The 47479-nt window shown below is 50.5% G+C and carries 60 protein-coding genes; 12 read left to right on the top strand and 48 right to left on the bottom strand.

Annotation, left to right across the window (positions count from 1 at the left end; translation table 11 throughout):
• Positions 1-216: 216 nt before the first annotated feature.
• Positions 217-1128 carry a hypothetical protein gene (locus JW984_09830; GenBank protein ID MBN1573480.1) on the bottom strand — a complete coding sequence of 304 codons (912 nt, stop codon included), beginning with the start codon at positions 1126-1128 and terminating at the stop codon, positions 217-219.
• A gap of 236 nt (positions 1129-1364) precedes the next feature.
• Positions 1365-3068 carry a long-chain fatty acid--CoA ligase gene (locus JW984_09825; protein MBN1573479.1) on the bottom strand — a complete coding sequence of 568 codons (1704 nt, stop codon included), beginning with the start codon at positions 3066-3068 and terminating at the stop codon, positions 1365-1367.
• A 262-nt stretch (positions 3069-3330) separates the two neighbouring features.
• Here JW984_09825 and JW984_09820 point away from each other — a divergent pair, with 262 nt between their 5' ends.
• The 5 genes from JW984_09820 (at position 3331) to JW984_09800 (ending at position 6505) form a co-directional block, all read left to right on the top strand.
• On the top strand, positions 3331-4146 hold the full coding sequence (locus tag JW984_09820; protein MBN1573478.1) for an alpha/beta hydrolase: 816 nt from the start codon (positions 3331-3333) through the stop codon (positions 4144-4146).
• A complete protein-coding gene (locus JW984_09815; GenBank protein ID MBN1573477.1) occupies positions 4143-4361 on the top strand; it encodes a hypothetical protein in 219 nt (72 codons plus the stop codon). The genes JW984_09820 and JW984_09815 overlap by 4 nt, the downstream gene beginning before the upstream one ends.
• 23 nt (positions 4362-4384) lie before the next feature.
• Entirely contained in the window at positions 4385-5311 is a 927-nt protein-coding gene (locus JW984_09810; protein MBN1573476.1) for an alpha/beta hydrolase, read from the top strand.
• Between the two features lie 271 nt (positions 5312-5582).
• Positions 5583-6140 carry an alpha/beta hydrolase gene (locus JW984_09805; GenBank protein MBN1573475.1) on the top strand — a complete coding sequence of 186 codons (558 nt, stop codon included), beginning with the start codon at positions 5583-5585 and terminating at the stop codon, positions 6138-6140.
• Entirely contained in the window at positions 6128-6505 is a 378-nt protein-coding gene (locus JW984_09800; protein ID MBN1573474.1) for a hypothetical protein, read from the top strand. Before JW984_09805 ends, JW984_09800 begins: the two co-directional genes overlap by 13 nt.
• Positions 6506-6590: 85 nt before the next feature.
• Here the strand turns inward: JW984_09800 and clpB are convergent, their stop codons facing one another.
• The 4 genes from clpB to JW984_09780 form a co-directional block, all read right to left on the bottom strand.
• Entirely contained in the window at positions 6591-9182 is a 2592-nt protein-coding gene (gene clpB, locus JW984_09795; GenBank protein ID MBN1573473.1) for an ATP-dependent chaperone ClpB, read from the bottom strand.
• A 207-nt stretch (positions 9183-9389) separates the two neighbouring features.
• Positions 9390-10112, bottom strand: coding sequence for a SagB/ThcOx family dehydrogenase (locus JW984_09790; GenBank protein ID MBN1573472.1), 723 nt, complete (start codon positions 10110-10112; stop codon positions 9390-9392).
• A gap of 94 nt (positions 10113-10206) precedes the next feature.
• Positions 10207-11853 carry a protein kinase gene (locus JW984_09785; protein ID MBN1573471.1) on the bottom strand — a complete coding sequence of 549 codons (1647 nt, stop codon included), beginning with the start codon at positions 11851-11853 and terminating at the stop codon, positions 10207-10209.
• 157 nt (positions 11854-12010) lie between these two features.
• Entirely contained in the window at positions 12011-13192 is a 1182-nt protein-coding gene (locus tag JW984_09780) for a TMEM43 family protein (GenBank protein ID MBN1573470.1), read from the bottom strand.
• 327 nt (positions 13193-13519) lie between these two features.
• Here JW984_09780 and JW984_09775 point away from each other — a divergent pair, with 327 nt between their 5' ends.
• From JW984_09775 to JW984_09755, 5 genes are all read left to right on the top strand, one after another.
• Complete coding sequence (locus JW984_09775) at positions 13520-14122, top strand: hypothetical protein (GenBank protein ID MBN1573469.1); 603 nt, start codon at positions 13520-13522, stop codon at positions 14120-14122.
• A gap of 110 nt (positions 14123-14232) precedes the next feature.
• The gene (locus tag JW984_09770) at positions 14233-15543 is read left to right on the top strand and encodes an MFS transporter (protein ID MBN1573468.1); all 1311 of its coding nucleotides are present in this window, start codon (positions 14233-14235) and stop codon (positions 15541-15543) included.
• Positions 15544-15573: 30 nt separating this feature from the next.
• Positions 15574-16443 carry an alpha/beta hydrolase gene (locus tag JW984_09765; GenBank protein MBN1573467.1) on the top strand — a complete coding sequence of 290 codons (870 nt, stop codon included), beginning with the start codon at positions 15574-15576 and terminating at the stop codon, positions 16441-16443.
• 35 nt (positions 16444-16478) lie between these two features.
• A complete protein-coding gene (locus JW984_09760; GenBank protein ID MBN1573466.1) occupies positions 16479-17282 on the top strand; it encodes a hypothetical protein in 804 nt (267 codons plus the stop codon).
• Positions 17283-17487: 205 nt separating this feature from the next.
• Complete coding sequence (locus JW984_09755; GenBank protein MBN1573465.1) at positions 17488-18645, top strand: nitronate monooxygenase; 1158 nt, start codon at positions 17488-17490, stop codon at positions 18643-18645.
• A 136-nt stretch (positions 18646-18781) separates the two neighbouring features.
• On the opposite strand, the gene JW984_09750 is transcribed toward JW984_09755, so the two are convergent.
• Positions 18782-19321, bottom strand: a complete 540-nt coding sequence (locus JW984_09750) for a hypothetical protein (GenBank protein MBN1573464.1) — start codon at positions 19319-19321, stop codon at positions 18782-18784.
• A gap of 458 nt (positions 19322-19779) precedes the next feature.
• Between JW984_09750 and JW984_09745 the strand changes: the two genes are divergently transcribed.
• The gene (locus JW984_09745; GenBank protein ID MBN1573463.1) at positions 19780-20115 is read left to right on the top strand and encodes a cupin domain-containing protein; all 336 of its coding nucleotides are present in this window, start codon (positions 19780-19782) and stop codon (positions 20113-20115) included.
• Positions 20116-21477 (top strand): aspartate aminotransferase family protein, encoded by a 1362-nt coding sequence (locus JW984_09740; protein ID MBN1573462.1) that lies wholly within the window; start codon positions 20116-20118, stop codon positions 21475-21477.
• Between the two features lie 8 nt (positions 21478-21485).
• Here the strand turns inward: JW984_09740 and JW984_09735 are convergent, their stop codons facing one another.
• The 41 genes from JW984_09735 to JW984_09535 all read right to left on the bottom strand — a co-directional run.
• Positions 21486-22580, bottom strand: coding sequence for a trypsin-like peptidase domain-containing protein (locus JW984_09735; protein ID MBN1573461.1), 1095 nt, complete (start codon positions 22578-22580; stop codon positions 21486-21488).
• A gap of 223 nt (positions 22581-22803) precedes the next feature.
• On the bottom strand, positions 22804-23289 hold the full coding sequence (locus JW984_09730) for an NYN domain-containing protein (protein ID MBN1573460.1): 486 nt from the start codon (positions 23287-23289) through the stop codon (positions 22804-22806).
• Positions 23290-23322: 33 nt separating this feature from the next.
• The gene (locus JW984_09725; protein MBN1573459.1) at positions 23323-23934 is read right to left on the bottom strand and encodes a dephospho-CoA kinase; all 612 of its coding nucleotides are present in this window, start codon (positions 23932-23934) and stop codon (positions 23323-23325) included.
• A 37-nt stretch (positions 23935-23971) separates the two neighbouring features.
• Positions 23972-24760, bottom strand: a complete 789-nt coding sequence (gene pgeF / locus JW984_09720; GenBank protein ID MBN1573458.1) for a peptidoglycan editing factor PgeF — start codon at positions 24758-24760, stop codon at positions 23972-23974.
• A complete protein-coding gene (locus tag JW984_09715; protein MBN1573457.1) occupies positions 24753-25742 on the bottom strand; it encodes an RluA family pseudouridine synthase in 990 nt (329 codons plus the stop codon). The genes pgeF and JW984_09715 overlap by 8 nt, the downstream gene beginning before the upstream one ends.
• Before the next feature lie 27 nt (positions 25743-25769).
• The gene (locus tag JW984_09710) at positions 25770-26033 is read right to left on the bottom strand and encodes a hypothetical protein (GenBank protein MBN1573456.1); all 264 of its coding nucleotides are present in this window, start codon (positions 26031-26033) and stop codon (positions 25770-25772) included.
• Between the two features lie 123 nt (positions 26034-26156).
• A complete protein-coding gene (locus tag JW984_09705) occupies positions 26157-26387 on the bottom strand; it encodes a hypothetical protein (GenBank protein MBN1573455.1) in 231 nt (76 codons plus the stop codon).
• A 65-nt stretch (positions 26388-26452) separates the two neighbouring features.
• Complete coding sequence (locus JW984_09700; GenBank protein MBN1573454.1) at positions 26453-27280, bottom strand: ATP-binding cassette domain-containing protein; 828 nt, start codon at positions 27278-27280, stop codon at positions 26453-26455.
• The gene (locus JW984_09695) at positions 27277-30360 is read right to left on the bottom strand and encodes an efflux RND transporter permease subunit (protein MBN1573453.1); all 3084 of its coding nucleotides are present in this window, start codon (positions 30358-30360) and stop codon (positions 27277-27279) included. Before JW984_09695 ends, JW984_09700 begins: the two co-directional genes overlap by 4 nt.
• Before the next feature lie 37 nt (positions 30361-30397).
• Complete coding sequence (locus JW984_09690) at positions 30398-31330, bottom strand: efflux RND transporter periplasmic adaptor subunit (protein MBN1573452.1); 933 nt, start codon at positions 31328-31330, stop codon at positions 30398-30400.
• 302 nt (positions 31331-31632) lie between these two features.
• Complete coding sequence (rplQ, locus tag JW984_09685) at positions 31633-32238, bottom strand: 50S ribosomal protein L17 (protein ID MBN1573451.1); 606 nt, start codon at positions 32236-32238, stop codon at positions 31633-31635.
• Between the two features lie 209 nt (positions 32239-32447).
• Complete coding sequence (locus JW984_09680) at positions 32448-33476, bottom strand: DNA-directed RNA polymerase subunit alpha (protein MBN1573450.1); 1029 nt, start codon at positions 33474-33476, stop codon at positions 32448-32450.
• A 47-nt stretch (positions 33477-33523) separates the two neighbouring features.
• Positions 33524-34150, bottom strand: a complete 627-nt coding sequence (gene rpsD, locus JW984_09675; GenBank protein ID MBN1573449.1) for a 30S ribosomal protein S4 — start codon at positions 34148-34150, stop codon at positions 33524-33526.
• Positions 34151-34190: 40 nt separating this feature from the next.
• The gene (rpsK, locus tag JW984_09670) at positions 34191-34583 is read right to left on the bottom strand and encodes a 30S ribosomal protein S11 (protein MBN1573448.1); all 393 of its coding nucleotides are present in this window, start codon (positions 34581-34583) and stop codon (positions 34191-34193) included.
• A 9-nt stretch (positions 34584-34592) separates the two neighbouring features.
• Positions 34593-34958 (bottom strand): 30S ribosomal protein S13, encoded by a 366-nt coding sequence (gene rpsM / locus JW984_09665; protein ID MBN1573447.1) that lies wholly within the window; start codon positions 34956-34958, stop codon positions 34593-34595.
• Positions 34959-34979: 21 nt separating this feature from the next.
• A complete protein-coding gene (rpmJ, locus tag JW984_09660) occupies positions 34980-35093 on the bottom strand; it encodes a 50S ribosomal protein L36 (protein MBN1573446.1) in 114 nt (37 codons plus the stop codon).
• Between the two features lie 40 nt (positions 35094-35133).
• Positions 35134-35352, bottom strand: coding sequence for a translation initiation factor IF-1 (gene infA, locus JW984_09655; GenBank protein ID MBN1573445.1), 219 nt, complete (start codon positions 35350-35352; stop codon positions 35134-35136).
• Between the two features lie 28 nt (positions 35353-35380).
• Complete coding sequence (locus tag JW984_09650) at positions 35381-36037, bottom strand: adenylate kinase (GenBank protein ID MBN1573444.1); 657 nt, start codon at positions 36035-36037, stop codon at positions 35381-35383.
• 217 nt (positions 36038-36254) lie between these two features.
• Positions 36255-37583 carry a preprotein translocase subunit SecY gene (gene secY, locus JW984_09645; GenBank protein MBN1573443.1) on the bottom strand — a complete coding sequence of 443 codons (1329 nt, stop codon included), beginning with the start codon at positions 37581-37583 and terminating at the stop codon, positions 36255-36257.
• Positions 37584-38024: a 50S ribosomal protein L15 gene (rplO, locus tag JW984_09640; GenBank protein ID MBN1573442.1), complete on the bottom strand. Its 441-nt coding sequence runs from the start codon at positions 38022-38024 to the stop codon at positions 37584-37586.
• A gap of 3 nt (positions 38025-38027) precedes the next feature.
• Positions 38028-38219, bottom strand: a complete 192-nt coding sequence (rpmD, locus tag JW984_09635; protein MBN1573441.1) for a 50S ribosomal protein L30 — start codon at positions 38217-38219, stop codon at positions 38028-38030.
• A gap of 49 nt (positions 38220-38268) precedes the next feature.
• Positions 38269-38775 (bottom strand): 30S ribosomal protein S5, encoded by a 507-nt coding sequence (rpsE, locus tag JW984_09630; protein ID MBN1573440.1) that lies wholly within the window; start codon positions 38773-38775, stop codon positions 38269-38271.
• Between the two features lie 29 nt (positions 38776-38804).
• Positions 38805-39179 carry a 50S ribosomal protein L18 gene (locus JW984_09625; GenBank protein ID MBN1573439.1) on the bottom strand — a complete coding sequence of 125 codons (375 nt, stop codon included), beginning with the start codon at positions 39177-39179 and terminating at the stop codon, positions 38805-38807.
• A gap of 11 nt (positions 39180-39190) precedes the next feature.
• A complete protein-coding gene (rplF, locus tag JW984_09620) occupies positions 39191-39727 on the bottom strand; it encodes a 50S ribosomal protein L6 (protein MBN1573438.1) in 537 nt (178 codons plus the stop codon).
• A 309-nt stretch (positions 39728-40036) separates the two neighbouring features.
• Positions 40037-40435, bottom strand: a complete 399-nt coding sequence (rpsH, locus tag JW984_09615) for a 30S ribosomal protein S8 (protein MBN1573437.1) — start codon at positions 40433-40435, stop codon at positions 40037-40039.
• A 16-nt stretch (positions 40436-40451) separates the two neighbouring features.
• Entirely contained in the window at positions 40452-40637 is a 186-nt protein-coding gene (locus tag JW984_09610) for a type Z 30S ribosomal protein S14 (protein ID MBN1573436.1), read from the bottom strand.
• A 33-nt stretch (positions 40638-40670) separates the two neighbouring features.
• Positions 40671-41210, bottom strand: a complete 540-nt coding sequence (gene rplE, locus JW984_09605) for a 50S ribosomal protein L5 (protein ID MBN1573435.1) — start codon at positions 41208-41210, stop codon at positions 40671-40673.
• 9 nt (positions 41211-41219) lie between these two features.
• Positions 41220-41552, bottom strand: a complete 333-nt coding sequence (locus tag JW984_09600) for a 50S ribosomal protein L24 (protein MBN1573434.1) — start codon at positions 41550-41552, stop codon at positions 41220-41222.
• Positions 41553-41574: 22 nt separating this feature from the next.
• Complete coding sequence (gene rplN / locus JW984_09595; GenBank protein ID MBN1573433.1) at positions 41575-41943, bottom strand: 50S ribosomal protein L14; 369 nt, start codon at positions 41941-41943, stop codon at positions 41575-41577.
• Between the two features lie 22 nt (positions 41944-41965).
• Positions 41966-42223 (bottom strand): 30S ribosomal protein S17, encoded by a 258-nt coding sequence (gene rpsQ / locus JW984_09590; GenBank protein MBN1573432.1) that lies wholly within the window; start codon positions 42221-42223, stop codon positions 41966-41968.
• Positions 42213-42431: a 50S ribosomal protein L29 gene (gene rpmC, locus JW984_09585; GenBank protein ID MBN1573431.1), complete on the bottom strand. Its 219-nt coding sequence runs from the start codon at positions 42429-42431 to the stop codon at positions 42213-42215. Before rpmC ends, rpsQ begins: the two co-directional genes overlap by 11 nt.
• Positions 42421-42843 (bottom strand): 50S ribosomal protein L16, encoded by a 423-nt coding sequence (rplP, locus tag JW984_09580; GenBank protein MBN1573430.1) that lies wholly within the window; start codon positions 42841-42843, stop codon positions 42421-42423. The genes rpmC and rplP overlap by 11 nt, the downstream gene beginning before the upstream one ends.
• 24 nt (positions 42844-42867) lie before the next feature.
• Positions 42868-43515 (bottom strand): 30S ribosomal protein S3, encoded by a 648-nt coding sequence (rpsC, locus tag JW984_09575; protein ID MBN1573429.1) that lies wholly within the window; start codon positions 43513-43515, stop codon positions 42868-42870.
• Positions 43516-43758: 243 nt separating this feature from the next.
• Positions 43759-44085, bottom strand: a complete 327-nt coding sequence (rplV, locus tag JW984_09570; protein MBN1573428.1) for a 50S ribosomal protein L22 — start codon at positions 44083-44085, stop codon at positions 43759-43761.
• A 23-nt stretch (positions 44086-44108) separates the two neighbouring features.
• The gene (rpsS, locus tag JW984_09565; protein MBN1573427.1) at positions 44109-44396 is read right to left on the bottom strand and encodes a 30S ribosomal protein S19; all 288 of its coding nucleotides are present in this window, start codon (positions 44394-44396) and stop codon (positions 44109-44111) included.
• 2 nt (positions 44397-44398) lie between these two features.
• Positions 44399-45220 (bottom strand): 50S ribosomal protein L2, encoded by an 822-nt coding sequence (gene rplB, locus JW984_09560; protein ID MBN1573426.1) that lies wholly within the window; start codon positions 45218-45220, stop codon positions 44399-44401.
• 3 nt (positions 45221-45223) lie between these two features.
• Positions 45224-45514, bottom strand: coding sequence for a 50S ribosomal protein L23 (locus JW984_09555; protein MBN1573425.1), 291 nt, complete (start codon positions 45512-45514; stop codon positions 45224-45226).
• Entirely contained in the window at positions 45511-46137 is a 627-nt protein-coding gene (gene rplD / locus JW984_09550) for a 50S ribosomal protein L4 (protein ID MBN1573424.1), read from the bottom strand. Before rplD ends, JW984_09555 begins: the two co-directional genes overlap by 4 nt.
• Positions 46138-46152: 15 nt before the next feature.
• Positions 46153-46782: a 50S ribosomal protein L3 gene (gene rplC / locus JW984_09545; protein MBN1573423.1), complete on the bottom strand. Its 630-nt coding sequence runs from the start codon at positions 46780-46782 to the stop codon at positions 46153-46155.
• A 166-nt stretch (positions 46783-46948) separates the two neighbouring features.
• On the bottom strand, positions 46949-47257 hold the full coding sequence (rpsJ, locus tag JW984_09540; protein MBN1573422.1) for a 30S ribosomal protein S10: 309 nt from the start codon (positions 47255-47257) through the stop codon (positions 46949-46951).
• Between the two features lie 135 nt (positions 47258-47392).
• A partial coding sequence (locus JW984_09535; GenBank protein ID MBN1573421.1) for an elongation factor Tu occupies positions 47393-47479 on the bottom strand: 87 nt, incomplete at its 5' end.

Genomic DNA, 47479 nt, shown 5'->3' with positions numbered 1-47479 from the left:
TTTCTCTGTTTTTACAATACTTTGGAAAGATTTGATGTCCATGATTTACCTTATCATGGTGGCAAATCTTTTACAATCACCTAAAATTATATCAATATACATCCATAGTGCTTAATATACGTATTCATAATTTATAAAAATAATACTGATCTGTCAAGAAAATATAATTTTGAATTTTACTTTATTTCTCTTTAAATTTAAATACCAAACCCCGTTTCACCGTATCAAGGCCACACTCCTTAACCTGTCCTCCCTCGATCCCAGCGCCAGTATCTCCCACCTCGACTCGGGCTTTAACCTGATCTCCACCTTAACTGCAGAATTTCCCCCCGCGCCGATATTTGTAACCCCGGTGACCTCCCCCCTGATTGTTCCTGTCGCCAGGATCCTCGTAACAATCGGTATAACGAAGGCCTCGTCTCCCGGGTGTATGCCTCCGCTCCCCGATTTAGATTTGCAGATCCCCTCGAAGTAGACGCTTCCATCTTTGACGATCTCCGCGGCCCTGTCCCCCTTGAGGAGGTAGCCGCCCTCCCAGGCGAAACATTTGGTGATGAATCCGGTCTCGGGCGAGAGGACGAAGACCGACCCGTATTCCCCCTCGATCTTCAATATCTCCTCCTCAACACTTTTTATCTCCCCCAATATTTGATCGTAATCCCTTTTCGCCCTCTCGTTTAGGGCCACCGCGAAATCGTACTCCTCCTTTGTCCTGAAAACCTCCCTCTCGGCAATCGCCCCCTTGCTGAAGAGCATCCTGTTTTTCAGATACCTCCCCTTGGAATACCCAATCTGTATTTTAGATTTCTCGTACTCCTCCTTCGCCTCTTTAACCTTCTCCTGAAGCGACTGAAGCCTCTCGAGATATTTTTTAAGTTTCTCCTCCGTATCCTCAAGCCCGATCTTAAGTATTAGCTCCCCCTCCTTTACCCTGTCCCCTACACCCCGCTCAATCCTCTCAACCTCCCCGGACGCCCCTGCCGTGACGATGATCTTGTCGGAACGGATCACCCCCAAGACAAACTCGGCCTCCTTGAAGGAGCAGCCCGGGTAAAGGAGAATAAGGGGGACAAGCGCGACAAAGAAAATCAACTCCTTCAAAGGCTTTATATATCTGATCGGTCTCATCTGTCACAACCACTCGAAAGCGACCTGAGAAAAAATATCCTCATTACTCAGAGCACCTACTTCGTAAAAAAAGGGGGTCCCGATTAGAATCGAGACCCCTCACTGGTTTTTTTCATATCATACTTGAAGATATTTGCTGCATTAGCCGCTTTAGCCTGAAAGCCTAAAATCTGAATCACGATATCGCAATGGCAAAACAGCACGACAGCAAAAAGTAATTTTGGCCCTTAGCCCTTTTACTTTTTCATTTTCTCCAGCTCGGCCGCGCGAAGCTCCTTTCTCAGGACCTTTCCGACCGCGCTCATCGGCAACGAATCCCTGAACTCAACGGTCTTCGGCACCTTGTACTTGGCAAGCTTGGTCTCACAATACTTGATCATCTCCTCCTCCGTGGCCGTCTCACCCTGCTTCAATACCACAAAGGCCTTGACGGTCTCGCCCCGGTATTCGTGGGGGATTCCGACGGTACAGGCCTCGGCCACCTTCGGATGGGCGTACAGGGCCTCGTCGATATCCCTGGGGTAGATATTGTACCCGCCGGCTATGATCATGTCCTTCTTCCTGTCGACGATATAGAAGTACCCCTCATCGTCCATCTTGCCGATGTCGCCGGTGAAGAGCCATTCGTTCTTTATGGCCTCCTTTGTCTCCTTCGGCTTCTGATAGTATCCGTGTGTGACCTGCGGCCCCTTGATTAAAACCTCACCCGGCTCACCAACAGGCATTTCCTTCTTGCCCGTGTCCAGATCGACAATCTTCAGCTCGGTATCGGGTATGGGGAGACCGATGCTCCCGACCTTTGTCTTCCCTCCATACGGATTGATGGTGGCCACGGGGCTTGTCTCGGAAAGCCCGTAACCCTCGCAAATCTGAGAGCCTGAGGCGGCCTCGAACTCTTTAATGGTCTCCATGGGCAGGGGGGCGGCCCCGGAAAAGCACCCCTTAAGGGAGCTGAGATCGAACTTCTTGAAATCGGGGTGTCTCAGCATTCCAATGTACATGGTCGGAACCGCCGCCAGAAATGTCGGTTTACATGAATCGATCGCCTCCAAGAGCGCCTGCGGCTCCGGCCTCGGGATCAAGACCATTCCCCATCCGTTCCATACAGAAAAGTTCATCACTGCGGTCATTCCGAAGGAGTGAAAGAAGGGCAGAGCCCCCGTTTGGATTTCCTCCCCCTTCTTGAATGTGGGAAACCAGACACCAATTTGCTGGACATTTTTGCTCAGGTTTTCGTGAGTCAGCATGACTCCCTTTGAAACGCCGGTAGTGCCGCCCGTGTACTGGAAAGCGGCGATATCATCGAATTTGAACTTGATCTTAGGCGGATTCGGCTTGGTCTTATTGATGAGATCGACAAACTCGTGAACTCCATCGGTCTTCTCGATCTTTCTGAACATCGTCTTCTTGACTATCGGAAACAGCTGTTTCTTGGGGAAGGGGAGATAGTCATTAATGTGACATACAATAATATCCTTTACCTTCGTCTTCGGCCTCAAGGCTATCATTCGTGGGGCCAGGAGGTCCAGCGTAACGAGATATTCCGACTCCGAGTCGTTGAGCTGGTGCTCCAGCTCGGGATCTGTGTAAAGGGGGTTGTTTAGCACCATCGACGCTCCGGCCATCATCGCGCCGTAATACGCGATAACCATCTGGGGGATGTTGGGCAGAAGCGTAGCCACCCTGCTCCCTTTCTTGACCCCCATCTTTGCAAGCGCCGTCGCGAACCTGTTCACCATATCCCCCAGCTCCTTGTAGCTGATCACCTTTCCCATGAAGAAGATGGCCGGTTTTTCCGGAAAATCCTTTATCGTACGGACGAATGCCTCCGTCAAAGTTGTCTTTTCAAAATTAACGTTTTGAACGACGCCCTCGGCATAACTCTTCAACCATACCTTTTTCTGGGGCTTTGACGCGCTCTTTGTCTCTTTCTTTGCCATTTTTACCTCCTAAATTTATATAGTGTACCGATCCATTAGTAAAAATATGGTTGAATATATCACTAAAATCAATTTTTTCCAAATATATATTACAAAATCTTGTAAAAAATTCAATCCAAAACTCATTTTATTTGAAAACCGATTCAGAAAAATATATATACCTATGACTTGATAAAATGGCCTTCAGGATTTTGAAATTTTTTTACTTTACGGGGGGACTAATATCTGTTAAAATCCTTTTTTAACTTCAGCGGCGAGGGAAATGCCAAAGGTAGACAGAAGCGGCGTAAAGATCGATTATGAGGTTGTCGGCACAGGCAAAAAAGAGATAGTCCTCATCAACGGGATGGGAAGGGACAGAAACAGCTGGATTATGCAGAGGCATGCTCTGTCCGAAAGATTTACTCTCATCCTCTATGATCACCGGGGATGCGGCAAGAGCGACAGTCCAAAGGACGGCTACGACATGCCGAATCTGGTTGAAGACCTGAAATCGGTAATTGAGGCCGCCGGGTTTAAAAGGCCCGTCCTAATGGGGGTATCCATGGGGGGGATAGTGGCCCAGAGCTTCGCCGTCACATATCCCGATTCGATAGGAGGCCTCGTCCTTATCTCCACATCAGCAGGAAAACCGGGTCTCGGAAACCTGACCAAGCGGTTTGAACAATATGTCAAGGATATGCCCGACTGCGATCCCGAAGAGAGGGTCAAGAGGGGGTTAACGCTCATCTTCTCGCTCGAATTTGTCGAAAAGAACAGAGAGGCAATCGACGCTCTTATCCCGGGATTTATGGAAAGCTCGGCCAGCCCCGAAGTCTACAACGAGCTTTTGCCCCGGTTGAAAGACTATTCGATATACGACAAGTTGAACAGTATCAAAGTGCCCGTCCTCGTCCTGGCGGGAGACGCAGACGCCATTGTAGATCCCGAGAACACCAGGGAGCTTGCCCGGGTCATCCCGGGGGCCAGGGAGATCATCTATCCCGGGGCGGGCCACGGGCTGGTCATCGAGCGTTACGAAGATCTCAACAGAGACGTGATTGACTTTATATCCAAACTGGACGAGAAAAAGCAATGAGTGGAAAAAAGTTTTCGGACTGGACGATAAGACTCGCAAAGTTTTGTAAGGATAGATGTGTGGTGCGCACCAGAGCAAGGGAAAAGGGAAGCGGCTTTCTCCACCAGATGGTAAAGATCGAGAGGCACTTTTGTCCCACGTGCAGGGCCTACGAAAAGGTGTATGGAGTACCGGCCTATATGATATATGAAGCGCAACTCAAAATAGAAAAGTGAAAATTGTTTAATGAGGTAGTGACATGAGAAATTGGATTCTGGTTGTTATTGTTGTTGTCTTGGCGGTATACGGGGGCGTTTCTTACTATTTTTCCAGCAAACTGCTCTATCCACACCTGGCAAACGATGAGGAGCTGAAGGCGGAATACGGTCCCATCTCTCCCGACGAGGTGGATCTTGCGGTTGAAGATGTTCAATTCCAGGCAAGGGGAGACGATGAAATCACGATCAGCGCATGGTGGATTGAGACGAAGAGAGCAAGCTATCAAAAAAAGGCCTTTATACTGGTCCACGGGGCGAACTCGAACAAAAAGGCCTTGACCCGCTACGCCCCCTTCTTCGTTTCAAGGGGGATATCGGCACTCCTCATAGACCTCAGGGGTCACGGGGAAAGCTCAAAGGGCTATAACACCTTTGGAGACAAGGAGAGGAACGATGTAATGGGGGCCGTCGACTTCCTTTCCGAGAAAGGCTACGCCCCTGAAGATGATATCGGGCTTTTCGGCCTCTCTATGGGTGCCACGGCATCGTACCTGGCGGCGATGGATTTAAACAAGAAAAAGGCCGGCACTGTGGATATTTTGATCTTCGACTCCGGGATCGCCGATGTTCCATCATCGATAGAGTTCAACTCGAGGAAGGCCGTGGGAGGTGCCGTTACCTTTCTCCTCCCGGGAGCCCTCATTACGGCATGGTCAAGGAGCTGCGCAGATTATAAGGACGGGAGTCCTATAGCCCACCTTGACGACATCGATATACCCATCCTGTTTGTTATGCACGACATGGACGAGATAGTCCCCTACGATGAGCAGGTGGAGCTGTATGAAGGATACAAAGGGCCTAAGGAGGAGTTGAAATTTGAGGGTCTCGGCCATCACAGGGGTCACGTCGAGAAGAAGGTGGAATACGAAGAGGCTGTGGACAAGTTCCTGAAAAAATACAACTTTTAGATTAGACAAATATTGGGAAGAGCGTGTGAAACGCTGACGCAATAACAGAACAAGAGAGCCCGAAAGAAATTACATCTCTATTGTCGGTGAATAAATTAGAAAACGTCAAAAGATATAAAGAGGATTTGCCCGTCTGAAACGATGAGTTATAAATAGGCAAGCTGAGTGACACATCTGCCGCGTTTACACTATTTTTAAGAAAGTATACGGAGTTTCGGCGTATATGAACTTCGGTTTTAAAAAATGTATAACCATTGGAAGAGGTGTCAAGATGAAAAAGTGGATTACTATTCTTATTGTCGTTATCCTTGCCTCCTACTGCGGTATTTCCTACTACTTCTCCAGTCAACTCCTTTACCCGCCGTTGATGAACGATGAAGAGATGAGGACGGAATACGGGCCCATCTCACCGGAAGAGGCAAGCCTTAAAGCGGAAGAGGTCTCTTTCCCGGCAAGGGGAGACGACAAAATCACGATCAGCGCATGGTGGATCGAAGAAAAACCCTCCACTCCAAAAAAGGCGTTTGTCCTCGTTCACGGAAGGAGATCAAACAAAAAAACGTTGTGCCGCTTCGCCCCGATATTCGCCTCGAGGGGGATATCGACCCTCCTTATCGACCTTCGGGGTCACGGGGAGAGCACGGACGGCTATACAACATTCGGGGACAAGGAGCGGGAGGATGTCATCGGCGCCTTCGACTATCTTTTTGAAAAGGGCTATTCCCCCGATGACAAAATTGGTATCTTCGGCATCTCAATGGGCGCAACAACATCCTTCCTCGCGGCGATGGATTTAAACAAGGAAAGGCCCGGCTCGTGGACATCATGATCTTGGATTCCATGATGCCCGACGTCCCCGCCTCGATAGAGCTGAACTCGAGAAGGGCGGTAGGAAAAGCAACGCCATTTCTCCTCCCGGGGGCCCTTATCACGGCGAGGTTGAGGAGCGGAGCCGACTACGAGGACGGGAATCCGATCGCCCACATCGACGATATATATATCCCGATACTTTTTATAATGCACGATATGGACGAGCAAATCCCGTATGACGAACAGATGAACCTGTACGAGAGATACGAAGGCCCCAAGGAAGAACTGACGTTTACGGGGCTGAAGCACCACAGGAGTCATGCAGAAAAGGGAGCTGAATATGACGAGGCGATACGTAAGTTTATTGAGAAATACGGTTTTTAAAATGCCTTGATGCAGAATGGGGGGCGACAAACCTCGCCCCCCTTTTATAGATCTAATCTAAGATTTGTTAAACCGTTTTCTTTCCCTACTTTTTCCTGAAGACTATCTCGTCCTTCTTGACGTCCACGACAACATTGTCCCCTTCGACTATCTCCCCCTCGATGATCTTTGAGGCAAGCCCGTTCTGGATCTCCTTCTGGATTATCCTTTTTAAAGGCCTCGCCCCGTACTGGGGATTGAATCCCTCCTTTGCCAGGTACTCCATCGCATCATCCGTAATCTCAAGGTCTATCTTTCTCTCCTTCAACAACGCCTTTACATGCTCCGTCTGTATCTTGACTATCTCCTTGATATTTTCCATGCCCAGCCCGTTGAAAAAGATGATCTCGTCGATGCGGTTCAGAAACTCCGGCTTGAAGGTCTCCCTCATGAGGGACATGACGAGCTCCTTCATCTTTGCGGGATCGGTCTCCGACATCTCGATGATATAGGAGCTTCCGATGTTGCTGGTCATTATTATGACCGCGTTCTTGAAGTCCACGGTCCTGCCCTGCCCGTCGGTGAGCCTTCCGTCGTCGAGAATCTGCAGAAGGATGTTAAAGACATCCGGGTGCGCCTTTTCTATCTCGTCGAATAGGATCACCGAGTAGGGTCTGTGCCTGACCGCCTCGGTGAGATACCCCCCCTCCTCGTATCCGACGTAGCCGGGAGGGGCGCCGATGAGCCGCGCCACGGAGTGTTTTTCCATGAACTCGCTCATGTCGATCCTCACCATCGCCTTCTCGTCGTCGAAGAGGAACTGGGCAAGCGTGCGGGTCAACTCCGTCTTCCCTACGCCGGTGGGACCTAAAAAGATAAAAGAGCCAATAGGCTTATTCGGATCGGATAGGCCGGCCCTGGCCCTCCTCACAGCCTCCGAGATGACCTTAATCGCCTCGTCCTGCCCCACGACCCTCTCCCTCAGGCGGTCTTCCATGACGAGGAGCTTTTCCACCTCGCCCTCCATCATCCTGGTCACCGGAATTCCGGTCCACTTCGAAACCACCTGGGCGATGTCTTCCGCCTCCACCTCCTCGGTGAGCATCTTCTTATCGGCCTGAATCTTGGAGAGGTTGTCGCTCTCCTCCTGAAGCTCCTTCTCCAGCTTAATAAGTACCCCGTACTGGAGCTCCCCGGCACGCTCGAGGTTTCCCTCCCGCTGGGCCTTCTCGGCCTCGATCTTCGCTCCCTCTATCTTCTCCTTCAGCTCCTGAATTCGCTTTATCTTGTCCTTCTCCTCCCGCCAGTGAACCTTCAACGCGTCCGACTTCTCCCTCAGGTCGGAGAGCTCGCCGACTATCTTTTCGAGGCGCTCCTTGGAGCCCTTGTCCTTCTCCTTCTTCAGCGCCTGCCTCTCTATTTCCAGCTGAATTATCTTCCTCTCTATCTCGTCTATCTCGACCGGCATGGAATCGATCTCTATCCTAAGCTTCGAGGCCGCCTCGTCTATGAGGTCGATCGCCTTGTCCGGCAAAAAGCGGTCGGTAATATAGCGATTGGAGAGGGTGGCCGCGGCGATTATGGCGGAATCCTGTATGGCCACGCCGTGGTGAACCTCGTACTTTTCCTTCAGCCCCCTCAAGATCGAGATGGTATCCTCGACCGACGGCTCCGTCACCATGACCGGCTGAAACCTCCGCTCCAGGGCGGGGTCTTTCTCGATATGCTTCCTGTACTCGTTTAAGGTCGTGGCGCCGACGCAGTGAAGCTCACCTCTCGCCAGGGCGGGCTTAAGCATGTTAGAGGCGTCCATGGAGCCCTCCGCGGCTCCGGCGCCCACAACCGTGTGCATCTCGTCGATAAAGAGGATTATCATCCCGTTCGATGACGTGACCTCCTTTAAAACCGCCTTCAGTCTGTCCTCAAACTCGCCCCGGTACTTCGCCCCGGCGATAAGGGCGCCGATGTCTAATGCCACGAGCCTCTTGTTTCTCAACGTCTCCGGGATGTCGCCGGTGACTATCCTCTGGGCCAGCCCCTCGACTATGGCGGTCTTTCCCACACCCGGCTCCCCGATCAGAACCGGGTTGTTCTTGGTGCGCCTCGAGAGGACCTGGATGACCCTCCTTATCTCCTCGTCCCTCCCGATTACGGGATCGAGCTTTCCTGCCCTCGCGAGCTCCGTAAGGTCCCTGGCGTACTTTTCGAGGGCCTGATACTTCCCCTCCGGGTCCGGATCTACGACGCGCTGATTGCCCCTGATCTCCTTCAACGCCTTCATGACGGCGTCCTTGGTGACCCCGTTTTTCTTGAGGAGCTCCGCCACCGGCGTTCCCTTGTCCTCCGCCATCGCCATCAGGAGGTGCTCGGTGCTAACGTACTCGTCGTTCAACGAATCGGCCATCGAAAAGGACTTCTCGAGGACGTTCCTCAGCCCGTAAGATATTTGCGGCCCGGAGGCCCCGGCCCCCTCCATCCTCGGCTGTTTATCGAGGAGCTCGTTTAGGCCGCTTTCGACAGCATTCCTGCCGGCCCCGAGCTTCTTCAGGATGGGGACGACAACCCCGTCCTCCTGCGTAACGAGGGCGTGCATGAGGTGCATGGTCCCGATCTCGGGATTTCCCCGCTTTGAGGCCGTGTCCTCCGCTGCGGCTATCGCCTCCTGGGTCTTTATGGTGAATTTGTCGGGTCTGATCATCTCAAGCTCTCCTTTTTCGGCCCGCCATTATTTCATAATTAGGGCCCGATTTTCAACTTTTGTAGCATTAATTTAGGCACTCCATCCCATTTTGTCAACCTGCGGGGATATTCCTGCCAATATATGAAAATGTGTGCGGCCGATTGTATGACAAGCCATATATCAGCGGACAATCGAGTAAAAGCGGCATGACTGACCCTGAGAGGATTACCGCCCCCTTCCGACGGAGGCCATGTAGAGCACGCTCTCCCTCTCCCCGTCAATGCCTATGATGTCGTTTACCTCCTGGTCGTAGAGGGCCGCTATCGGGCAGGCGGAAAGCCCAAGCGCGGTCACCGCCAATAGGAGGTTCTGCATGATGTGGCCGCAGTCGAGGTAGACATACCTGTATCCCCTCTCACTGTACTTTATCGTCGAGCGCATAAAAATCGCCGTGAAGAGGAAGACTACGTCGGCGCTCTCGACCATCTCCTGACCAAGGGCGCCGTCGGCCAGCTCGCGGGAGAGATCGCCTCCCTTTATCAGCTCCAGCTCATCCTCCCTCAAGGCGTAGTGATAAAGACCCCTGGGAATACCGGGGACATTTTTAATGCCGAGGTACGTCTCTATAGGGTAAAGGGCGCCGGCCGAGGGCGCCGCGCGAAATCTGTATCCATACTCCACGGCTGTAATCCCCTGGGCGGCCCAGATGAGCTGGGAAAGCTCGTCTTTCGTCACCGGTTCACCGCCGTAATCCCTTTCGCTCCTCCTCAGGTTTATGGCATCCCAAATCGGCATTCCCCCACCAGTCTTAGGCAGGGGAAGGGCGATCCTCTCGGCATCCGGGTAGGTTTTAAAGGGCTCCGGCCTTTCATCCAGACCATAGAATCCCCCGGGTATCCTGTCAGGGAAATACTTCGTCTCGTCCTGAAATTTTTTGCCTATTCCCATTTATCAAAAAACCTTAGTGTCTAAAATAAAGGAGCGCTCTTAAATCCCCAAACCGGCCATGAGGCTTAAAAAGACTCCCATCCCTTTCAAAAGGTTATTTCCCGTGAAGGCCGAAAATGGCCGTGAAGAGTATCCTGAAGACGTAATCCTGCAAAATGAAAATCAGTCCCATATGAACGACAAACGAGATCGAGAGCAATATCAGGGCCGTCCTCCTTGGAAAGCCCGCCTTGATAAATCCGGCAAGGAGGGATATCGAAAAGCCGAAAAAAGTCCCTATAGCAGTGCCAAAGGCCAGCGAGAAGATAAATCGATACGGGTTGATGCCGAATTTTTTAACAAAGATCAGATTAAGGAGGTTGACGGCGATAAAGACGACAAGGGAATATAACCCTCCCAGAAAGGCACCCTTTTTGGGATCGGAGATATAGATTAAAAAGATCCACAGGACCGCAATGATGATATAATCCATAACATCCAGAACATAGAGCCATGAATCACCCATCTTTTTAGTTATAACAAGTCCGTAGACTATCGAATCGGCCAGCGCAAAGAGGATCGACACAACTCCGATTATCAACAACGCAAACAGAAACAGACTCTGATCATTGGTGAGGACTCCCTTTTTTGCAAGGGGTCCTTTTGTGACCTTTTCCTGGGCCTTGCCGATCACCTGAGTAAGAGCGGCCCTGATATCCTCTCCCATCACCCTTGTCTTATTGAAACTCGATGAAATCGCCCTGCGAAAGGTATCCCCCTTATCCCTCCCCTTGAGCTTCTCTCCTCTGATTACTTTTTCAATCCTTCCCGCCACCCCTATCCCCGCCAGTCCCGCCTCGACGGCTCTTATGAACTCGTCGGCGGACTGAAACCTCTCGCTCCTCTTTTTGGCCATCGCCCTGGTAACTATGGAGGCCGCCCAGTCTGGAAGGTTTGACCTGAGGCTTTTGATGGGCACCGCCTCTTCCGAAACTATCTTGGTTATCGTGGAGACGCCGGAGTCCATCCTGAAGGGCGAGACCCCCGTCAGCATCTCGTAGAGGACAACGCCGAGGGAGTAGATATCGCTCCTCCCATCCAGCTGCTGACCCTTGACCTGCTCCAGGCTCATGTAGTCCGGAGTCCCGATTATCGAGCCCGTGGTCGTTTGGCCCTTCCCGCCCACGGCCTTTGCGATTCCGAAGTCCGTCAGGACGACGCGGCCCGACTTCTCGATCATGATATTCCCGGGCTTGACGTCCCTGTGAATTATCCCCTGGCCGATCCTGTGGGCGTGAGACAGCCCGTGGGCCACCTCCAGGGCCACGTTGAAGGAGTATCTTACGGGAAGGGGCGCCTTCCTCTTGATAATTTCGGTCAGTGTCTCCCCGTCCACGAACTCCATAGCTATGAAAAAGGTGTCCCTGACGGAGACCGGACCAGAGTCGATGACCTGCACGATATTTTCGTGCTTGAGGCCGGCGGAGGTCACCGCCTCGTTTATAAAACGGTCGAGGAACTTCTTGTCCCGGGCGAGATCCGGATGAAGGATCTTCAAGGCTATCTTTCTCTTTATCCTGACCTGAGTGGCCAGATAGATCGCTCCCATTCCCCCCTCGGCGATCTTCCTTTCAACCCTGTAGCGCTTGTCTATCGTGGTTCCTATGAAGGGATCGCCGGACCCGGTGAGGGGAGCGGCGCATTCGTTACAGAATTTCGCCCCTACCCTGTTTTTTAGTCCACACTGGGGACAGACGCCCATATTGTCTCCATGAAATCAAAAGTGATTGAAAGGTTTCACTATATCTAATAATATTAGAAATTTGGAATAATTCAAGCCAATATTAAAAAAAGAGCGTTAAAAAAGGAGCGGGGATCATTCCCCCGCTCCTTTTAGATTGCAAGCAAACCGTACAAAATTATTTTGCGGCCGCCGCGGCCTTCTTGTCCTTTTTCTTCAAAATGAGCATCACGATGAGCGTCATTATCGCAAGGACGATCACAACAGTGACTATCAGGCCGACGACGCTGTGGGCGATCATGGCGACGATCACGGTTGTTATCGTCAGAACAAGGGCCATGAAAAACGTCACTATGCTGATGAGAGTCTTGCTTATGTTGCCGAGGAACGGCAGGACATCGAGAACCGCGGTGATTGGACCTAACAGGAGGCCGAGGCCGAACCACATCATGAGAAATCCGACTATCCTCAAAATCCATCCCATCGTCTTATGCTCACCGCTAAGAGTCGCTATCGCCTCGTCCTTGGTACCCATCCGGGCGTGGTAAATCTTGGCGTCCCTCTTCAACTTCTTCGTCGCCGTGTAGGACACAAGCTTGCCGCTCTCCAGCATACCGAACGCCGTCACGTTAATGTTGTTCGGAAGGGCGGTGTACTTTATCCTGGTGTCGCCGACCTTCGGGCTCCCAAGGCTCGATGGAGTCCCGTAGTAAGACGTGGGAGTTGCTGGAATAAAAATGTAACCGCCGTCGAGCGTAGCCCCGGTCCCGGTGCCGTAGACCAAGCTTGATGTCTCCAGAGGAACGGCGCTGCCTCCAGGAAGGCTCATAGTTCTGATGTCGATAGGATAAACCCCGACCTTTGCCTCATTCACGTAAAAGGTCTCACTTTGATACTTCATGGGGGGATTGGTGTACTCGGGGCTCTTGTCATGGAATGAAGACGAGTTGGCGGGCATAGAAGTCCATTCCGTAACGTAGTAATATGTGGTAACGGTCTCCTCGCCTCCCCCGACCTTCTTTTGAGTCTTGGATTCGCTCTTCTCCACCCATGCCCACATCTCGACCGAGCGGTTGAGCACCAGGTAATCTCCCGGATTGAGGAATGTGGGATCGCCCAGCTTCTCCGTCGAGTTTAAAGCCCCCGTCACAGATACAAGGGCCCTCTCGTTTACGGTGTCGACCGTTTCCGCGCTGATGTCGACGGCGTTATTCGCGATAACCTCGGAGATGTCGATTCTTCCCTCATTCATCCACAACACGACAAAAGACGCAATAAAGAGGAGAATACCGATCAATACCCCCTTTATCGAATCACCGATCTTTTGTCCCCAACTTCTTGTCGTAGTTTCGGTAACCACTGTAAAACTCCTTTAAAACAGTTACTAAATTATATTTCTAAAACCACCTTACATATACTATTTTTGGTAAAAATATACTACATTTTTCTGAAAAATAACAGAAATTTTTTGCGCTTTATGTAATCAATATCACATTTTTATGCTATAATTTTCGCTCAAACAGTAAATTTTACCCGCTTGTCCGTATAAATACCTTTGATTATGGACCAACAATAAGTGGAATCCATCTACCTTCCATCAAAATTCACCCTCAAGAGAGAGATAAAACTCCTCCTTCACGGCATCCTCTCTTTCATTTTAAATGTCCTTATCTTCCCCAAGAGGAGCATGTACGTTGCCGCTTTTAGGGGATTTCTCCTATCGCCTTTTTTGAAAGGCCCTTTGAGGACACGATTCATTATGGGGGGGGTAACCCTCGAAGACATATCGAAAACCGAACTGGACACCGATTCTATCATAAAGGAGGATGTAAGGGTCAAGGGGGGGTTGGTGCTGGGCAACCGCTCCTACATAGAGACGGATACCGTAATAAACGGCCCCGTTGTTATCGGCTCCAGATGCTTTATTAACTACGGGAGCGAGATAAACGGAGAGACCACCATCGAGGACAACGTAATCGTGGGCCCAGGGGTAAAGTTTCTGAGCAAGACCCACGAGACGGGAAGCGAGGACTTCAGGGCCGGAAACCTCCACCACTTGCCCATAACCGTGAAAAGGGGCGTCTGGATAGGGGGCGGGGCGATCATCCTGGGGGGCGTCACCATCGGCAGGGGGAGCATCGTGGGGGCGGGGGCTGTGGTCACGGAGGACGTCCCGGAAAACGTAATCGTCGTGGGAAATCCCGCAAGGGTGATAAAGAAGCTGGGCCCGGGATACGGCGGAAAGCCTAAGGGAAGCCCCAAAAATCCACCTGAAATCAGATGGGCCTGAAAGATTTTCTTTTATGTCATCAATATAAACTATTGTTTGACATTAACCGATAAAATCAATAGAATATTGTAAAAAAAAGGCTATATAAATATCTTTATGGAGTAATTCTCATGAACAACGATTCATCCGCCTTCACCAAAGGGCAGGCGATTTACGCCCTCGTTATTCTTGTTCTTATAAACTCGGTCAACTACATGGACAGATACGTAGTAGGTATACTTTTCCCTTTGATAAAAGCCGATCTCGATCTTTCCGACTCTCAGCTGGGTCTTTTGGGCGGCATTGCCTTTACGGTCTTCTACGCCATAATGGCGCTACCGATGGGCCTTGCCGTCGACCGCTTCAGGAGAAAGTACGTCTTGGTCTTCGGTATATTTCTGTGGAGCTTGGCGACCTTTTCATCGGGACTTGCCGGAAGGTTCATAACCCTCTTTACCGCCAGGGCCTTTACCGGTACGGGGGAGTCGTCGGCGCACCCCGCCGGTGTCTCGATGCTCGGGGACTACTTCAGCGAAAAGGTGAGGGCCACGATGATCGCCGTATTTCAGATGGGCGTCCCCCTCGGCGCGGGATTGGGCATAATCCTTGGGGGAATCCTCGCGGTGAAATACGGGTGGCAAAAAACCTTTTTCATCTACGCAACCCCCGGAATTATCTTGATTCCGTTTATCCTCTTCATGAAGGAGCCGGTAAGGGGAGGCTCCGAGGGCCTGACCGCCGATGCGAGCGAAAGAATAGAACTGGAGGGATTCGGGACGAAGGTCAGAAAGATTCTCTCCTTGAGAACGCTCCGTTACCACTACGCGGCCACCGCCCTGATCATGTTCGGATCCCAGGGCTTCAATATATGGATGCCCTCCTACCTCGAAAGGGTATGGCATTATGATCTCGCGGTTGCTGGGAAAATTGCCGGCATAGCTATGCTTGTCGGGGGTGTCGTCGGCGCCCTGGGCGGGGCGATAATCGCGGACATCTGGTCACGAAAAGACAGCACGGCGAGGATAAAGACTCAGGCCCTCGCTGCCCTAATAGCCGTCCCCTTCATGTTCTTGGTGCTTATAACGCAGAGCAAATCGATACTGATAGCATCGTTTTTCATAGCCGTAATCCTCTCCGTTGCGATGTTTCCGATTTTGTCGGCCATCATCGTCAACCTGACGGAGCCCCAGGACCGTGGCGTGGCCATGGCGCTTCTGCTCCTCTTCCAGACGGGGATAGGCTTCTCCTTGGGGCCGGCCTTCGTGGGATGGACAAGTGATATTTTCAACCATTTTGGATTTGAAAACTCCCTGATCTACGGGCTTGTCGTCCTGCCCCTATCGTATATCGTCGTAGCGGTCATGGGAATATTGGCCCTTCGTCACTTCAGGTCGGATTACGAGATGGTACAGAAGAAGATAGCCGATCTTGCAAAAAAGTGAGAATCGTTGCCAAGAGACAGGAGGTGAGATATGACCCTGGAAGGCCTATATCCCCACAAGGTTAAGCGGATAGAACTGGTGGGGCACGACTGCGCCTACATCGACGAGGGCGATGAGAGGGAAACTGGATCGACCCTCGTCTTTCTTCACGGATTCTCAGTGAACCTCACCGTTTTTTCGAGAAATACCTCTTATTTCTCAAAGAAGAGGCGTGTCGTCGCCCTCGACTACCCCGGCTATTACCTGTCCGAAAAGGATGAGTGGGTATCCTACAACATCCCCTTTATGTCGGACGCGGTTATCGAGCTTATCGAGAAGCTAAAGCTCAAATACGTAATCCTCGTTGGAAGCTCCATGGGCGGAGCTGTAGCAATGGAAACGGCTTTAAAAAAACAGGACCTTATATCGTCGCTGGTCCTTGCGGCCCCGGCCGGCTTTTCGGGGAGAAACAGGCTCCTTGCGGCGCTGCTCCCCCTCCAGACAAAGCTTTTCCCAAGGGAAAAGATCATAAAAAAAATGACCACCCGCCTCTACGACAGGGTTACCACCTTCACCTACGACAAGAAGCTCCCGTTCCTGGACAAAATAACCGCCGGCTACGACGAGATGGTAAAAAGAAAAGACTACGAGCTCTGGATCAACATCCTCCTGGATATGGCAAGGGAGGTGCTCAGGGCCGACTACCGCAAAAGGGCGGGGGAGATTAAAATCCCCACGTATATTCTGTGGGGCGAAAAGGATGAGGTCCTGCCGCCGTTCGGGGCCAAAATCGCGCAAAAGTGCATGGGGAACAACATATCGATTCAGATGCTGCCCGATATGGGCCATCTCCCCTTCGTGGAGGCACCTGATCTTTTTAACAGGAAGGTGGACGAATTCCTGAAGTCGGAGGGGCTGTAACGATCGCGTTTCAGCCCACCACAGGACCTTCCCCTATGAAAAAGGTGCCCGCCATCCCTTTTCTCTCAATCTTGATCTTGTCTTTTTGTGTGATTGCGCCTGCGGCAAAAAGTCTTCGGGTGGAGGAATTGGGGATAGGGGGGGGCAAGCCCTCATCGGTTTACAACGACTACGAAAAGGGGGAGCCTTTCGATCTGGCCTGGAGGATTTCTTACAGAGATAAGGATATAGGATATTCCATCTCGCGGTTTTCATCTTCTTCAGGGGGCGAGCTTAAAGAGGATGGAGTCAAGAAGTTCATTATAGACCTGGGAGTTATAACAGTCCTGTACAGCGAAAGAACCTCCACAACCTGGAACGGCTCGGGCCTTATCGTCTCATTCACCTCCACAATAGATGTAAACGGCAGCGTCGAGAGGAGACTTTTCAGGCGAGATGAGATGGGAACGGGAACTCTCAAGATAATCAAGGGGAATAAGATCAAAGAGGTCTCTCACGCCAAGGACGAGTTCGACTTCATCTCCGGTGATCTTTACCTCAGAGGATTTCAGGACAGATCGGGAGACGTGACCTACAGGATAATGTCTCTCATTGACGGAAAGATCAACTCGAATTCCTGCACTTTTATCGGGATGGAAAAGGTCAATGGAACAAAAGGCACCGAGGAGTGTGCAAAGATAGATATAAAGGGGAAAAAGGGCGGCGGAATATTTCTTATAAACGATATAGGAATCGCCGTTTACTTTAAAGTCCAGTTCCCCCTGGGGCATTTCTCTTTCACCCCCGTCGACCTGGCCGAGGCTGAGAAGGCGCTTATGAACAAGCTCCCGTCGGAATAATCCATACACCCCTTCTAATCAGGATTATCCTCCTCAAATATTCAGACTTTCTGGAATGCATCAAAACAAATGCATAAAAACCATTTTTTACCAATCTTTTTTACAATATGTATTTCATTTTCTATTTACCGAAAGCGGCAAGTATGGTACAAAAACGGGGTTTGGTAAAAAAATCCTTAATTTTTCATATAAGGGGTTTTAAATCATGACGAAAAGCGTACTTAAGACGAAGATTTGTGACATGATAGGAATGGAGTATCCGGTGTTCTGCGCCGGGATGGGGAGCATTTATTTCGGGATGAAGTCCGTAACCGGCTCGAAGCTCGCGGCCGCTGTAAGCGAGGCGGGCGGAATCGGCGTCATAGGCGCCGCGATGATGACGCTGGACGAGATGCGCCAGGCCATAAGGGAGGTGAAGGAGATTACCAAAAAGCCGTTCGGCGTCGACCTCCTTTTACCCTCCGGCGTAGAGGAAAACGCCGGCGATCTTTCGGGCCTGAAGAATATTTCCATCAAGGAGCTTCAGGAATATCTGCCCAAGGAACAGCGGGATTTCGTGGACTCCCTTATGAAGGAGCTGAATCTAAAGGACATCTCCTTCGAGCCTAATCTGAACATGACCCTTATGAGGCCGAGGGATGCGGTCGATATATGCCTTGAAGAGAAGGTTCCCGTATTTGCGGCGGGACTGGGCAATCCCGCCTTCATGGTGGACGAAGCCCATGCCCAGGGGATGGTGGTTATGGGGCTTGTTGGAAACGTGAAAAACGCCAAGAGGGTCGCCGCTTCGGGAGTGGATATCATTATCGCCCAGGGAACCGAGGCGGGGGGCCACACGGGAAGGGTCGGGACACTTGCCCTGGTTCCCCAGGTCGTGGATGCCGTCTCACCAGTTCCTGTGCTGGCGGCGGGCGGCATAGCCGACGGCAGGGGACTGGCGGCGGCCCTTACCCTGGGCGCCGAGGGCGTCTGGGTCGGGACAGCCTTTATCGCCACCGAAGAGTCGGACGACTACCAGTTCAACAAGGAGAAGATCGTCTCCGCAGACGAGGAGGGAACCCAGATCACGAAGATATTTACGGGAAAGACCATGAGGGGGATTAAAAACGAGCTTATGAGGAGATGGGACGAGGCGGGGCTTCAAACCCTTCCCATGCCCCTTCAGTCGCTCTTGATGGCCGATCTTGTCTGCGGGCTTATCGAAGAGGAGCGCACCGATTATATCAGCCCCCCGGGGGGACAGGCCGCGGGCCTCGTGAAGGAGATAAGGCCCGCCCGCAAGGTCCTCGAAGATATTGTTAAAGGCGCGATAAATATTATGACGGTAGATATCCCGAATAGGGTGGAGGCGTCGGAAAAGTAGCTTGAGCGCCGCGGACTCATAGAAAGAATTTTCAAAACAACAAATATACGGTTTATCGGATAAAGACGGAGCCGGCCTTGGAACTTTTTAACTGACCTTCGTATAAACCGTTCGGACTGAATGTTTAACAGACGCTTCAGGCCGCCACTTTGCGAAACTCCTTTATAAGGATCTCCATTCTGTACTCCCCTCTCTGACGGATCCTTTTTAATCTTTCGTCTATCATTTTTAACTCGTTTAGGAGCTCCTCATCGATATCCCTGATGTAATCCTCGGACTTTCTCAGGACCTCGTGTAGAATGTCTATGTGATCTTCGATCAACCGTATATAATCGCGGCAGTAGTGAGGGAACGCTCCCATGGCGCCTCTGTATCCAAGATCGTAGGCTTCGATCACCGACTGAAGGAACCTCTGGTATTTATGTAAAATCTTGTGGTCATCGTAAATACGCCCCAGGGGAACGTGTATCCCTTTTTCCTTAATGCGATCCAATATCAATAGCTCCCTCGTTATATGGGAACCATCGATATACACCTGAAGGAGCTCCATGTTCTCTTTCAGCATCCAAGGAGGCACTTCTTTTCCGTTGTCCATTCTGTCGGAAGAATTCTGCAGCATCCTCAAAAGAATCCCCACACTTTTTAATTCATCTTCCAAATATTTTATTGTCTCCATCTTACCGTCCTCTTTAACACTCAATCCAACCTATACCCGCCGATCGAAAGCAAACGAGCAATTCTCGAAAGTTAAGTATGAAATCTGAAATCTTATTGGTAACATAGTCATTATATTGCTTTCTTCAAGGCTAATTTGAGAAAAATATGAATATTTCCAATCCTTTTTCCTCAAATATACATTACCAATTCGATACAATGAGTGTAAATAGGTTAAAGTGTGTATTTTCCCACAAAAAACTGTGTATTTTAACAATGGGGTTAAGACCAATATTTGTTTAGTAATCTGAAATTTTTTGCATCTAATTACTAAATCATGACATATTTTCTTACAAAAATTCTAATTAGTCTCATTTCTTCGGCTTTACCCTTGACAATTGAAGTTTGATGGCGTTATCCTTATACTGTGTCGTAGTGCTCAAAGGCATTAGACAATTTTTTTTTAATTATGTGCCAAACATGTATTCGGAAAAGGCCCAAAAGCTGGATTTCAAAGACGAAACGGTAAAGCCGGGCGTCGAGCGCGGAGTGTGGAACGGCGGTCCCTTTACCGTCGTGCGTTATAAATACGCCCCCGGAGCGAAATTTCCCTCTCACAGCCACGAGGCCTCTCAGCTGACGATCATTCTGGAGGGCAGCATAGAGTTCTCCGTAGGCGAGGATAAAATTTTCGTCACGGCGGGAGAGACCATCTATATTCCCTCCGGAGAGTCCCACAGCGCAGAGGTGCCTAAAGATGGCGAATCTGTTCACTCCATAAACGTCTTTTATCCCCCGAGAGAGAAGCACCCCTAAATGCAAAAAAGAAGGCCCACAGAAAAATACATTTTTTACCGCGATTTGAAGTGCAGCTATCCCCTCATTGTTCGTGGGGACGGAATCTACATCTACGACGATAAGGGGCAAAAGATCATCGACGGGGCCTCCGGGGCGGCAGTCGTCTGTCTCGGCCACAGGAATAAAAGGGTCATGGATGCGTGGAAGAAACAGGCGGAAAAGATCGCCTTTGTCCACATGAGCACCTTTTCAAACGAGCCCATATTAAGGCTCTCCGAGAAGCTCGTAAACATGGTTGGGGACAAGCACTATCACGTCTACTTCACGTCCGGTGGATCGGAGTCGGTCGAGGCGGCGATAAAGCTCGCCCGGCAGTATCATCTTGAAAAGGGTAGGCCGGGACGATACATGGTAATCGCCAGGGCGATATCCTATCACGGCTCGACCCTGGGGGCCCTATCCCTGACTGGCCACCATTATAGAAGGTTCAAGTTCTCCCCGATCCTCTTCAGCTTTCCGAGGATAAGCCCCCCCTACTGCTACCGGTGTCCTTTCAACCAGACGAAAAAGACCTGCAACCTCGATTGCGCGGAAGACCTCGAGCGCGCCATCGTGGCCGAGGGAGAGGAGCTGATCTCCGCCTTCATCTTTGAGCCGGTCGTGGGGGCCGCGGCCCCGGGGATCGCCCCGCCGGTCGGATATATTAAGCGCATCAGGGAAATCTGCGAGAGACACGACATCCTGATGATCGGCGATGAGGTGATGAGCGGCGTCGGCAGAACGGGCAAATTTCTCGCCTCACAGCATTATCACGCGAGGCCGCATATCATCTGTCTCTCCAAGGGATTGTCCTCCGGTTACGCGCCGCTTGGGGCGGTCATGGTTGAAAACGAGGTGTACGAAATATTGAAGGAATCGGGCACACATGCCTTCGTCCACGGCCACACGTTCGGAGGACATCCCGCCTCCGCGGCGGTGGGACTCGAGGTACTGAAGATATTAAGCGAAAAAAGGCTTATCGAGCACGTGGCGGACATGGAGAATTACTGGATGCCGAAGTTGAAGGCCCTTAAAAATAAGCACAAAATTGTCGGCAACGTTAGGGGAAAGGGCCTTCTGATCGGCATTGAATTTGTCGTGGACAACAACAAAGGAAAGGGACCCTTCGATCCCTCTCTTCTTGTGAGAATGAAGATTCAACAGGAATGCCTGAAGAGGGGCCTCTACGTGTATCCGGGGGGATATTCCGTCAAGGGGATAGCGGGGGATCACATCTTGCTTGCGCCTCCCTTTATCGTCAAGGAGAAGAATCTGGACACGATGACGGAGATTCTCGACGATGCAATCGGGGCCGTGGAGGAGTCCCTAAACCTAATTTAATTTTTTGTCTATGCCTCTTTGGGGACAACAACAACTTCCAGCTTCTGCATCTTTCCCTTGATGACCCTTATAACGGTAATCTTGAGCTTGGGGCTTTTCGGAAGCCCCACCAATATTCTGTGAATATCATCGACGCTCCCTATCTCTTTATTTTCGATTGCCACGATCAAATCACCCTCCGAGATTCCAGCCGTGGCAGCCGACCCCCCCTTAACCACGCCCATGACCTCGACCGCAGAGGGAGTATCGATGCCGAAATGTCTCTGGATGCGGCGGTCAACCGGCCTTGAATGCCCCGTTATTCCAAGATAGTAACGCTTCACCTTGCCGTGGGTGATGATCTCGCTTACGACCCACCTGGCCGTATTTATCGGCACGGTGAAGCTTATCCCCTGGGCCATGTAGATCATTGCGGTGTTTATCCCGATGACGCGTCCCCTGCTGTCCACGAGGGGGCCGCCCGAGTTTCCTGGATTTAAGGGGACATCGGTCTGAATCACATTTTCGATCAGCTTTCCTGATCTCCCCCTGATCGATCTCCCCAGGGCGGAGACAACGCCGGTGGATACGGTGTTCTGAAATCCGAGGGGGTTCCCGATGGCGATCACGAGCTGGCCCACACGAATGCGATCCGAATCTCCGAGGATTGCGTGGGGCATCTTATCGGTCATCACCCGGACGACGGCGAGATCCGTCCCCGGATCGGAGCCCACCATCCTTGCTGAGAAACTGTTTCCATCAATCAAGGTCACGGAGAGTTCCTTCGCCCCGGAGACGACGTGATCGTTGGTGAGGACGAAGCCGTCCGGGGCTATGACAACGCCTGATCCGGCACCCTCGCCACCGTAACTGCCTGTTGTGGAATCCTTCTTTACCTTGATGCTGACCACCGACGGGCCGACGTTTTCCACGACCGAAATAACCGCCCTCGAATAGGCGTCCAGGGCGTCGGGCGGATCGACCGATTCGAAATTGTTATCTGAAATCGGAGTCTTTCTAGACTCGCTATCAGTCCCGCCGGAATCGTCTCCTGCCTCCACAGTCCTCCCCTCGCCATTCAGGGCCAGCGTCCTCAAAAGGTTTTGCCCTCCTTCGATCATCATTTACCCCTTCTATTGACCGCAAAAATACCCAAGGCTCTTTCCAAAAACGAACATAAAAACTCCTCCATCTACCGGATTATCTCCGTCCCACACACATGAAATAATATAGTCACTATTTTTTTGTTTACAATCCGCCAAGGTTGATTTCTTTGCGGGCGCACCAATCCCCCAATATATTACAGGTCTTCTTCAATTTAATCGGATTGTCTATGTGTGACGAATGTCACAACTTGTTGAGAGACGTTTCCCCGCGGCTCCTCGATCGACCAGTTTTTCCCCGCTCCCGTTCGTCATCGACCTCCCTTCCATCCCCTGAGCCTATCGCCGCGCTCATCTTCTCTATAAAACTCTCGGACGAGATCGAAGCGGCGCCCCGGCGCTCCGAGGCTCTGACAACCTCCCTGTCCGACGTCACGACCACCCGCTCCACCCCCGCCGCCTTCTCCACAAGCTCAACGATCACGTCGTCGGCCCTCTCCTCCCCCTTCGTGAAAATCACGTTTATCCCTGCGCTCCTCTCAACCACCCTCTCGACTCCCCCCGCCTTAACCGCGTCAAAGACCACGGTAACGGCGTGCCCCCTGACTTTTCTATACCTGATCAGGTCGTTGATCAACCCGCTTCTGGCCGCTCTCATCTTCCTCCCTGAAACGGCGCCGTATTCGGCCGCGGTCATGATCACGTTGTAGCCGTCGATTATAACATGCACGTCAATCCCCCCGTCCCCCTGTTTAAATTAAACCTATCGAGCCCTGCCCATAAGCTCCATCAGCTCTTTAAAGACGTTTTCAGTCTCCCTCCTCAGGTCATCGAGGCTCCCTGTGTTGTCGACCACGAACTCCGCCCTCCTCTTCTTCTCTTCGAGGTCCATCTGCTTGTCTATCCTGTTTTCAGCATCGGAACGGGAAAAACCGTCCCTCGCCATGAGCCTTTTTATCTGCGTCTCACGGTCGACGTAGACCACCACGACGACGTCAACGATGGCCTCCGCCCCGGCCTCGTAGAGTAGCGGGATGTCAAGAACGAGCGGAACCTTGGGAGTTGAATTCCGGTAGTCAGCGATCTCACGCTGGATCTCCCTGAAGACCTCCGGGTGGATTATGGCGTTGAGATCGTTTAAGGCCTTTCCGTCCTTAAAGACTATGTCCCTCAGCTTTTCCCTGTCGAGGGTCCCGTCTTCTGCGATTACCCCGTCCCCGAACCTCTCAACTATCTTTGCAAGGGCCGGCCTTCCCGGCTCCACGACTACCCTTGCAAGCACATCCGAGTCCACTATCTTGGCTCCAAGTTCAGCTAATATCTTCCCAGCGCTGCTCTTCCCGCTGGCGATTCCCCCCGTAAGACCTGCAATCAGCATTATACATCCTTAAAAAACGGTAACAGTTTCAAAATCAACGAATCATTATCGCGCTCAGCATCCTTCCGGTATTTGCCCCTTCCCTTCTATAGGAGTAAAAGAGGTCTCCCCTGCAGCGGGTGCAAAGTCCGACGGAAAAGATGTTTTTTTCGGGCACCCCCGCCTTGTGAAAAAGAGATTGATTGAGACCGACGAGGTCAAACATGAAACACCCCCCCTCGGTCTCCGAGAGATATTCGCCCCCCGATAGATGTTTCTCCTTCACAGCCGCCGCCACCTCCGGGCCGACCTCGTAACAGCAGGGGCCAATCGCCGGGCCGAGGACTACCACGATCTCCTCCGCCCTCGATCCGAAAGAGTCTCCCATCGTCCTTATCGCCGCGGCGGAGATTCCCTCAACCGTCCCCCGCCACCCCGCGTGAACCGCCCCCACCGCGCTCCCACCGACATCCATCATCAAAATGGGAACACAGTCGGCCGTAAGCACCGCCAGGGCCAAGCGGGGGACTTTTGTGATGACGCCGTCGGTCTTCACCACCCCGAACATCTCGTCCCCCACAGGCCTGTTTGCGAGGTAGGTCACCCTTGACCCGTGAACCTGATCCATGACGAAGATGTCGGAGACAGCGACGCCGAAATAGTCGGCGGCGGCTTCGTAGCTCCCCGCTACCTTAGGGTCGTCAATCCCTTTTCTGTCAAAGTCGAGCCCGCCGACTTGCTCCTGTCCGCACCTCGTGGTAAATAAATAGTCGATTTTCCCGATTTTGTCAAGAATATCGACCCCGATAAGCTTCATCGATGATTTTTCTTTTATCTCAACCATCACTTCTCAATACCTTCAGGAACTCCTCTATATCCGCCGGAACGTCCGACGTAAACCTCATCCTCTCGCCGGTGATGGGATGGACAAATCCCAAGACCTTGGCGTGAAGGGCCTGTCTCTTGAGGGCGAGAACGGCTTTTTTGAGCATTGGACTTGAAAGAGATCTCGCCGCCTTCATAGAGCCGTAGGTCGTGTCCCCGCAGACGGGATGGCCGATGTAGGCCAGATGGACGCGAATCTGATGGGTGCGCCCGGTCTTCGGCATAAGCTCGACCAAGGTTATCTGCGAAAACCTCTCGACCACCCTGTATTCGGTCACCGCCCTCCTGCCCGAACCCCGGGAGGCGGTTATCCTCTTTCTGTCTTTCGGGTGCCTGGCCAGCGGCGCCTCGATTATTCCGTTATCAACGCCTATCCTCCCCCAGCAGAGGCTCACGTAAATCCTCTCCGTCGTGTGGGCCTTGAACTGCGCCGAGAGTCCATCGTGGGCGGCATCCGTCTTTGCAACGACAATTAGTCCCGAAGTGTCCTTATCGAGCCTGTGGACGATCCCCGGCCTGTCCTCCGGGCCGCATCGGGAGAGGGGGATCTCCCTAAAGAGGAGGGCCGAGATCAGCGTCCCCCTGTCTTTTCCGGCCCCGGGATGAACCACAAGGCCGGGAGGCTTGTCGATTACCACAAGGTCATCATCCTCATAGACTATATCAATATCTATATCCTCCGGCTCGATCGCCTTCGCCTCAAAGGGGGGAACCGTAACCTCAATCTTCTCCCCGACGGAGAGACGCCTGCTCGGGCGGCAACTCTTGCCGTTAACGAGGATGTTTTTATCTTCTATAATTTTCTTGATCTGGGATCTTGAAAGGTCGGAAAGCTGAAGCTCATTTGCGAGGTATTTATCGAGGCGCAGGCCGTCCGCTTCTTCGGAGACCTCAAGGGTAAACTTCTGATGAGCGTTTGGCGGGGGGGAGCTGTTTTCTATTTTCTCATTTTTAATCTTCAAGGAATTTTAAATATTACATCTTATATTTTTCGCCTGAATCACCATTACATCCACTATTGCGAGGTCGTAGAAGTTGCTGTTTGCGGTGATCTCGGGGGCAACCCTGCTGAAATAGACCTTTCTTCCGCGCTCGATCTCATTTGCCAGCAGTTCGAAGAGATTGTCGTTAATAAGGCCCTCTCTGACCTTTTCCTTGTTGTATATGGTAATATCGGAGATGATCGTTCTTGCCAATCTCTTGGCCGCTTCCTGGTCGGTTATAAGACTCATGCTTCGATTCCCCGGTTTTCAAACGACCTTGATAACAAAAAGCTCAAAATGCTTTTTTATATGAAATATTATTCCAGAAAAACAATAAGATGTCAAGACATTAGAGTTTACGCATAAAAGACCTCAATGAAGCCTCTCCCCAGGGCCTATTGAATCTTCAAAGCCCACTTCCCTTTGAAAGCTCTCTATTATTCTCTCCTTACACCCGATGCAGAGAATCGCCTCCATCTCAAAATAGACATCCCTTTCCATCATCTCCTGATCTTTCTCATCTATCTGGGCGATAGCGCCTTCAATATCGGAGTCGTCCTCATTCAAGACGCCGTCAAACCCGGCTTGAGATACAAGTCTCACCTTGTAAAACAATCCCCCGCTTAAAATCTCTTTCCCGCAACTCTGACAAACATGAACCAACATAATTAAATCCCCCCATGTACGTTTTCAAGGGCATTGACTATCCCCTCTATCCCCACGTTTTCAGGCGGCAAATCAACACCCTCGTCAACAAGCCTCCTTATCAAGATGAGAAATTCCGGGAGATTGATCTTCAACCTTTCCAATATCCCGTCATTGAAGAGAAACTCCAGTGGAGGTCCGCAAAAGATTATCTCCCCCCCGTCCAATGCCAGCACGAGATCTGAGAGGACCGCCTCGACGAGAGAGTGAGTGATGGACAAAACCGTCAACCCTTCCCTCCTGTTGAGATCCCTGATGAGGCTCAAAATGTCTCTCCTCCCCTTCGAGTCGAGCATGGACGTGGCCTCATCCAGTATAAGAATCTCGGATCCCAAAACCAGTATCCCGGCGATGACCAGTCTCTGCTGTTCCCCGCCGGAGAGATGGTGGGGAGGCATCTTTCTGAGCTGATACAGGTTCAGCCTTTTAAGAGCGGTGGAAACCAGTTCCTTCATCTCCGAAGTCGGGACCCCCTGATTTTCGAGTCCAAAAGCTATATCCTCTTCAACAACGGCGGATACGATCTGGTTTTCGGGATTGGAGAAAACCAGCCCCACGTTGTCCATCAATTCCTCGTGGGAGATCGTCTTGCCTGCGACCTTTACCGTCCCGCTGTCAGGAGTGATCAATCCCTTTATGATCTTTGCTATCGTGGTCTTCCCGGAGCCGTTTGGGCCGATAAGGGCGGCGTACTTACCCCTTGGAATGTGGAGATCGACCCCGTTCAGCACTCGGTTTTTTATGCCCGACGCAGAATCGAAGGACAAATGAACATCGGAGAGGTGGATCAAATTCTCCCCCTGACTCTTTTTTCAATCCATACCTTGATGTCTTCAACTATGATATAAAGACAGGGGATAACCAGAAGCGTCAGCACCGTGGCAAAGGTAAGCCCCCAGACGATGGATATGGCCATTGGGGCGAGATAGGGCTCGCTACCGCCAAGCCCGAACGCCATCGGCCCCAGGCCACCGATAGTGGTCAAGGAGGTTAGGAGAATGGGCCTCAGCCTCGTCTTGCCCGATTCAATGACGGCATCGTAAAGGGCCATTCCCGATTCTCTCGCCCGGTTGATGAAATCGACCAGGACAAGGGAATCGTTGACGACGATACCAACGAGGGCAACGATTCCTATGACCGCAAGGAGGGACAGCTCTATATTCATGATGAATAACCCCGCCACAACCCCGATAAAGGAAAACGGTATGGTAAACAGGATAATAATCGGCTGAACAAAGGACTTGAAAAGGGCCGCAAGGATCACGTAAATGAGAAATATGGCAAGCCAGAAGGCCTTGACCATGGAATCCATGGACTCCTGCGTATCCTCGTATTCTCCGCCGTATTTAAATGTGACGCCCGGGTACTTATTGCTCACGGTTCCGAATTTGTCGATAAGGAGCTCGTTGACGGCGCCGGAGGTAATCTCCTCTTTTTCGACATCCGCCGTTACGGTAATACTCCTCTCCCTCTCGGTATGATAGATCCTCAATATGCCCTCTCCGTATTTAATTTCGGAAAACGCCTTAATCGGGATTCTCTCACCGGATGAGTTCGGCACGGAAAAATTCATCAGATAATCGCTGTTTTTGAACTGGTCGGCGTATTTCACGATAATGTCTATTTTTTTGTCACCACGTCTGATGTTTCCCGCATCGCCTCCCGAAAATGCTTGGCGCATTTCGGTCGCTACGGTCGCCACATTCAGTCCGAGGGAGCGCGCCCTGTGCTCATCCACAATCACACGGATCTCCTCCTTGCCCACCCTGAAATTGTCGTCTATATCCTTAACACCCTTTATCTTTCCCAGCTCCTCCTTGACCTCCTCAGAAAGCTTCCTTAGGACATCGAAGTCCTCTCCCTTGATCTCCATTGCCACCGCCGACCCGGTGGGAGGCCCGCCGTGAAGCTCCGTGAATGTAATCGATGTTGGGCCCGGTATCAAGGAGGTCTTCTTCCTGAGCTCCGATATGATCTTTTCTGCACCGACGTCTTCGTAACCATGTTTTGTGAGCTCGATCCAGAGCTGGCCTACATAGGAACCCTGAATGGGCGCCTCACCGGTCTCAATATATCCAACGAGGGTAATCAGGGCGGAGATATTTTCCGATGCATCAGTGCTCTCCATCACGATCTTCTCGACTTCCTTGACGACTCGATCGGTCTCATCGATGTTTGAATTCACGGGATTGTATATATTGATCATGAATTGCTCCGCCCTTGACTTGCCCATAAAGACAAACTCCATGGTTAACAGGGCAAAGAATATGGTAATGACGGCAACGCCGAGAAGACCGAAAAAAATCTTGTAGCGTCTTGTTAAAAATCCGCCCAACACACTTCCGTAGAAATCCCTCACTTTATTGAACCATGCCCTGGCCTCCTTTGCCTTCTCATCCGTCTTTATTTTTACGAATTCCGCAAGGTGGGACGGAAGGACCAAAAACGCCTCGAGGAGGGACGCCAAAAGCGTTATGATAACGATCTCCGGTATGACCCTGAGAAACTTGCCTGTTATCCCCACCATCATCAAAAGGGGGAGAAATGCCGCGATATTCGTTGAAATGGCGGCGGTTACGGGAAGCACCACCTCCTCCGCGCCTGCGACTGCCGCTTCCGATGGGGAAAGCCCCATCTCTCTATATCGAAAGACGTTTTCCGACACGACAATCGCATCGTCGACAACAATTCCCAGAACGAGGATCAACCCGAACATGGAAAGCATGTTAAGGCTCATTCCCGTGTAGTACATGATAATAATGGTCAGGAGAAACGAAAAGGGGATCCCCATTGCGGCCCAGAAGGCGACCCTCGACTCCAAAAAGGCGTATAGAATAAGTATTACGAGGAAGAGTCCGATGGCCCCGTTAAAGAGGAGGGTGTTCTGCCTCCTTACCACATATTTTGAGATATCCTGTACCAGAGCAATCTCCGCGCCCTCCGGCAGCAGTTTTTCCTCCTCTTTGACAAGCCTCTTTACTTCTTTTACGATATCGATAACATCGCCGTCGGCCTTCTTGTTGACGAACAGCGCCACGGTCCTCGTGCCGTTGAGCCTGCCGATTATGTCCTCTTCCTCAAAGGTTTCGACAACGTTTGCGATATCCTTGACCTTTATGGTTCCGGTGGGAAGGGAGCGGACTACGATACCTCCGATATCGTCCTTATTCTCCACCTCGCCCATTGTCCTTAGGAGGATCTCTTTTCTCCCTTGGTCAAAGGAGCCGCCCGGGATATTGAGGTTTCTATACTTAATTGCGTTTATGATTTCCGTCATGGTAAGGTTTGCCGCCTCGAGCTTTCTCGGGTCTACCTGAACCCAGAACTCCTTGTCCCTGTAGGCCCATAATTCCACGGTGCCCACGCCGTCAATCAGCTCTACCTTCTTTTTAAGCCTGTCGGCCGAGTTCTGCAGGTACTCCTCGGGGACGTCCCCCCCGAATCCGACCGTTATGGCGGGAAATTCGGCGCTAAGCTTTATAAACTCGATGTCGTCCACGTCCTCAGGGAGGTCATCAACCTTGTCCACCTCGGTCTTTATATCATTGAAAAGCTGATCGAGTTCTATCCCCTCAACATCGCTCTCCGCCTGAATGATGATTGTCGCCACTCCCTCCCTCGTCCTCGAGTTCAGCTTCTTTATTCCATCGACATCGGCGATCTCCTCCTCTATCGGGGTCGTGACCACCTTCTCTATCTCCTCGGGGGACGCGCCGGGATAAGGCGCGACGATTATTATGTAACCATAGGCGATGGCCGGGAAGACCTCCCTGTTGAGGTTCCTTGCAAAGATCACCCCGAGGATGAAGACCGCGATGGTAATCATATTTACAAGGACTGAATTTCTTACGGAAAATTTCGGTATTGACATCATTTCATCTCTTATAAATCGCCGATTCTATCATTCCTTACTCTTCCGAGGACTCTTCGATAATAACAATCTCAGAGCCGTCTTTTAGGCTTTCCTTCCCAAGATCGACCACCTTATCTCCGACCTTTAATCCCGACAATATCTCCACCTTCCCTTCATCTATTATTCCTGTTTCCAACTTCCTCTTTTTTGCCACCTTCCCCCCCTCGACGATAAAGCAATACGGTCCTACCATACCCTCTTTCTCAAAGAGCATCGTATCAAGAGGTATGTTGATCGCGCCCTCTTTCTCCTCGATAATTATACGAATATCTCCGAACATCCCGGACATCAGCAGGCGATCTTCGTTTTCAAAGAATATCTCGACCGGGGCGGTTCTGGTATCCCTCCGAATCACCGGCGCAACCTTAGATATCTTGCCCTTGAAAAATTTTCCCGGAAGGGCCGGCACGGTAAGCTCGGCATCCATCCCATTCTTTATGGAGGCGAACTCGATATCAGTTACCTTTATCAAGACGTTTATCCCCCTTCCGCCGACAACCATTGAAAGGGGAGTCTGGGTTGTGGCAAACTCCCCCCTGTCGAGGTGGTTTATCGCAACGACCCCCGAGATGGGGGATTCCACGACTACCGGCTTGAACTCATCCCAGGTCTCTGCTCTCTCGAGGAGCACCAGGGCCGCTCCCTTGGCCACGCTGTCGCCCTCCTTGTAATTATAGCGTATGACCTTTCCCGGAACCACCGAGTAGACCGTCACTTCTTTTTCCGCATGGAGGTCACCGGTATAGAAAAGGGTTCTTCTTACCGTTCCGTTTTTTGCCTTAATAACCGTCACGGGATCCTTTTTGACCTCTTCCTCTTTATCTGCGAACAATTTTGAATGCAGTATTCTATTGACAACGAGCATCAAAAAAAGGACGGCTATAATTGCGGTAACGATATATAATATTCTTTTGCTTCTCTTTTCCAATATCTTCCTCCAAAAAAAACAATAAAAAAAGACAAGTATTGTCCTTGCCTTCAAATCAGGTTAAATTTTCACACCGAGATCGACCATCTAACCCGCTCATCCCATCAAATACCTCTCCATATCAGAATATTTCAATATAAACAAGATTTTTTCCATTTGCCTTCCTATATATATCCGCTTAATTTACCAAGTATATACATCCCCAGTACTATTTTCTCGATCCCTTTTCCACCTACTTATCCCCTGCCCCCATCCCCTTTACCAACCTTTTTTTACCATTGATCCCGTTTCACCCCTTCGTTCTACTTTTTTTCCTCCTTCTTGTCGGCTTTCCTCTCCGTCTTCTTTGAGGCCGCCTTATCCTTATCTTCTGCCTTTCCCTTTACTTTAGACGTTTCTTTCGCTTTTTTATTTATCTCTTTTTTTACTTTTTTCTTTACCTCTTTCTTGACCTTCTCCTTTGCCTTGTCCTTGTCTCCCTTTACGACTTTAGCCGGCTTTGCCGCGGTGGTTTTCTTCTTTTCTTTCTCTTTTCCTTTCTTCTTCTCCTTCTCTCCGGGGATCAACTCGATTATTGCCATACGAGCGTTGTCTCCCGTCCTCCTTCCCATTTTCATTATTCGGGTATACCCACCGGGCCTGTCCTTGAACCTCTCGGCATATTCATCGAAGATTTTTGCGACAACCTCCCTTTTCCTTATAAAGGATAAAGCCTGCCTGCGGGCATGGAGATCCCCCCTTTTGCCGAGGGTGATCATCTTCTCGGCATAACGCCTCAGCTCCTTTGCCTTGGCCTCCGTGGTCTCGATCCTCTCGTAATCCAGAAGCGATGTGGCCATGTTCCTCATCAAGGCCTTTCTGTGGCTTGAGTTCCGCCCAAGTCTATTTCCTGCTTTCTGATGTCGCATATTTTTATTCCCTTAAAAACAAAAAATTTCCCCTTCCCCCAAATCCTTTCGTCCCCCCCCTTAACTTATCCCCCTTCCCCCTATATCCCTTTACCCTTTAAATCCCCCTACCCCATAAATATATTTGCTACACACATTCCCCGATAAACATCTCACAACCTTTAAGCCCCCCCCATTCCTGCCCGTATCCACTCGAATCCGGCCTTCACCTACTCGGAGAAGGTCTTCTTTTCTTCCGATTCCGAGAGCTCTTCCGGCGGCCAATTCTCCAGCTTCATGCCGAATCTCAGGCCCATCTCGTTCAATATCTCTTTTATTTCGTTAAGCGATTTTCTGCCGAAGTTTTTCGTCTTCAACATCTCTATTTCGGTCTTTTGGACGAGGTCGCCTATATATTTTATGTCGGCGTTTTTAAGGCAGTTGGAGGACCTGACTGAAAGCTCGAGCTCGCTTACCGGTCTGAGAAGGTTCTCGTTCAATTCCTCCCTGTGATCCTCCACCTCTTCCATATATTCCTCAGCATCCTCAGCGAAGTTTATAAAGATATTCATATGCTCTTTTAATATCTTCGCCGCAAAGGCGATGCTGTCTTCGGGAGAGACGCTGCCGTCGGTCCAGACCTCGAGGTTCAGCTTGTCGTAATCCGTTCTCTGACCCACCCTTGCGGATGTAACTGTAAAGTTGACCTTTTTAATGGGTGAAAAAACCGCATCTATGGGAATCGTCCCTATAGGTTCGTCCTCATCTTTATTCCTCTCCGCCGGGACGTAGCCTCTTCCCCATTTAACTTTCATCTCTATCCCGAGCTTGCCGTCCTTTGAGAGGGTGGCTATGTGGTGATCGGGGTTGAAGACCCTTACCGAATCATCGCAGATGATGTCTCCCGCCTTGACGATGCCGGGTCCCACGGCCTCGATCCTTACGGTTTTCGGGCCTTCATCGAAGAGCTTGAACCTAATTCCCTTTATATTCAACAGAATATCCGTTACATCTTCCACAACCCCGGGGACCGTTGTATATTCATGGAGAATATCTTTTATTTTGACCGAAGTGACGGCGGCTCCCATAATAGAAGAGAGGAGTATTCTCCTCAAGGAATTACCGATAGTTATGCCGAAACCCCTCTCGAAGGGCTCTGCTTCGAATTTGCCGTAGAATTCGTTGAATTCTCCCGAATCCGCCACAAGCTTCTTAGGTTTTATTAACTCGCGCCAATTGGCTTGAATTGTACTGCCCATAAAATCCCCCAGTTTTGAAAAGCCATCCTCACACTGAAATTTGAATCTTACTTGGAGTATAGCTCTACAATGAGGTTTTCCGATATCGGCATAGTCAGCTCTTCCCTTGAAGGCAAGGCCTTTATCGTGCCGGTAAAGGAATTTTTATCATAATCAAGCCAGGATGGTATACCCCGTCTTGCTACGGTTTCGAGAGAATCGAGTATTTTCCCTATCTTTCTGCTCTTTTCTCTCAGCTGTATTTTATCATCAGGACTTGTCAAAAACGACGGGATGTTGACCTTTCTTCCGTTTATCAGAAAATGGCTGTGCCGTACGAGCTGTCTCGCCTCGCTCCTGGAGCCGGCAAATCCCAGGCGATACACCATGTTGTCCAGCCTTCTCTCCAGAAGTATCAAGAGGTTTTCTCCCGTAATACCCTTGATTCTCTCGGCCTCTTTAAAATAACGGTGAAACTGGCTCTCAAGCACGCCGTACATCCTCTTCACCTTTTGTTTTTCTCTCAACTGATTGCCATATTCCGAGAATTTGGTCCTTCCCTGACCATGCTCTCCGGGGGGATAATTGCGTCTCTCGATGGCGCATTTTTCTCCAAAGCATCTGTCGCCCTTAAGGAAAAGCTTCATCCCCTCTCTTCTGCAGAGCTTGCACACCGGACCCCTGTACCTTGCCAAATCAAACCTCCGATCAGCTGTTACTATCTTTAATAAAAACCTAAACCCTACGTCTCTTGGGCGGCCTGCATCCGTTATGAGGGATCGGCGTTACGTCTTTTATCACGTTAACCTCAAGCCCGGCCGCCTGGATGGCCCTCAGGGCCGCCTCCCTGCCGGCGCCCGGCCCCTTGACGTAAACGTCTACCGTCTTCATCCCGTGCTCCATCGCCTTTTTTGCGGCGTCGGTTGCGGCCTGCTGCGAGGCAAACGGAGTGCTCTTTCTGGAGCCCTTGTACCCCTGCATCCCGGAGCTTGACCACGTCAGGACGTTTCCGGAAAGATCCGTGATGGTAACTATGGTATTATTGAACGTGGACTGAATGTGGGCAATCCCCACGTTTACGTTCTTCTTCTCCTTCTTTTTCCTGACTACTCTCTTACCTTTTGCCATTTATTATTCCTATTTTCTCTTAATCTTTACTTTCTTGGGTCCCTTTCTGGTTCGGGCGTTTGTGGAAGTCCGCTGCCCCCTGACGGGGAGGCCCTTTCTGTGTCTCAGTCCCCTGTAATTTCCCAGATCCATGAGCATCTTCACGTTCATGGAGCGCTCTTTCCTTAAGTCTCCCTCAACGGTGTAATTGGAGGTTATTATCTCCCTTATGGTGGTTATATCCTTATCCGTCAAGTCATCGGTCTTGAGATCAAAATCTATTCCGGCCTCTTCCAGAATCTTTTTTGACACGGTCTTTCCGATACCGTATATATATGTAAGACCGATAATTATCCGCTTGTTCTTGGGCAGGTCCACCCCAGCTATTCTTGCCAAAGCATTACCCTCCTTTTACAATTATCCCTGGCGCTGTTTATGTTTCGGATTCTCGCAGATTATCCGAACAACGCCGTGTCTTTTAATAATCTTGCACTTATCGCAGATCTTCTTTACAGATGCTCTCACCTTCATTTATCTTCCCCCTTAAACTTGTAAGGTCCAAAGATGCGGACTATTTTGAACGGTATGTTATCCTGCCTCTGGAGAGATCGTATGGTGAAAGTTCCACGGTAACCTTGTCTCCCTTCAGGATCTTTATAAAATGCATCCTCATCTTTCCAGAGATGTGCGCCAATACCTTGTGACCATTTTCCAGCTCTACCTTGAACATGGCATTCGGCAGGACCTCCTGCACCGTACCCTCAACCTCTATGGCCTCTTCCTTCGGCATAAAATAATTACCCTTTAAAAGAGTGTCTTTATCCTTCCAAAACCTCGGTTATTTTCTTGAAAATATTGTCTATTCCCCCGCTCCCGGCAATCGACCTCTTAAGGCCCTTTTCGCTGTAGTATTCTATAAGGGGCTCGGTCTGATCGGCATAAACCTTGAGCCTTGCCTTTATCGTCTCCTCTTTGTCGTCGTCCCTCTGGTAAAGCTCTCCGCCGCACTTATCACATTTGCCCTCGGATTTGGGTGGTTCGAAAACAACATGGTACATGGCCTTGCATTCCCTGCAGGTTCTCCTTCCGGTAAGCCTTTTCAGCAGCTCATCGTTATCGACCTCAATGCTGATTACATGACTGATCCCGTCCCCCTTCCCTCCCAGCATCTTGTCCAGGGATTTCGCCTGATTTACGGTCCTCGGGAAGCCGTCCAAGATATAGCCGTTTTTGCAATCAGCATCTTTGAGCCTCTCCTCCACGAGTCCCACGACCACCTCGTCGGGAACAAGGTCGCCCCTGTCCATGAACTTTTTCGCCTCCTTGCCGAGCTCCGTCCCCGCGGCCACGGCACTTCTTAATATGTCGCCCGTGGAAATCTGAGGAATTTTATATTTTTCCGACATTCTCACGGCCTGGGTTCCCTTACCGGCCCCCGGGGGCCCCAACAGAATAATGTTTTTTTTGTTTGACATAGCTCTTACCACATCCTTAGATTATCAACTACAACTTTCAACGCAACAAACATAAAAACTTAAAAATCCGGTTGAACGCTGAAACAACCAAGATATTTCCAATACTAAATTTTGATTATACCACTTCTTATTTCAAATCACAATCCCCGTCCACCCCCACCTCGATCCCCGCTTCGACTACCCATCTCAACCCTTACCTCAACCCCTACTCCCCTTTTTATCCTCTCCTCCCCTTTAACTTGCCCTTCTTCATAAACCCGTCGTAGTGTCTCGTTATCATGTGGGACTCTATCTGCTGGGCGGTATCTAGGGCCACACCCACAACGATCAGAAGCGCCGTTCCTCCGAAGTAGAACGGAACGTTGTAAAGGGCTATGAGGATCGTCGGCAGCACGCAGACCGCCGCAACGTAAAACGCTCCCACAAGGGTGATCCTCGTCAGGACCTTGTCTATATACTCGGAAGTTTTTCTCCCCGGCCTGATCCCGGGGATAAAGCCGCCGTATCTCTTCATATTATCAGCGACGTCTATTGGATTAAAGGTAACCGCCGTGTAGAAATAGCAGAAGAAGACGATCAATAAAACGTAGAGGACGTTGTACAACGGGGCCACCGGGCTGAACTGGTTTTGCAGAGAGAGTATCCACGGATGACTATCACTGATATTTTTCGGCAGAAAGTTGAAAATAGTCAGCGGAAACATGAGTATTGATGAGGCAAATATCGGCGGGATAACCCCGGACGTATTTATCCTCAACGGGAGATGCGTGCTGCTCCCGCCGTACATCTTTCTTCCCACAACCCGCTTTGCATATTGCACGGGGAGCCTTCTCTGTCCCCGTTCCATATAAATAATCGCCGCAACTACAACAATCATCACGGCCAAGATTATGAGGAAGCTTAGGGGCGATATTCCCGCCTCGCCGACAAGGCCGATGGACTGCAGAATGGCGGCGGGCATCCTCGCCACGATTCCGGCGAATATTATAAGGGAGATTCCGTTTCCGATTCCCCTCTCGGTGATCTGCTCGCCGAGCCACATTATGAAGGCGGTGCCGGCGGTAAGTGTAATCATCGTCATGATCCTGAATGACCAGCCGGGATCGAGAACGATGGGGTCCCCGAAGGGGCTCTGCATCTGCTCCAGTCCGAAGCTTATGGCGAATCCCTGAAACGCCGAGAGGACCACCGTCCCGTAGCGTGTATACTGGGTGATCTTTTTTCTGCCCTCCTCCCCCTCTTTTGACAGCCTCTCGAGATAAGGTATAACCACCGTCAAGAGCTGGAGGATAATGGAGGCGCTGATGTAGGGCATAATCCCCAGGGCGAAGACCGAGAGGTTACTCAATCCGCCGCCCGAAAACATGTCGAAGAATCCAAAGAGTGTGCCCGAGGCGCTGTCGAAAAAGGCGGAGAGGGCTGCTGTATCGGTGCCCGGCGTTGGGATGTGGATACCGACCCTGTAGACCGCCAGAAGCGCAAAGGTTATTAGAATCCTGTTTTTGAGCTCAGGGATTTTAAATATATTCTGGAATCCCGACGTCACTTAGATCACCTCCACCTTTCCACCGCAGGCCTCTATTTTCTCCTTTGCGGACTTTGAAAATTTGTGGGCCTTGACGGTAAGGGCCTTTTTGACCTCCCCCACACCCAACACCTTGATACCGTTTTTCGCCTTATCTATCTTCTTTTCCTTCATCAACTCGTCTGTGTCCACAACGCCGTTTACCTCGAACCTGCTCAGGTCTCTGAGGTTTATTATCGAGTAATCCTTTTTAAAGAGGTTCTTGAATCCCCTCTTGGGAAGCCTCCTTGCCAGGGGCATCTGTCCCCCCTCGAAGCCGGGCCTTACCTTCCCCCCGGAGCGGGAATTCTGCCCATTATAGCCCCGTCCCGCCGTCTTTCCGCCTTTTCCGGCCTCTCCCCGGGCCACCCTCTTTTTCTTTTTTATGGCCCCTTCTCTTGGTTTCAGGTTGGAAAGATCCATCTCCTACTCCTTTACCTCAACAAGGTGAATGACTTTCTTTATCATCCCCCAGCTCTCGGGGGTGTCGGGAAGCTCGACGGTCCTGTGCATCTTGCCGAGACCCATTCCCTTCAGGACCTTTTTATGTTTTTCGGGTCTTCCGATACCGCTCCTGGTCTGAGTCACGCTTATGGTCTTCGTTTGCTTTTTACTCATTGTTCTGCCGTCCCCTTCGCCATTTAACTTTAACTATATGAGTTATCTATTACTTCTTTTCCACGCCCAAATTTTCAACCGATTTGCCGCGAATCCGGGCAATATCCTCAGGTGTTCTAAGCTGGGTTAAGCCGTCGATGGTGGCCTTAACGAGGTTGTGGGGATTGTGTGAACCGAGACACTTGGTGAGGATGTTTTTTATCCCCGCCGTCTCAACAACGGCCCTGACGGCCCCGCCCGCGATGATCCCGGTTCCCTCAGAGGCCGATTTCAGCATGACCTTCCCAGCCCCGTACCTCCCTATGACATCGAACGGAATGGTGGATTTCAAGAGAGGTACCTTTATCATGTTCTTCTTCGCTTTCTCGATTCCCTTCCTTATAGCCTCCGGGACCTCCTGGGCTTTACCCATTCCGTATCCCACCTGGCCTTTTCCGTCGCCCACAACTACCATTGCTGAAAACGAAAAGCGCCTTCCCCCCTTTACGACCTTCGCCACCCGGTTTATATGAACTACCTTGTCTATGAATTCATTTTCGTCAGGAAAAAACGACATGATTTAATCTCCATAAAATATCATGGTCCCTAAAACTCCAGCCCTCTTTCTCTCGCCGCATCGGCCAGCGCCTTTACCCTCCCGTGGTAGAGATAGCCGCCCCGGTCGAAAACCACCGTTTTTATCCCTTTTGCTCCGGCCTTCTCCGCGATGCTTTTACCCACTATTTTGGCGGCTCCTATATTTCCCCCGCCGCCTTTCCCGAACTTCTTTGCGATTTCCTTATCCACGCTTGACGAACTGGCCAGAGTCACCCTGAGACTATCGTCGACAATCTGGGCATAAATATGTTTTGCGCTTCTGAAAACGCAGAGCCTCGGCTTGGCTGAAGTTCCCCTTATCTTCAGCTTTATCCGCTTTTTTCTCCTAATTCTCCCTGAAACACTCTTTGACAGCTTCTTCACGGCATTACTCCTTAAGCGCCGGTCTTCCCGGCCTTTCTCCTGATCTTCTCACCAGCATACTTGATTCCCTTCCCCTTGTAAGGCTCGGGCTTTCTTAAATTTCTTATATTCGCGGCCACCTGACCAACCAGCTGCTTGTCTATGCCTTGAATCGTTATTAGTGTATTTTTTTCTACACTCGCCGTTATTCCATCGGGAAGCCCAAACCTGACAGGATTGGAATAGCCTAGGTTCAACACGAGTTCATTTCCATCGACATCGGCCCTGTAGCCCAATCCATTTATCTCCAGGGATTTAGTGATCCCATTGGAAACACCGACAACCATGTTGTCTATCAGCGCCCTGCAAAGACCCTGAAACGCTTTAGATTTCCTTAAATCTTTATCCGAGGTCACGACTATCCCGTTATTTTCCACCTTAACGGTGACCTCCGATGGGATGGATTGGCTGAGGCTCCCCCTTGGGCCGGTCACCACGATCTCTCCATCCTTGACAACGACCTCGACTCCTTCCGGTATTGGAACGGGCTTTTTGCCTATCCTTGACATCTTCTACTATTCAACCTCTATTTTTCATTGTAAGTAATTGCATCACTTGTTGGGCCCGTGCCCAAATAACACAAAAGATATTTTTAATAATGCCTGCCGCTCAATAATGTTTGCCTCTCGACAACGCTTTCCTCCCTTTGCTCCCTGACCCACTTGCTCCACTACTCCCTTGACCCCCACCCCCCTAATCCTTGTCCCCTTTATCCCCATTTCCCCATTGATCTTTGCCCCTCTTGCTCCCCACCCATATTTAATTTCCCCCTCCTCAACCCGCCTTCCCTCGATCCACGACCCTCCCTCAACCCGTCATCACCAGACCTTAATTAGGAGTTCTCCGCCGACCTTTTCCTTTCTTGCCTTCCGATCCGACATTATTCCCTTCGATGTGGAGAGTATTGAAATACCGTAGCCCCTCAAGACGTGCGGGATCTCTTTGCTGTTTACGTATATACGACGGCCCGGCTTTGACACCCTCTCGATCTTTTTTATTACCAGATCGCCGTCTTCGATATATTTAAGACGAATTCTTATTATCTGGTGTTTGTCGTCCTTGAGCTCCTTGTAGTCCAGTATATAACCTTCTTCTTTCAGTATCTCTGCAATTGCCAATTTCATCTTAGATGAAGATATGTCCACGCTTTCGTGTTTTGCCATCTGGGCGTTTCTTATACGTGTGAGCATATCGGCAATGGGATCGGTCATTGTCATTTTAAGTTTCTCCTCGCTACCAGCTGGACTTAATCATTCCGGGTATATCTCCCCGGGAAGCCAGTTGCCTGAGACAAATCCTGCACATATCGAATTTTCGGTAGTATGCCCTGGGCCTTCCGCAGATGGGACAACGGTTATACTCCCTCACCTGAAACTTTTTCTTCCTCTTTGCCTTGGCAATTATCGACTTCTTTGCCACTCAAATCTCCTTTTTGCTAATCAGCAATATCAATTAACCACCAAAGGGCATCCCAAAATATGCCAGCAAAGCCCTTCCTTCATCGTCGGTATTGGCCGTGGTTACTATCGTTATATTCATGCCCTTGATCTTATCAATCTTGTCGTAGCTGATTTCCGGGAAAATGATCTGTTCTTTTATTCCCAGCGTATAATTTCCCCTTCCGTCAAATCCTTTAGGGCTTACGCCCCTGAAATCCCTGACCCTTGCGAGAGCGATATTAATGAGACGGTCGAGAAATTCATACATTTTCTCCCTTCTCAAAGTCACCATGCAGCCTATGGGATTTCCATCTCTCAGCTTGAAGGATGCGATTGATTTTTTTGCCCGGGTGATCACCGGTTTTTGCCCCGTAATTGAGGCGATCTCTTCGGATGCGCTTTCCAATACCTTTATGTTTTGGAGCGCCTCTCCAAGTCCCATATTCACGACTATCTTCGTAATCTTGGGGACCTGCATAATGTTATCGTACCCGAAATCCTTCTTAAGCTGGGGTACTACCTCTGTTTTGTAATATTCTTTTAAACGAGCCATAATCCGTCACTATCTATCTAAAATTTCATCACATCTTTTACAGAATCTCACCTTCTTGCCGTCTTCCAAGACCTTTTTCCCCACCTTTACAGGAACGTTGCACTTGGGGCAGACGATCATCACGTTGGATATTTGAATGGGACCCTCCTTTTCGATGATTCCTCCCTGCCTGTGGGCCGAGCTCGGTCTCATATGTCTCTTGATGAAGTTTATCTTCTCTACGATAACTTGTCCCTTTTCGAGATTCACCCTCAAGACCTTTCCCTTCTCGTCCTTGTGCTTTCCTGAAATTACCTGAACCGTGTCGTTCTTTTTTATTTTTGTCTTTAATCTGGTGGCCATTAACTCCCCCCCTTTCACACCTCTATAAGACTTCCGGGGCGAGAGAGACGATCTTCATGAACCTCTTGGCACGAAGCTCCCTCGCAACGGGTCCAAAAATTCGGGTTCCTATAGGCTCCCCCTGGGCATTTATCAACACCGCGGAGTTGTCATCGAATTTGATGTATGTTCCGTCGGGTCTGCGCACTTCCTTTTTCGTCCTTACGACAACCGCCTTGACGACATCGCCCTTCTTTACCTTGGAATTAGGTATAGCTTCCCTTACCGAAACGGTCACTATATCCCCAAGGGAGGCATATTTTACCCTCGATCCCCCAAGCACTTTTATTGTAAAGAGCTTTTTTGCGCCTGAGTTATCGGCCACGTTTAAAATGGTCTGCATCTGAATCATAACGATCAACCTCGCTTTAGACCTATTCGGCCTTTTCGAGGACCTCCCTTAGAACCCAACGTTTTTTTCTGCTCAACGGTCTGCTTTCGAGTATAACTACCTTATCGCCGATTCCGCACTGGTTTTCGGAATCGTGAGCCATGTATCTTTTTCTTTTGTTTATAAACTTTTTGTAAATGGGGTGCATAAGCTTACGCTGAACCTCCACAACAATTGTCTTGTCCATCTTATCGCTGACCACCATTCCTGTTAATGTGCGTCTTTTACCGCTAGTCGCCATCTCCTTTTTTCCTCTCTTCTTCGAGCATCTTTTCCTTTATAACCGTCAGCACCCTCGCCCTGTCCCTTTTGGTTAACCTTATCTTCATTTTATTTTCGAGCTGATTGGCCGCCCTCTGAAACCTCAAGTTAAAGAGTTCTTGAGAGAGGGTTTCTTCACGATCCATCAGCTCTTCCACCGAGAGATCTCTCAGATCACTAGCCTTCATTTTCCGAACTCCTTTTGACAAACCTCGTCCTCACCGAAAGCTTGTGGGAAGCAAGCCTGAAGGCCTCCCGGGCCTGTTCTTCCCTAACTCCCTCCATTTCATACATGATCCTTCCGGGTCTAACCACGGCCACCCATCCCTCCACGTTTCCCTTTCCTTTGCCCATTCTGGTCTCCGCGGGCTTTTTCGTTATGGGCTTGTCCGGGAAGACCCTGATCCAGATTTTTCCGCCCCTCTTTACGTACCTTGTCATAGCGATACGGGCGGCCTCGATCTGCCTTGCGGATACCCAGCCGGAGGTCAACGCCTGGAGTCCATAGTCACCGAAGTTCAGGCTTGAACCGCTTATACGGACACCCCTCATTCTTCCCTTTTGCATCTTTCTGTATTTAACCTTTTTCGGACTTAACATCGCTATATGCTCCGCTATCTATTCTTACAGGGAGGTGGGTGAATCGCCCGGCATTACCTCGCCGTTGAAAACCCAGACTTTGATCCCTATTATTCCATATGTTGTTTTAGAGACGGCCGTCCCGTAATCAATATCCGCCCTTAATGTATGAAGGGGAACTCTCCCCTCCCTGTACCACTCCCTTCTGGCCATCTCCGCCCCGCCGAGCCTGCCTGCGCACGAGATTCTCACTCCCTCCACTCCGAGCTTCATGGCGGTAAAAACCGCCTTTTTCATAGCCCGTCTAAAAGAGACTCTTTTCTCAAGTTGCGTGGCTACGTTTTCGGCGATGAGCTGAGCGTTGGCCTCCGGTTTTCTTACCTCTTTAATATTAATCGCCACATCGGTTCCGGTTATCTTCATCAGATCACGTCTGATGTTTTCTATCTCAGCCCCTTTTCTTCCTATTATGATTCCCGGACGGGCCGTATAAATATTTACCGAGGCCTTCCCGGCCGCCCGCTCGATCTCTATCTTGGCGATGCCGGCGTGATAGAACTTCTCCTTGATGCTCTTCCTTATCGCCAGATCATTATGGAGGTTCTGCTGGTACTCCTTGTTGGCGAACCACTTGGAATTCCAATCCTTGATGATCCCTAGCCTAAGGCCTATGGGATTTACCTTTTGTCCCACTTTTTCCTCCCGTTGATCATTTTTTTCCTGCCATCCTAACCAAACCCGATGTAATTTATCTACTACCACCCCAAACACACCCCACGTTCCCGTTCCCCCATCCCTAGTTTTATATTTTACTCTTTGTATTTTACTCCAATTCCGATCATATTAATCGCCCCATCCCCCACTTCACTAATCGCCGCATCCCCCACTTCATTCACTATTCCATCTCCCCCATTGCCCAACTCCCGACCGGTTCGATTACCTCTCATCCAGGATTACGGTTATGTGGCATGTCCTCTTGAATATCCTGGTGTATCTCCCCATCGCCCTGGGCCTGAACCTTTTCCATGTGGGGCCCTCGTCCACGAATATCTTTCCCACGTAGAGGTTATCCACATCTATATCGTCTCTAATGCTGGCATTCGCCACCGCGCTGTCGATCAGCTTTTCGACGACGCTCGAGGCCTTTTTATGAGTCAGGGACAGTATCTCCTTTGCCTCGCCCACGTCTTTGCCCCTGACAAGGTCCACAACCGGCCTCACCTTAAAGGGCGAGATCCTTATATATTTGGCCCTGGCTTTCATTTCAACCTCGTAAACTCCCTTTATTATTTCCTGCCCCTGAGCTTAGATTTTTTATCAGCAGCGTGGCCGTAAAAGGTTCTCGTGGGAGAAAACTCCCCAAGCTTATAGCCCACCATATTTTCGGTTACGAAGACCGGAATAAATTTCTTGCCGCTGTGAACCGCTATGGTCAATCCCACCATCTCAGGGATTATGGTGGACCTCCTTGACCAAGTTTTTATGACCTGACGATCCCCCTCCTGTTGTGCCTTTTCGATCTTTTTTAAAAGATGATCGTCTATGAACGGCCCCTTTTTCAGCGATCTTGGCATAACTACTTTCTCCTCTTGACAATGAATTGATCGGTCGTTTTGTTCTTTCTCGTCTTATGCCCCTTCGTCGGCACTCCCCAGGGAGTTACCGGGTGTCTTCCTCCCGAAGACTTTCCCTCGCCTCCGCCGTGGGGATGGTCGACGGGATTCATCGCAACGCCCCTTACCTTGGGCCTTTTCCCGAGCCACCTTGACCTCCCCGCCTTTCCTATGCTTATGTTGCTGTGTTCCTGATTTCCCACCTCGCCTATTGTGGCCAGGCAATCCTGCAGGAACATCCTCACCTCTCCGGAGGGAAGCTTCAGCTGGGAGTACTTGCCCTCTTTTGCCATCAACTGGGCGGAGCCCCCGGCGGAGCGAACCACCTGTCCCCCTTTTCCGGGTTTCATCTCAACGTTGTGGATCTGTGTTCCGAGGGGGATATCCTTTAAGGGCATTACGTTTCCCGGTTTTATCTCCGCCGTTTTGGATGTCTTTATCATGTCCCCCACATTAAGTCCCAAGGGAGCTATTATGTATCTCTTTTCGCCGTCTGCGTAATGCAACAGGGCAATTCTGGCGGAGCGGTTCGGATCGTACTCTATAGTGGCGACCTTTGCCGGGATCTCCCACTTATCACGCTTGAAATCAATGATTCTATAGCGCTTCTTGTGACCGCCGCCGCGGTGCCTCATGGTTACCCTGCCCTTGTTGTTTCTTCCCCCGGTGCTCTTCTTCGGGGCGAGGAGCGATCTTTCGGGACGTCTCTCGGTTATATCGGAAAAGTCCGAAACCTCCTGAAATCTCCTCCCGGGAGAGGTGGGATTATATTTTTTTATCGCCATCTCTTATACTCCCTCAAAGAACTCGATATATTCCCCCGGTTTCAGCTTCACTATCGCCTTTTTCCAATCCGGCCTCTTGCCCTGAGATCTCCCGAACCGCTTAACCTTCCCCTTCAGCATAACGGTGCGCACGTTCACAACCTTCTTTTTAAAGACCTTCTCGACGGCCTCTCTGACCTGTATCTTGGATGCCCAGACCGGAACCTTGAACGTGACCTGCTGGGCTATCTCCTTCTGAACGTTGCTCTTCTCGGTTATTATCGGCTCGAGAAGTATGTCGTAATACTCTTTCATAACAGCGCCTTTTCTATCAGTTCCACGGCGGGACGGGTGACCACAATGTTATCGTATTTCAGCACATCAAATACGTTAAGTCCCTTGACCGGCAGCACCTTGACTTCCTTGATGTTTCTCGAAGAAAGATCGAGGTTTCTATCCCGCTCGGGAACAACTATAAGGGTCTGACCGCTGCCGCATTCGAGCTTTATTAATATATCCATGATGATCTTCGTCTTTATTTCCGGGAGATCGAGCCCATCCACTATGATCATCTTATTATCCTTAAGCTTTTTTGTTAGGGCACTCTTTAAGGCGGCCCTTCTCACCTTCTTCGGCACCTTATAGGAATAGTCGCGGGGTTTTGGACCGAAGATCACGCCACCGCCGGTCCAAATGGGCGATCTGGAGGAGCCCGCCCTGGCACGTCCCGTCCCCTTTTGCCTGTAGGGCTTCTTTCCACCCCCGCTTACTTCCGCCCTCCCCTTTGTGGATGCAGTCCCGCTTCTGCGGTTTGCCTGCTGCATCTTGACGACATCGTAAAAAAGGTGACTCTTGATATCGGTATCGAAAATCTCCTCCTTGAGGGTGATTTTGTCCACCACTTCCTTATTTGTATTATATATATCCACGCTGGGCATTTATCAGCTCCGAATCTATGATTTTCCCTTGACTTCGACTATACCGTTTTTGGCCCCAGGGATCGCTCCCTTAACCAGTATCACGTTTCTCTCTTTTTTGACGTCAACCACGACAAGGTTTTTTACGGTGACCCTCTCGCTCCCCTTGTGACCCGGGAGCTTCTTGCCTTTCAACGTCCTCGCCGGCCAAGCACACATACCTATCGATCCCGGCGCCCTGTGAAAGCGAGACCCGTGGGTTTTCCTGCCGCCGGAAAATCCCCACCTCTTCACAACACCGGCAAAACCCTTTCCCTTCGAGCGACCCGTAACGTTAATTACATCACCGATCTTAAAACAATCGGCGGTAATAATTTGTCCAAGTTTATATTTTTCCAGCTCATCCGCGGGGAGACGAAACTCCCTGATGACCCTGTACGCAACTTCGCCCGCCCTTTCAAAGAATCCCCTCTTCGGCTTATTTACGTTGTTAATATCTTTTTGGTCAAAACCCAAGGCCACGGACGCATAACCGTTCTTCTTGGGCGTTCTGATATCCAAGACGGCGCATGGACCAGCCTCTATAACGGTCACGGAAACCGAGTTTCCCGACTCGTCAAATATTTGGGTCATACCCAGCTTTTTTCCAATCATGCCGCCCGGCATCTCATACTCCTTTTCGAACTAAAATCCTTTATCAAAATTCAAAAGATCCCCTGCCCGCACAAAAACTTGATCCCTGTTATCCCCCTGCTTACCAACCAAGCACCCTCAACCCTTGCACCCCCATTAACCACCCCAATTCCTCACCAACCTTACCGACTCCCACGCTTTAAAGCTTTATCTCCACGTCCACCCCGGCGGAGAGGTCGAGCCGCATCAGGGCGTCCACCGTCTGCTGGGTCGGATCGAGGATATCCAGAAGCCTCTTGTGTGTCCTTATCTCGAACTGCTCTCTCGACTTCTTGTCTATATGGGGAGATCTCAAGACACAGTACTTGTTGATCACCGTGGGAAGGGGTATCGGCCCCGCCACCGTGGCTCCCGATCTCTTTGCCGTCTCGATAATCTCACCGGCCGACTGGTCGAGAAGCTTATGGTCATAGGCCTTGAGCTTTATCCTTATCTTTTGTGCTGGCATTTATCCTTCCTCATTCCTTGGCACTTATCTTCCTAACTCCTTGGCACTCACTCTCTCTCCCCTCGTCATTCATCCCCTCTATCATTTCTATCATTCTTCCCCCTTATCCCTTCCTCTCCCTCCCCCGGCATCGATCTATTCGATGATTTCGCTGATTACGCCCGCGCCCACCGTGCGGCCTCCCTCACGGATGGCAAACCGAAGCTCCTTCTCCATCGCTAT

Source organism: Candidatus Zymogenus saltonus, assembly GCA_016929395.1.
Classification (GTDB): Bacteria; Desulfobacterota; Zymogenia; order Zymogenales; family Zymogenaceae; genus Zymogenus; species Zymogenus saltonus.
This window is presented reverse-complemented; position numbering and strand designations above follow the sequence as displayed.

Coding starts and splice junctions, on each gene's coding strand:
- JW984_09830 (MBN1573480.1), bottom strand. CDS start 1,128: ATGAGACCGATCAGATATATAAAGCCTTTGAAGGAGTTGATTTTCTTT.
- JW984_09825 (MBN1573479.1), bottom strand. CDS start 3,068: ATGGCAAAGAAAGAGACAAAGAGCGCGTCAAAGCCCCAGAAAAAGGTA.
- JW984_09820 (MBN1573478.1), top strand. CDS start 3,331: ATGCCAAAGGTAGACAGAAGCGGCGTAAAGATCGATTATGAGGTTGTC.
- JW984_09815 (MBN1573477.1), top strand. CDS start 4,143: ATGAGTGGAAAAAAGTTTTCGGACTGGACGATAAGACTCGCAAAGTTT.
- JW984_09810 (MBN1573476.1), top strand. CDS start 4,385: ATGAGAAATTGGATTCTGGTTGTTATTGTTGTTGTCTTGGCGGTATAC.
- JW984_09805 (MBN1573475.1), top strand. CDS start 5,583: ATGAAAAAGTGGATTACTATTCTTATTGTCGTTATCCTTGCCTCCTAC.
- clpB (MBN1573473.1), bottom strand. CDS start 9,182: ATGATCAGACCCGACAAATTCACCATAAAGACCCAGGAGGCGATAGCC.
- JW984_09790 (MBN1573472.1), bottom strand. CDS start 10,112: ATGGGAATAGGCAAAAAATTTCAGGACGAGACGAAGTATTTCCCTGAC.
- JW984_09785 (MBN1573471.1), bottom strand. CDS start 11,853: ATGGGCGTCTGTCCCCAGTGTGGACTAAAAAACAGGGTAGGGGCGAAA.
- JW984_09775 (MBN1573469.1), top strand. CDS start 13,520: ATGTACGTTGCCGCTTTTAGGGGATTTCTCCTATCGCCTTTTTTGAAA.
- JW984_09770 (MBN1573468.1), top strand. CDS start 14,233: ATGAACAACGATTCATCCGCCTTCACCAAAGGGCAGGCGATTTACGCC.
- JW984_09765 (MBN1573467.1), top strand. CDS start 15,574: ATGACCCTGGAAGGCCTATATCCCCACAAGGTTAAGCGGATAGAACTG.
- JW984_09760 (MBN1573466.1), top strand. CDS start 16,479: ATGAAAAAGGTGCCCGCCATCCCTTTTCTCTCAATCTTGATCTTGTCT.
- JW984_09755 (MBN1573465.1), top strand. CDS start 17,488: ATGACGAAAAGCGTACTTAAGACGAAGATTTGTGACATGATAGGAATG.
- JW984_09750 (MBN1573464.1), bottom strand. CDS start 19,321: ATGGAGACAATAAAATATTTGGAAGATGAATTAAAAAGTGTGGGGATT.
- JW984_09745 (MBN1573463.1), top strand. CDS start 19,780: ATGTATTCGGAAAAGGCCCAAAAGCTGGATTTCAAAGACGAAACGGTA.
- JW984_09740 (MBN1573462.1), top strand. CDS start 20,116: ATGCAAAAAAGAAGGCCCACAGAAAAATACATTTTTTACCGCGATTTG.
- JW984_09735 (MBN1573461.1), bottom strand. CDS start 22,580: ATGATGATCGAAGGAGGGCAAAACCTTTTGAGGACGCTGGCCCTGAAT.
- pgeF (MBN1573458.1), bottom strand. CDS start 24,760: ATGGTTGAGATAAAAGAAAAATCATCGATGAAGCTTATCGGGGTCGAT.
- JW984_09710 (MBN1573456.1), bottom strand. CDS start 26,033: ATGAGTCTTATAACCGACCAGGAAGCGGCCAAGAGATTGGCAAGAACG.
- JW984_09695 (MBN1573453.1), bottom strand. CDS start 30,360: ATGTCAATACCGAAATTTTCCGTAAGAAATTCAGTCCTTGTAAATATG.
- rplQ (MBN1573451.1), bottom strand. CDS start 32,238: ATGCGACATCAGAAAGCAGGAAATAGACTTGGGCGGAACTCAAGCCAC.
- JW984_09680 (MBN1573450.1), bottom strand. CDS start 33,476: ATGGGCAGTACAATTCAAGCCAATTGGCGCGAGTTAATAAAACCTAAG.
- rpsK (MBN1573448.1), bottom strand. CDS start 34,583: ATGGCAAAAGGTAAGAGAGTAGTCAGGAAAAAGAAGGAGAAGAAGAAC.
- rpmJ (MBN1573446.1), bottom strand. CDS start 35,093: ATGAAGGTGAGAGCATCTGTAAAGAAGATCTGCGATAAGTGCAAGATT.
- infA (MBN1573445.1), bottom strand. CDS start 35,352: ATGCCGAAGGAAGAGGCCATAGAGGTTGAGGGTACGGTGCAGGAGGTC.
- JW984_09650 (MBN1573444.1), bottom strand. CDS start 36,037: ATGTCAAACAAAAAAAACATTATTCTGTTGGGGCCCCCGGGGGCCGGT.
- rplO (MBN1573442.1), bottom strand. CDS start 38,024: ATGGATCTTTCCAACCTGAAACCAAGAGAAGGGGCCATAAAAAAGAAA.
- rpmD (MBN1573441.1), bottom strand. CDS start 38,219: ATGAGTAAAAAGCAAACGAAGACCATAAGCGTGACTCAGACCAGGAGC.
- rpsE (MBN1573440.1), bottom strand. CDS start 38,775: ATGTCGTTTTTTCCTGACGAAAATGAATTCATAGACAAGGTAGTTCAT.
- rplF (MBN1573438.1), bottom strand. CDS start 39,727: ATGTCAAGGATAGGCAAAAAGCCCGTTCCAATACCGGAAGGAGTCGAG.
- rpsH (MBN1573437.1), bottom strand. CDS start 40,435: ATGACAATGACCGATCCCATTGCCGATATGCTCACACGTATAAGAAAC.
- rplE (MBN1573435.1), bottom strand. CDS start 41,210: ATGGCTCGTTTAAAAGAATATTACAAAACAGAGGTAGTACCCCAGCTT.
- JW984_09600 (MBN1573434.1), bottom strand. CDS start 41,552: ATGGCCACCAGATTAAAGACAAAAATAAAAAAGAACGACACGGTTCAG.
- rplN (MBN1573433.1), bottom strand. CDS start 41,943: ATGATTCAGATGCAGACCATTTTAAACGTGGCCGATAACTCAGGCGCA.
- rpsQ (MBN1573432.1), bottom strand. CDS start 42,223: ATGGCGACTAGCGGTAAAAGACGCACATTAACAGGAATGGTGGTCAGC.
- rpmC (MBN1573431.1), bottom strand. CDS start 42,431: ATGAAGGCTAGTGATCTGAGAGATCTCTCGGTGGAAGAGCTGATGGAT.
- rplP (MBN1573430.1), bottom strand. CDS start 42,843: ATGTTAAGTCCGAAAAAGGTTAAATACAGAAAGATGCAAAAGGGAAGA.
- rplV (MBN1573428.1), bottom strand. CDS start 44,085: ATGAAAGCCAGGGCCAAATATATAAGGATCTCGCCCTTTAAGGTGAGG.
- rpsS (MBN1573427.1), bottom strand. CDS start 44,396: ATGCCAAGATCGCTGAAAAAGGGGCCGTTCATAGACGATCATCTTTTA.
- rplB (MBN1573426.1), bottom strand. CDS start 45,220: ATGGCGATAAAAAAATATAATCCCACCTCTCCCGGGAGGAGATTTCAG.
- JW984_09555 (MBN1573425.1), bottom strand. CDS start 45,514: ATGAAAGAGTATTACGACATACTTCTCGAGCCGATAATAACCGAGAAG.
- rplD (MBN1573424.1), bottom strand. CDS start 46,137: ATGCCCAGCGTGGATATATATAATACAAATAAGGAAGTGGTGGACAAA.
- rplC (MBN1573423.1), bottom strand. CDS start 46,782: ATGCCGGGCGGCATGATTGGAAAAAAGCTGGGTATGACCCAAATATTT.
- rpsJ (MBN1573422.1), bottom strand. CDS start 47,257: ATGCCAGCACAAAAGATAAGGATAAAGCTCAAGGCCTATGACCATAAG.